This window comes from Rhizobium sp. 10N427 (assembly GCF_056394605.1).
Window position 1 is genome coordinate 112926 of the sequence record NZ_JBFTID010000013.1, and the last position, 57671, is coordinate 170596.

Consider the following 57671-nt stretch of genomic DNA (forward strand, 5'->3'; position numbering starts at 1 on the left):
ATCCGCATGCGGTCTCCGCTTCTATCGCATCGCAACCCCGGCCGTGACCTTGATCAGGTCGCCCGGCTCGAGGGCCATGTTCTCCTGCACCGGAATTTCCTTCGACTGCCCGCCGACATCGCGGACGATCGAATAGTTGATGTTCGCGGCGTTTTCAGGGTCGAAGCGCGCGGCGTCGCTCGACTGCGACAGCGCCTCCGACATCAGCGCATCGCTGGTGGAAAGCTTGAGGTTCAGCGTATCCAGCTCGGATTCGGTATCCTGCAGCTCCTGGGCCAGCTTGGCGTCCCAGTCGTTGCGCAGCGTGATCTCGTCCTGATTGGCCTTGCTGATATCCTGTTTGGCCTTCAGCGAGTTGGTGTCGATGTCGAGAAGCGTCGCCTCGATATCGGCGGCGCGCTGTTCGGCGGTCAGCTTGCGGGCGCTGAGAGCCAGCCCCTTCTCGGCCAGGTTTTCGATCTTGTCGCGATCTTCCTTGGCAAGTTCCAGCTGGCGCGTCTGTGTCTCGGTCTTCTTGGCCAGGGATTCGATTTCGGCCTGCAGCAGCGCCTTCAGGTCGTCGAGCGCCTGGAGCTGCAGCGTCAGCCGCTTCTTGCGCGTGTCCTTCAAGGCCACTTCGCTGGCCATCAATGCCTTGCCGTCAGGCAGATCCTTGAGTTCCGGCGGCATGTCGATGGCATCGCTGTTCTGCGTCTCGGCCTGCAGCCGGGCGCGCCGCGCGATGAGGCGGTTCTTTTCCGAAGTGTAGACGACGGCATCGCCCTTGGCATTGATGAAATCACGCGCAAAGCGCTGGCCGGCGTCGGCACGGCGAAGTCCGCCCGCAAGGCTCACGGCTTTGACCACCGTGAGATTGGGCGCGAACGGATATTCGCCGGGCTTTTCGACATCGCCGGTGAGAAAGACAGGGCGGAACTCGGCGAGCTCGACGGATGCCGAGGGCCGGTCCTTGAGGCCGAACTGCTTCTGCAGCGCCAGCCCGATTTCCTGCGCGATCGCGTCCGTCGTCTTTCCAGAGGCTGGGAGGTCGCCAATGAACGGCAGCGACAGGCTGCCCGATGGACCGATCGAGTAATCACCGCTGACCACGGACCAATCGCGGATCGCGCCTTCCGCCGTCTGCCATTCGGCAACGCGGATGCGCAGCTTGTCCATCGTGCCGAGTTGATAATCGGCGGCGCTGGCAAGCCCCGATGAGCCGATCAAAACACCAAGGCCCGCAACGATTGCGAGACCTGAAGCAATGGACCGGCGCGCCGTGAGGCGGTGAAAAAGGAATTCTTTCATTCAGTCTTCCTCGTGAATTTGCACGGCAAGCCATAGGGGCAGCACCGTGCGAACGTGTCGAGTTGTGGGAGCGGCGTTAGTAGCTGCCGCGCTGCATGCAGACGGCAGGAATCGTCCGGGCGATGATCATGACGTCACGCGTCAGAGACCAGTTTTCGACATAGTGGGTGTCGAAGGCGACACGCGTGGCATAGGAGACGTCGTTGCGTCCGCTGATCTGCCACAGGCCGGTGAGGCCGGGACGTGCCTGAAGATAGAAGACGGCCGAAGACTCATAGAGCTCCAGTTCGTCACGCACGACGGGACGCGGCCCGACGACGCTCATTTCGCCGCGAATGATATTGATGAGCTGCGGCAGCTCATCGAGGCTGAGCTTGCGAAGCACGCTGCCGACCGCGGTAACACGCGGATCGTCCTGCAGCTTGCGGGTCGCACGCCACTCTTCCATTGCCTTCGGATTGTTACGCAGGTGTTCCTGCAGCAACCGGTCGCCATCGACCGCCATGGTGCGGAACTTCAGGCAACGGAATTCCTGTCCATTATGACCGATGCGGCGATGGCCATAGAAGGCTGGGCCCTTGTCGGTTAGTTTGACGAGCAGCATCACCATCAAAAAGATCGGGCTCAGAAACACGAGCCCCAGTGATGCAGCGGTGACATCGAATGCGCGCTTCATGATCCCGCCGGTCGGCGGAAACACGTTTGCATGAACCACGCCAAAGAATGGCGTACTGTCCGATCTCGTCGCAGACTTCATAGAGTTAACTCCACTTATGTTTGCCGTTTGGTCGGTAGTCTCAGCCGCTGAGGTAGCGCTGACAGGTTCGGAGTGTATGGGTGGATTTTGTTTTTTTAAGCCACAATTTGAAGACGGGTCTGTAACAGGGCCCTTTTGGAAACCGTGTTCACTTTTTCCGTCCGTTAGGATTAGCTCAAATGGATATGCAGAGCATGCAATGTTTCCGACTAACTCGGATGCACTGCACTAAAGAGGGAAGAGTTTGCTTTGCATTGCAACAAGATTGAAGAACAAGTCCTTTTCGGGAATGCAGGCAGCATTAGCGAAAAGGGTGCGGCCACTATCGCGAGTACCGTATTGTTATTTGCGCGCAGCCCAATTTATTGCAGCGCACCATTAGTTTCGCACCGCACACTCAAATCGTTTTAGATGAAATCTTTGTAATAAAAGTTGAACGCATAAGCGCCTCAGGCGTTGTCCCGGAGATGCAAATGTGGCGCGAGTTGGGGCGTGCAATGTCTCATTCAAGGCAACCTTGAGTAAATTTCACCCCACCCGTGCCGCCCGGACTGCAAATCACATGGTTACCGCCCAATCGGCGTTTTTAGGCAAAGCGAGGAGGAAACCTTAAGCCGCATACTGTAGAAAACCTGCAACGCCGGACAAAAGATTAGCGGTACTAATGCTTTCGTTCTGTTGAAACTCAGAGCCTGCTAAAATATATCGAGTAAAGGGACCTTAGGAGGCGCCCGAGTTCAATGACTGTTCATTGGACCAACCCTCCTAAAGGGAGGCAAACGTCATGTATGCACCTCGCGTTTTCGTTAGCATGATCGGCGCGCTCGCCGTCTTTGCCGTGGCAACCTATGTGTTGAACGGTTCTCTGACGACGACGCTCATACAAACGGCGATCTGTGCGGTTCTCCTGCAGCTCGGCTACTTCGGTGGCGTGATCTTCATGGTCTGGAAGGAAGCCAAGGCGCGCAACGCCTCTTCCGCAGGCATTGCACCGTCGATGGCGCCGGCGCGCGACGACAAGGACAAGCTGCCCGTCAGCCCGTTCAACAATTCCGAGCCGTTCAACCGCTGAACGGACAGGCCGGCCAGTGCTGCCGGACCGCGCGTAACATCTTTTGAAGACCTCCCGCATTGCCCCCGCCGCCGCGGCGCCCTAACTGTTGCGCCAACAACGGAGGGCACGACGTGGGTGCAAGCGTATGCGTGATCATCGCCGCGAAGAACGCGGCCGATACGATCGGAATGGCCGTCAGCTCGGCCTTGCGCGAAAAGGAAGTGGCCGAAGTGGTCGTCATCGACGACGGCTCCAGCGACGGTACGGCCGATGCGGCGCGCGCCGCCGGTGATGCAAGCGGACGGCTGAATGTCGTCTCCTTCGAAAAGAATCGCGGGCCCTCTGCCGCCCGCAATCATGCGATCGAAATCTCCACGGCACCGCTGATCGCCATCCTCGATGCCGACGACTTCTTCTTCGAGGGCCGCTTCAGCCGCATGCTGGCGGAAGACGACTGGGACTTCGTGGCCGACAACATCGCCTTCGTCGATTCGGAGACGGTGATGCTAGCGCCGGAGCGGCTGGACAGCTTCCCTGATCGCCCGCTCTTCCTCGATCTCGTCGCCTTCATCGACGGCAACATCTCCAAGCGCGGCGTCCGCCGCGGCGAGATCGGCTTCCTGAAGCCGGTGATGCGCCGGTCCTTCCTCGATGCGCACAAGCTGCGCTACCGCGAGGAGATGCGGCTCGGCGAGGATTACGAACTCTATGTCCGCGCACTCGCCAATGGCGCCCGCTACAAGGTGATCCATTCGTGTGGTTACGGTGCGGTCGTGCGCGGCAATTCGCTGAGCGGCAGCCACCGCACCGACGACATCCGCAAGCTCTACGAAGCCGATCGCGCGATCCTGGCGAGTTGCAAGCTGACTTCAGAGGGCGAAGCAGCGGTGCGCCGCCACGAAAGCCATGTGCGTGGCAAATACGAACTGCGCCACTTCCTCGACGTCAAGAAGCAGTCGGGGCCCGGCGCCGCACTCGGTTATGCGCTGGCGAACCCTGCAGCCGTGCCGGCGATCGCTTGCGGCATCTTCATGGACAAGACCGAGCGCTTCCGCAGCCCCGGTGGCGCCGAGATCGCCACGAAGGGTGCCGGCGGCCTGCGCTACCTGCTCCCCTCGCCCGCCGACTGACGGCTATTTCGAGAATTTTCCGCCCGCGAGCTGGAAGGCGCTGGCAAGCAGCGCCGGGTCGCGGCGCGCCCAGTGCAGCAACAGGCGAAAGTCCGGCATGCGCGCCTTGCGCACCCGCTTCGCCTGGCTCCACAGCGCCTGCTTGCGCGCCCGCGTCTTGTAATCCTTGATCGTCTGGATTTCCTTCGGCCGCGCCGCAAAGCGCGCTTCCAACCGGTCGAGCGCCATCCAGGTAATGAATTGCTGCTTCAGAAACTGCGGCGAGTCGTTGTCGACGCCATGGAAGATATTGATCCCCTCGCCGCGCAGCGCACCGGCTTCGCCGCAGAGCAGCACTTGGCGGGCAGCCAGCATGCAGTCGCAGAAGAACAGCACGTCCTCGGCGGCGAGCCTGAGTGCTGCATCGAAGCGCACGGTCTCGATCAGCGGCCGGCCGATCACCATGCAGGACATGTGCAGGAAGGCCCAGTTCTTCAGCATCACGCCGGCAATATCGGGCAGTTCGATAATCAGCGGGGCGTCAGAAAGCCGGTGCGCGCCCTCCCTGACCTCCAGATCGGCAATGCCGAAGTGATAATCGAATTCCTCGCCGCCATGGATCGAGGCCCAATAGCAGTCGCCGTCGAAACGCTGCATCGCCGCATAGGCGTTCTGCAGATGATCTGGCGTCCAGATATCATCCGAATCGAGAAAGGCGGCATAGCGGCTGGCCGAAGGCACGTTGTCGAGCCCGGTGTTGCGCGCGCCGCCCGGCCCGGCATTTTCCTGGCGGATCACGGTGATTTTTGCCCGCTCATCGGCGCCCAGCGGCTTTAGCTCATCCTCGGCCGGATAGGGCGAGTGGTCGTCGACGACAAGGACATCGAAATCCCGGTAGCTCTGCGCGAAGACAGAGGCCAGCGCCCGGCGCAGGATGCCGTCCTCGCGCTGGTAAAACGGGATGATGATTGTGAAGGTCGCCATTCTTTCTCCTGACAGGCCGAAGCGGTGAGTGCGAATCTAGCGCCCGTCACCCGCACGGCAAGTTGTTGCGCCGCAGCATGATGAAGCGCATTCCGGCCGAAATTTGTCAAAGACGGAATATCGGACCACCAGCGCTGGCTGTGCCGAATAGACCCATTTGGGGGTGACGAAGACACATTTCGGCCGCAATCAGAGGCCGCGTTCTGTAACAAACCACAGAATGTCCTTCACCAAATGAGAAAAACTTTTCCATGCGGATCACGCTTCGCAACAGCCGCAAACGTTTTATGATCATTTTCGGAAATACATTGGCGCAAAGGGCGCTCAAGCGTTTCTGCAACTGATTTCCCGGCCCGCGACACGCCATGGTAGCCGCAATTTCGCACCGTTACAAAACGGGACCGGCGATCACTTTTGCTGCAGTGCCATATTTTCTTCCGCCAAAACGCTCTAGCTTTTCGTCTGCGGGCCAGAGTCTGCTCTTTGAAACGGCTGCAAGGGGAGGTGCAGCTCCAACAGGGGTGACAGATAAAGTGAACGTAGACGCCAACGTATCCTCGCGGATCAATCTGATGCGCATCGTGCTCATTTCGGGCATTGTGTTCGTCCACATACCATTCGACCCTGCGAATACGCCGTTCAACGGAAACTACGGTTTCTTCGACTGGCTGCGGGTGTTCCTGAGCGAAGCGCTCTTCCGTGTCGGGGTTCCGTGCCTCAGCGCCATTTCCGGCTACCTGCTGTTTCGCGGCGGCATGGAAGGCTTCAACTACACCAAGACGGTGCGCACCAAGGCGCAGACCGTGTTCCTGCCGTTCCTGATCTGGAACACGCTGTTTTTCGTGGCCGTCCTGGCGATCCTGGCGATCGGCATCGGCGACGGCTATGTCATCAGCCCCTATGAATCGACCTTCCGCGAACTGCTGAGCCAGCTGTTTGCCGCCGAAACCTTTCCGGCGAATATCCCGCTCTACTTCCTGCGCGATCTCTTCGTCTGCATCCTGATCTCGCCGATCCTTGCCTGGCTGGTGCGCCGCGCCCCGGTGTTAACGCTGTCGTCGCTGCTGCTGCTGGCGCTGATTCCGGAACTGCCGCTCTACATTGTCATCAAGCGCTCGATCCTGTTCAGCTTCACCTTCGGCATCTATGCCAGCCTCTACAAGCTCGACATCAAGGCGCTCGACCGTTTCGCACCGCTGGGCGTGGCGCTGCTGCTCGGCGCCTCGGCGCTGCTGGCAACCGCGATCTACGCAACCGGCCCCTCGATGCCCGACTGGGTGGAACTGTCGCGCAATGCGCTGGCGATCGGCGGCGCTGCCGGCTTCTGGATGCTCTCGGCCCTGCTCATCAAGACCCCGCTCGGCCAGCGGTTGTCGAAGACCGGAAGCCTCAGCTTCTGGATCTTCTGCGCCCATTATCCGCTGCTGGTCTTCCTCTTCATGGTCTGGGGCAAGACCGGCGTCGATTTCTACCCATTGTTCTTCGGCGGCTGCCTGCTGGTGCTTTTCCCGCTGCTGGTTCTCACGAACGGGTTCGTCCGCAGCAACGCCCCGAAATCCTACGCCGTCCTGACCGGCGGCCGGACCAAAAAGGGTCCGCAAACCCCATCCCGCCGGGATATCCCGGCTGATTTCGTTCCACAGCGAAGGTGACACATGACGACGAAAATCGCCCATGCTCGACGGCTTTGCCTGAGTTTTACGATCATCGGTGCCGGCCTCGCCGGCGCCCTTCCCGCGTCTGCCCAGCAGGCTGCAGGCACATCCTTCGTCGATGAGTTCGACAAGATCGACCGCAGCGTCTGGTACATTTCCGACGGCTGGAACAACGGCCCGCATCAGAACTGCACCTGGTCGAAGGATCAGGTGAAGATCGATGACGGCAAGCTCGAACTCGGCTTTGCCCAGGGCAAGTCGAAGGACCGCAACTACCAGTGCGGCGAGATCCAGACCAAGAAGCGCTTCAGCTACGGCACATACGAGGCCCGCATCAAGACCGCGACCGGCTCCGGCCTGAACTCGGCCTTCTTCACCTATATCGGCCCGGCCGACAAGCAGCAGCACGACGAGATCGATTTCGAAGTGCTCGGCAAGGACAGCTCGACCGTTCAGGTGAACCAGTACATCAAGGCCAAGGGCGGCAACGAGAAGCTGGTGCCGGTCGGCAAGTCCGCCGATCAGGACTTCAACGATTACGCCTTCATCTGGGAGCCGAACCGGCTGCGCTATTACCTGAACGGCAAGCTGGTGCAGGACGTCACCGACCCCAGCAAGATCCCGCAAAGCCCGCAGAAGATCTTCTTCAGCCTCTGGGGCACAGACACGCTTGCCGGCTGGATGGGCAGGTTCGCCTACACCCAGCCGACCACGATGCAGATCGACCGGATCGCCTACACGGCGCCCGGCGACAAATGCCAGTTCCCGGAATCGATCGCCTGCACGCTCAACTGAGCAGGCAGGCTGACGGCCTGAGACTTGCCTGCCTCACCCCCGAAACGGACTCCGGCCGATGCCGGTCCACGCACAGGAGCCTTGATGCTGAAAGTCCTTTACCTGGTGCATGATCTGGCCGATCCGGCCGTGCGCCGCCGCGTGCTGATGCTGACCGAGGGCGGCGCTGCCGTGACCCTCGCCGGCTTTCGCCGCGGCGACAATGCACTGGCCGAGGTCAGCGGCGTGACACCGATCGAACTGGGCAAAACAGCCGACGGCAGGTTCGGTCAGCGCATCGGCGCGGTCTTCAATGCATCAATCCGTCTGCGCGGACTGTTGAAGGGCGTCGAGCGTCCAGATGTCATCATCGGCCGCAATCTGGAAGCATTGGCCGTTGCCGATCGCGCCAGCGCGCTCTTCGGTGGTGTCCCGGTTGTCTATGAATGCCTTGATATCCACCGGCTTCTGTCGAACGAGGGTACGCCGGGCAAGATGCTGCGCCGGGCCGAGGCGCATTTCGGCCGCGAGGCCAAGCTGCTGATCACCAGCTCGCCGGCCTTCATCGCCAATTACTTCGCCACCAAATCGGCCATCAAGGCGCCGGTCATGCTGCTGGAAAACAAGGTTCTGGCGCTGGACGGCATGCCGCAGGCAGCCTCGCTGCGCCTGCCGCCCGCCGATGGCGAGCCCTGGAAGATCGGCTGGTTCGGTGCGCTCCGCTGCCGCAAGTCTCTGGAACTGCTTGCCGATTTCACCCGCCGCATGGAAGGCCGGATCGAGGTCATCCTGCGCGGCCGCCCCGCCTATTCCGAATTCGAGGATTTCGATGGCTTCATTGCCAACGAGCCCTACCTGAGCTTCCGCGGCCCCTACAAGAACCCGGAGGATCTCGCCAGCATCTATGGCGAGGTGCATTTCTCCTGGGCGATCGACTTCTTCGAGGAAGGCCTGAATTCCAGCTGGCTGCTGCCGAACCGGCTCTATGAAGGCTGCCTTTATGGCAGCGTGCCGCTCAGCATCGCCGGCACAGAAACGAACCGCTTTCTCGCCGACAAGCAGCTCGGCCTGTCGCTGAACGAACCAACAGCCAATGCGCTGCAGGCGATGTTCGAAGGCCTGACGGCTGAGCGCTACGGCGCGCTGTCATCGGCAGTCGCCGATACCGGCAGACACACATGGATGGCCGATCGCGGCGATTGCCGCGCGCTTATCGAAACACTTGCCAATCTCGTTCCGGCTGCCGCTGAGGGGCGCGCCGGTTCCGTTCCCAAAGCTCCCGCAGCTCAAGAAGGGTTGACTGCCATGAAGACTGATGTCCGTAGCAGCGTCTCCAGCCTCATCATCATTCCCTGCCTGAATGAAGCCAAGCATATCGAGCCGCTGATCGAAAAACTCGATCCGGCGCTCGACGACCTCAATGCCCGGATCGTCGTTGCCGATGGCGGCAGCACAGACGGCACGCGCGAGATCGTCGCTCGCATCAGCGAAACGGATCACCGCGTCATCCTGCTCGACAATCCTCGCCGGCTGCAAAGCGCAGCGATCAACCTCGCCGTCAGCACCTTCGGCCGCGACTACGAATATTTCATCCGCATCGACGCCCATGGCGATTATCCGGACGATTACTGCCAGCGCCTCGTCGAGGAAGCGCAGGAGACGGAAGCCGATTCGGTCGTCGTCGCCATGGAAACGGTCGGTTTCGGCATGTTCCAGAAGGCGACTGCCTTTGCCCAGAACTCCAAGCTCGGCAATGGCGGCTCCAAGCATCGCGAGGGTGCCGAGGGCCATTGGACCGATCACGGCCATCACGCGCTGATGCGCGTCAACGCCTTCGAGACCGTCGGCGGCTACGATGAGAGCTTCAGCCATAATGAGGACGCGGAATTGGACTACCGTCTGAAAAAGGCGGGGTTCGGCATCTGGATGACCGACAAGACGCGGATGATCTATTATCCGCGTTCGAGCGTGAAAACGCTCTTCCGGCAATATCTCGGCTACGGCCGGGGACGCGCCAAGAACATCCTGAAGCATGGCAATATGCCGAAGCTTCGCCAGATGCTGCCGCTTGCAGTCGTGCCGGTCTTCATCGGTGCATTTCTTGCCGTGCTGAATTGGATCGCCGTGATCCCCTTCAGCCTCTGGGCAATCGCCTGCGTCGGCTACGGCTTCTGGATGGCCGTCGGCCAGCGCAATCCTTATGGGCCGCTCGCGGCCCTCTCGGCCATGGTGATGCATTTCGCCTGGTCGGCCGGTTTCTGGATGGAGCTCCTGAGCTTCCGCAACCGGAAGGTCTCCTGATGAGGGATCAGACCATGCAGATCGACATTGGTGTTTGCACATACCGGCGCGCGTCGCTGGACGAGGCCCTGCTTTCGCTGGCCATGCTCGCCGTGCCCGAGAATGTGAAACTGCGCATCATCGTTGCCGATAACGACCAGACCCGCAGCGCTGAAGGCCGGGTCGAAGCCCTGCGCTCGACCATTCCGCACCCGATCGCCTATGTGCATTGCCCGGCTTCGAACATCTCGATCGCCCGCAACGCCTGCCTGGAAAACGCCACCGGCGATTACCTCGCCTTCATCGATGACGACGAGGACGCCTCGGAAAACTGGCTGGTCGAGCTGCTGCATACCGCTGAAAAGACCAGGGCCGACGCCGTGCTCGGCCCGGTCCGCAGCGTCTATGCGCAGACCGCACCCGCCTGGATGCGCGAGGGTGATTTCCATTCCACCCTGCCCGTCTGGGTCGATGGCGAGATCCGCACCGGTTATACCTGCAACGTGCTGCTGCGCCTCGCCTCCCGCCATGTCGAGGGGCGCCGCTTCAATCTCGCGCTCGGCAAGACCGGCGGCGAGGACACCGAATTCTTCAGCTACCTGCACCGGGAAGGCGGCAAGATCGCCTTTGCCCCTGAAGCGCATGTCTACGAGCCGGTGCCGGAAAACCGCGCCGACCTCTCCTGGCTGGCAAAGCGCCGCTTCCGCTTCGGCCAGACGCATGGGCGCCTGCTGCAGGAAAACAGCAAGGGTCTGAGCCGCGTGAAGGCCATCGGCATTGCCGCGGCCAAGGCCAGCTACTGCCTGGGCGTCGCCGCCCTCTGCATCCTCGTGCCGGTCCCGCGCTACCGCTATGCGCTGCGCGGCACGATGCATATCGGCGTGGTCAGCGGCCTGCTCGGCGTGCGCGAAATCCGCCAATATGGCGCTGTCGAGGGGGCTGCATGAGCGAAAAGCTGCCCGATATCAGCTTTATCATTGCAGCCTATAATGCTGCCGAAACGCTGGACAAGGCGATCGGCAGCGCATTGGCGCAGGTGGGCGTCAGCGTCGAAGTCATCGTCGCCGACGATTGCTCGACGGATGCGACCCGCGCCGTCGCCGCTGCTTATGGCGGCAACGTCCGCCTGATCGCGCTCGAAAAGAACGGTGGCCCCTCGGCCGCCCGCAACGCGGCGATCGACGCAGCCCGCGGGCGCTGGCTTGCGACACTCGATGCCGACGACACGATCGAACCGGACCGCCTGCTGCGCATGATCAGCCGTGCCGAAGCTGCCGGTGCTCAGATCGCCGTCGACAACATGCGGGTGATCCGCGCCGACGGAACGCTGCCCGAAACCATGTTTGCGCCAGCCGCTCTGGCGGCGACGCCGATGCTGACGCTGCCGGCATTCATCCGCTCCAACGCGCTGTTTCGCAGCGAGCACAATTTCGGCTACCTGAAGCCCGTTTTCGAGCGCGCCTTCATCGAGCGCCATCATCTGCGTTTCGACGAAAATCTCCGGATCGGCGAAGACTATCTCTTCCTCGCGTCCGCCATGGCGCTCGGCGCCACCTGCGTCATCGAGCCCGAGCCGGGCTACAACTACCACATCCGCGAAGGATCGATTTCGCGGGTGCTCGACATCAGGCACATTGAGGCGATGATGGAAGGCGACCGCCGGTTTCTATCGCGCCACAGCCTCGATGCGGCAGCGACGGCCGCCCAGACATTTCGCGCCCGCAGTCTCCGGCAGGCGCATGCCTTTCTTGAACTCGTCGATGGCATCAAGCAGCGCTCCCTCTCCCGGGCGCTCCGTGCCGCCTGGCGCGATCCGCTGGCCATCGCCCATCTCAGAATGCCAATCGCAATCCGTTTGAACCGCATGACGGCAGCCCTTCGCGGCGCTGCTGTCCGGAATTCGGAAGTCACAGTCACAGGCGGCGCTTCGCGCTCGCGCAAAGGATAAGAGCCCATGAACCAACGAAACCTGACCCTGCACAGCACAGTCCCGAAGGCCCCTGACGATAGCGACAGCTTTATCGACATCGATCGCCTGATCGCCATTGTGATCCGCCGGGCTGGTTCGATTGCGCTCTGCGTTGCGGCGCTGGTGGCACTCGCCAGCGTCTATCTGCTGTTCGCCACGCCGCAATATACCTCGATGACGCAGATCCTGCTGGATGACAGCATGACCAAATATGCCGAGGATCAGGCGCCGGCGGCCAGCTCCCAGCAGGTGGACATGCAGATCGCCAGCGCCGTCGAAATCCTGAAATCGACCGAGCTGGCGCTGCGCGTCGTCGATGCGCAGAACCTGTCGGAGAATCAGACGATTCTCGACACCGGCCAGGGCCCCGTCGATCTCGTGAAATCCGGCCTCAAGGTCGTCGTCAGCGCATTGACGCCCGGTGGCCCGCCGGTTTCGGACGATGATGCCAAGGAAGGCCGCCGTCAGAAGGCCGCCGCCATGCTGCAGCAGGCGCTCAATGTCTCGCGCGTCACCCGCAGCTCGGTGATCGCCGTCTCCTTCCGCTCGACGGACAGGATGCTCGCCGCCCGGATTACCAAGGCCTATGCCGACGCCTATCTCAACGATACGCTGAACGCCAATTTCGACGCCACCGAGCGCGCCTCTGTCTGGCTGCAGGAACGCCTTGCCGACCTGCGCAACCGCTCGCAGGTGGCCGCCCTCGAAGTCGCCAAGTTCAAGACCGAGAACGGGCTCACCTCCGCCAACGGCGAACTGATGTCCGAACAGCAGCTTGCCGATCTCAACAAGCAGCTCATCGTCTCGCAGGCCGATACCGCCAGCGCTTCGGCACGCTACAACCAGTTCAAGTCGATCGTCGATCAAGGCCCGGACGGCGCCGTCAACAATGCCGCCATTTCCTCCGGCCAGACCGACAATTCGGTCATCCAGGATCTGCGCACGCGCTACATCTCGGTTAGCCGCCGCGAAGCCGAGATCACCACCAATTTCGGCGCCGACCATCCGCAGGCTGTCCAGCTTCGTACGGAAAAGGCCGATCTCACGCGCCAGATCTTCCAGGAACTGCAGCAGCTGACCTCCAGCTACCGCAACGAATTCGAAGTCGCCCGCTCGCGCGAAGCGTCGCTGCGCCAGAATATCGAGCACCTGACCGGCAAGAATTCGGAGTCCAACAAGTCGATCGTTCAGCTCAACGATCTGGAACAGCGCGCAACGGCGCTGAAGACCCTCTACGAATCCTACCTCGCCCGTTACGAGCAGGCCTCGCAGCAGCAGTCCTTCCCGATCGCCAAGGCCCGCGTGATATCCGAGGCCGGTGTCCCCGCCTCGCCCTCCAGCCCGAAGAAGACCATGACGCTCGGTCTCGCCATCGTGCTCGGCTTGATGGCCGGCGGCGCACTGACCGCTTTCCAGGAATTCCGCGAACGCTTCTTCCGTGTCGAAGGCGATGTACGCACCATCCTCGGCCTGAAATTCCTTGGCTACCTGCCGCTGGTCGGCAAGCCGCCGAAGGAACGCAAGGTCTTCAAGCCGCGCAAGGAGCCGCTACCGCAGCCGGTCGAGACAGCGGCCGATGACGGCGCCAGCTTCGAGCGCATCATGCGCATCGTTCTGGAAGCGCCGCGCTCGGTCTTTGCCGAAACACTGCGCAATGCCAAGCTTGCCAGCGACGTCATGTTCCAAGGCAAGTCCGACCGTGTCATCGGCGTCGTCTCCGCTCTCCCCGGCGAAGGCAAGTCCACGACTGCGGCCAACTTCGCGGCCCTGCTGGCCTCCAGCGGCAAGCGCACACTGCTGATCGACGCCGACCTTCGCAATCCCGGCCTGACCCGGATGCTGAAGCAGCCGCCGCAAAAGGGCCTCGTCGAAGCCGTGCTCGGCGAAATCCCATGGGCCAGTGCCGTCAAGGTCGATAACCGCACCAAGCTGGCGATCCTGCCGGTCGTTTCCAACGACAACCTGATGCATACGAGCGAGCTGCTCGCGTCGCAGGGCATGTTCAACCTGATGGAAAATGCCCGCAAGATGTTCGACTACGTGGTGGTCGATCTGGCGCCGCTTGGTCCTGTCATCGACGCCAAGGCCTTTGCGCCGCAGGTGGATGGCTTCCTCTTCGTCACCGAATGGGGCCAGACACCGACGACGGTGGTGCGCGACATCCTGAATGCCGAGCCACAGATCAAGCAGAAGATCCTCGGCGTCATCCTCAACAAGACGGATATGTCGGAGCTCAGCAAATTCAGCAATTTCGGCGGCACCGAACGCTACCGCCAGAAATATGTGAGCTATTACACCGACGAGATCCCGAAGAAGCAGGAACCGGCCGAAACGACCGCCTGATCAGGTGGAAAAAAGGTGGACCTGACCGCGCCAGAACCGGGCGACGGTCAGTCTGCCTGTCTTGAAAGCCCGCGTATCGAGATTGAGGCGCATTGCCTCGATCTCCGGCTCCTCGACCGGCGTGTGGCCGTGGACGACAAGCTTCGGCAGCGGCTTCATGGCCTGGAAAAAGCGCTCGCGGATGAAGACGAGATCTTCGTCGCTTTGCCGCTCCAGCGGCAGTGTCGGATCGATGCCGGCGTGGACGAAGAGAATATCCGGCGTATCGGCATAGATCGGCATCTCGCGCAGGAAATCGATATGCGGCTTCGGCAGCGACTGGCGGATGAAGGTGTCGAGCTTCGAGGCCGTCGGAAAGATCAGCGGCAGATGCTCGGGATCGAGACCATAGGACCGCAGCAGCGCATCGGCGCCCATCCGCATCCACTCGGCATAGGAAATCTTGCCGTCGATATAGTCGAGCATCATGATCTCGTGATTGCCGGTCAGGCAGATCCGGTCGAAATTCTCCGGCGGCGGCATCATCAGATGCGAGATTACCTGGGCCGAGGACGGGCCGCGGTCGATATAATCCCCGAGCGTGATGAGCATCTTGCGGCCCGGAAGACGCGCCGCATCCCTGACGATCGTGTGCTCTGCCATCTCCAGCAGGTCGTGGCGGCCGTGGATATCCCCGATCGCATAGATCGGCATATCGCCGGGGTCGAACTGGAGGCGCTGCCGGGATGGCGATGACATGGTCCTAACCTCACGGTCGTCGTCTGCGAATGAATGAGCCATAGTTGATCCCGCGCTGTGCTGGAAGCCGTGAAGTGCGAATTGTGAGCTTTACGAAATAGTTAGGCAAAAGGTTGCAGCTGACAAGCTGGTAGAAAAATTCAAACCGTACCGATTTTGTAGAAAATGCGGCCTTATCAACAAGGATGGGATCGATCACTCATACGGACATCAAGAAGAGAATGGCCGATGGGAACAGTATCGCAATTGCACGACCGGTTGAGGCCGGCCGCACACCGGATCGAGAGCGAGGAAGAAGCGGTCGCCGCAGCGCGCCGCCTTGCCGCCGATTTCAGGCGCCAGTCGAGCGAACGCGACATCAATCGCATCCTTCCCTATTCCGAGCTCGATTCACTGTCGCTTTCGGGGCTGACGGCGATCACCGTGCCCCCCGAATACGAAGGTCTCGACGTCAGCAACGCGCTGCTGGCGGAAATCGTCGCGATCATCGCCGAGGGCGATGCCTCGATCGGCGAATGCCTGGCAGTCCATTTCTCGGCTTTGGAGGGCTTGCGGCAGCACGCTGGCGACGATCTCAAGCGCCCGCTGTTCACTCGCGCTTTGGCGGGAGACCGCTTTGCCGAAGCAAGCTTCGACACCGATGCTGTTACCGCCCTTCCCCTCGGCCACCGCATCAGTGGCCGCAGCCGGCAGGCAACAGCCGTGCTCTTCGCCGACTGGCTGGCGATCTCGACCCCCGGCAACAACCTTCTGCTTTATCTTGCCCGCAGGAGCGAAGGCCTGCAGGTAATCGACAGCTGGGACGGCTTTGGCCAGCGCACCAACGGCACCGCGGCTTTGATCGCTGAGAATGTTCAGACCAATGCAGATGCCGCTGTCAGCCAGGAGGCACCGGCCGTTGCGATCGCCTCGCTGCTGCATGCCGGCGTTGATCTCGGCATTGCCCGCGCCGTTCTGTCGGAATTGCAGGAAGCCGAAGTCATGCCGCCGGCCGCAGGCGGGCTGATTGTCGGCATCGAAGCCGCGGCAGCCCTCCTGGAGCGGGCTGGACACCGGCTCGATATCGCCCAGATCAATTCAGGGACGGCGATCACCGAGGCGGAGTTTTCCGCCACCGCTGCACAGGCGCATTCAAGCGAACTGGCATTGCGCACCGCCGCCGCCATTTTCGAGATCGCAAAAGGTGACGTGGGCGGAATCGGCCGCAACCTTGACCGGCACTGGCGCAACGCCCGCATCCGGGCGCTCGGCGGCAAGCTCGCAGGCCTGCATGCGAAAGCAGTCGCCTATTATGGCCCTAACTGGGAAATCTGATCAGCCGGCCGCCGAAACCGGCACAACCTCGGCGACGTCGGCATCGCCGAGCTTGCCATCCTTGGCGACGAACTGTTCCAGCGTCATGTTGTCGAGGATATCGGCAATTGCGTCGCGAACCTCGGTCATCGACCGGCGGACATGACAGGTCTCGGGATCCGAACAGTCGTCACAGGCTTCATAAGCCGTGCGGCTGGCGCAGCGGATCGGAGCCAGCGGACCATCGAGCGTGCGGATGACGTGGCCGATTCGAATTTCCGATGCCGGACGCGACAGCGAGTAACCGCCGCCCGGTCCCTTCTTCGAGCGCAGGATGCCGACATTGCGAAGCTCGAGCAGGATCGTATCGAGGAACTTCTTCGGGATGTTGTTGCGCGCCGCGACGTCGTTGATGAACGCCGTCTCTCCGGGCGCCAGCCTGGCCAGATCGACCAGCGCCTTCAGCCCGTATTTTCCCTTTTTCGTCAGCATCTTCGATAGCCCTGCAGTATTCGCGCCATTATGCCTTCTTCTATTGTCAAATAACGCCGAAACCATGGGCGCGCAATGAAATAGCCAGCTTTTATATAGGTTACATCGGATTCCTGCGCAGAGTGCCGCCTTTTTCGCACAGGCGACGGCAGGATCCAGCCGTTTCTGTTTTATTTTCAATATCAAAGGCCTTGCTTCGCAACWGCAGCATGCCCATATCTGCGTTTTCAGATCATCAATTTGTGTTGTTTTGGCAACAGGGGTCCGCAACAGCGTGACCTAACCGTATCTTAGCTTGATACGGTTAGGCTGATGTGCGATCCAATACTCGCGGGTTGCCGCTTTCCCCTGAGGGGATTCGACAAAACTGGGATGGGTTTTTGACGCTGGTTTCTCGGCGCGATCTCCTGCGCCCGATTGAAAAAGGAACTGCTATGAACATTCGTTCTATTCTCATTGGTTCGGCGGCTGCGCTGAGCTCGGTGTCCGGCGCATACGCGGCCGACGCCATTGTTGCAGCTGAGCCGGAAGCTGTTGAATACGTTCGCGTTTGCGACGCTTACGGCACTGGCTACTTCTACATTCCGGGCACCGAAACCTGCCTCAAGATCGGTGGCTACCTCCGCTTCGACGTCGGCTTCGGCTTCGGCGATGCTTACAAGAACAACTCGAACGAAGACTGGTCTTCCCGTACCCGCGCTCACGTCGCCTTTGACGCCAAGAGCGACACGGAATACGGCACACTGACGAGCCGCATCGTTCTTGAAGCCAACAACCGTCCGGTTGCTACAGGTGCAAGCGGCATCACCTCTGAAAGCTCGACGACCCTCGGCGGCGTTTCCACCGGCACGATCATCGACCAGGCCTATATCGATATCGCTGGTCTGCGCGTTGGTAAGTTCACCAGCTGGTGGGACGACGACTTCTCGGGCGAAACCGATGCAATGGCAAACGTGACGAACACGAACGCTGTTCGCTATCAGTATGACGCAGGCGATTTCTACGCCGGTGTTGCTCTGGAAGAGCTCGGCGGCAACAGCGGTGACTTTGCAGATCGTACATTCCAGCGCAGCAGCGAATTCCTCGGCGGCACTGACGTCAAGGGCAACACCCTCGGCGTTGACGCTTCGGTCGGCGGCAAGTTCTCGAACTTCACCTGGGCTGTCTACGGCGGCTATGACGCTGGCAACCAGGAAGGCGCCGTCACGGCTCGTATCGGTGCAGACGTTGGCCCAGGCAAGGCTGAAGTTGCAGTCATCTGGTCGAGCGGTCTCGGCGATGCCGGCAACGGCGGCAACGCTTACTACGCAAACGGCGAATGGACGGTCGTTGCTCAGTACGCTCTGAAGGCAACCGACAAGTTCACCATCACTCCGGCAGCTCAGTACACCAACAACATCGTAACCGATGCTGACGGCAGCTGGGATGACGGCAGCATGTGGCGCGCCGGCGTGACCCTCGACTACCAGGTCGTTGAAAACCTGAATGCCAAGCTGACCGCGACCTACGTCAAGGAAGACTACGGCAATCAGACGGTTGACGGTAAGGGCGATGCTGACTGGGTTGAAGGCTTCTTCCGCCTGCAGCGCGACTTCTAATGAATTGACGTGCGGTTAGAGACGCACGTCAAGTGATCTGGTTGACCTCCGATCACAGTGAAGAAGCCCGGATTTCCCTCCGGGCTTCTTTTTTTATTTGGAGTTTTTAGGAGTGGGTTGCGGCGCTGAGATCGCTGCGGTCGAGTGCGCGAATCTGCTCAACACAGTCCTGAACGGTAACACCTTTTAGCACGCCTGCGACCGCACTGTCGGCCTGCGCGCTCAGCTGATCCGAGACAGCACCGATATTGCGGGTGACCGAGCAGATCGAGGGAATGCCTCCCCTTGCCGACCAGGCCTTCTGCTCCGGCAGCACGCTGCCATGAATGTCGAGAAGCTTGATGTCAGGTGCCGGCCTTGCAAGGCGTATCCCGCCGTTGACCCCGTCGCTGGAGACGAGGATGCCGGATTTCGACAGAGTCGAGACGATTTTTCTGACAAAACTGGGGTTCGTGTCGAGACTGACGGCCAATAACGGGCTCGTCGTGCGAACGCCCGCAGCCTCGTTGACCGCGACCGTCACTACGATTTGCAGCGCTGTCGGAAACCGTGTGTCACTCATCAATTGTGACATACCGCCGAAACAGCAAAAAATCTAGAACCACTATCGCCGATTGCTGTGAATCGGCGAGTTGCAGTTGCTAGTGGCCGCGGTCGGTCACTTCAAAACTCGTCCCTTGTCCGGTCCCAAGCAGATCGGCGAGCGTCGAAGAGAGGTCAATGCCATCGAGGTCGGCAATGGCTGCCGTGCGGGCCTTGTCGATCAGAGCATCATAGAGATAATCGAAGCTTGTCTTCGGCAGCTTGCGGGCCGGCGTGACGGCGGCATAAATTTCGGCAAGCGAGACCATGCGCGGCGACCGGGCAAGCCGGTAACCTTCATCATCGCCGCGGACAATATCTGCGAACTTCAAAAGGCCGAGGATCGCATCGGCGTCATGCTCGGCTATGCCGCCAATCCGGCAAATCTTGCGGTGCGGCGTCGTGCGCGACTGCGCCTGATTATAAGCAATAGCCAGAACGATGCGCAGCGCCGTCCTGAAAGTTTGGCTCGGCATCACGTCGCTTTCCTCCGTCTCCCGCGTATCGGGATAGGAGGCGATGCCGAAGAGGGTTTTAAACAACTCGGGGCAAGGTGTGGTCATGGTGTGTATCGGCTGTAATTTCTTGGGAGGAATTATCAAAGCAGGATCGCCGCGTATGCGCCTGGGAGGAATTGGCGCCGCGGAGGATGAAATGGAGAGGGTTATCCGTATTGTTGTCAGGATCGACGGCCGTGCGTTCGCCGTACGGTCGTCTCGTCGCTCGCACGGCGCAATCGGCCAGTCGCGATATATCACGACGCTATCTTTAACGGCTGTTCCGGAGATTTTCCATCCCCGTAACTGGAACACACTGTCCAAAAAATGTGATTAATCCAGGCGTAAATTAGTCAGCGCGAATGGGTGCAAGGCACAATCCCGCGAGATTCCGGCGACTCGTGGAATAAGAGCACCAGATGTCTGGACGCGGTCTCTACCGCGTCCAGACGGATCCTATCGATCAGACGAGATCGAAACGGTCGGCGTTCATCACCTTGTTCCAGGCGGCAACGAAGTCCTTGACGAACTTCGCCTTGGCGTCTGCCTGGCCATAGACTTCGGCGATGGCACGCAGCTGCGAATGCGAGCCGAAGATCAGGTCGACGCGGGTACCGGTCCACTTGAATTCGCCGGTCTTGCGGTCGCGGCCTTCATAAACGCCGTCCTTGCCGGAAGCAGGAGCCCATTGCGTGCCCATATCGAGCAGGTTGACGAAGAAGTCGTTGGAGAGCGTTTCCGGACGCGACGTGAAGACGCCATGCTCGGGAGCGCCGGCCTTCAGCACACGCAAACCACCGATGAGAACGGTCATTTCAGGCGCCGTCAGCGTCAGCAGCTGGGCACGGTCGACGAGCGCTTCTTCGGCCTTGAGGAACTGCTTGCGCTTGCCGTTGACATAGTTCCGGAACGCGTCAGCGCGTGGCTCCAGCGCTGCGAAGGAAGCAGCGTCGGTTTGTGCATCAGACGCATCGGTGCGGCCCGGCGTGAACGGCACGTTGACGGACTGGCCGCCGGCCTTCGCGGCCTTTTCCACACCTGCAGCACCGGCCAGCACGATCAGGTCGGCCAGCGAGAGCTTCTTACCAGTGTTCTGGGCAGCGTTGAACTCCTTCTGGATGCCTTCGAGAACGCCGAGAACCTTGGCGAGCTGGGCCGGCTGGTTGGCTTCCCAATCCTTCTGCGGGGCAAGACGGACGCGCGCGCCATTGGCACCACCACGCTTGTCGGAACCGCGGAAGCTCGAGGCGGACGCCCAGGCGGTGGAAACCAGCTCCTGCACGGAAAGACCGGTCGAGAGAACCTTCTCCTTCAGAGCGGCGATGTCCGCATCGTCGATCAACTTGTGATCGACGGCCGGAACGACATCCTGCCAGATCAGATCTTCAGCCGGAACGTCAGGTCCGAGATAGCGGGCCTTCGGGCCCATGTCGCGGTGCGTCAGCTTGAACCAGGCGCGAGCGAACGCGTCGGCAAACTCGGCCGGGTTTTCCAGGAAGCGGCGCGAGATCTTTTCGTAGAGCGGGTCGAAACGCAGCGCCAGGTCACTTGTCAGCATCGTCGGGCGATGCTTCTTCGACGGATCGAAGGCATCAGGAACCGAGGCTTCGGTGGTCTTCGCCACCCACTGCTTGGCACCCGCCGGACTTGTGGTCAGCTCCCACTCGAAGCCGAACAGGTTTTCGAAGAAAAAGTTGCTCCATTGCGTCGGCGTCTGCGTCCAGGTGACTTCGAGACCGCTGCCGATCGTGTCGCCTGCCCGGCCAGTGCCGAACTTGCTGTTCCAGCCGAGCCCCTGATCTTCGATCGCGCCGCCTTCCGGCTCGACACCGACGAGCGATGGATCGCCAGCACCATGGGTCTTGCCGAAGGTGTGGCCGCCAGCGATCAGCGCCACGGTTTCTTCGTCGTTCATCGCCATGCGGGCGAACGTGTCGCGAATGTCGCGCGCCGAAGCGAGCGGATCTGGATTGCCGTTCGGGCCTTCCGGGTTGACGTAGATGAGACCCATCTGCACAGCACCGAGCGGCTCTGCCAGCTCGCGTTCGCCGCTGTAGCGCTCGTCGCCGAGCCATGTGCCTTCAGGACCCCAATACAGTTCTTCCGGCTCCCAGACGTCGGCACGGCCACCGGCAAAGCCGAAGGTCTTGAAACCCATCGACTCAAGCGCAACGTTGCCGGTCAGGATCAGGAGGTCGGCCCAGGAAATGCTGTTGCCGTATTTCTGCTTGATCGGCCACAGGAGACGGCGGGCCTTGTCGAGGTTGACGTTATCCGGCCAGCTGTTCAGCGGGGCAAAGCGCTGCTGCCCCTGACCGGCGCCGCCGCGGCCGTCGGTGATGCGGTAGGTGCCGGCGCTATGCCAGGCCATGCGGACGAACAGGCCGCCATAGTGACCGAAGTCGGCCGGCCACCATTCCTGCGAATCGGTCATCAGCGCGTGCAGGTCCTGCTTCAGCGCATCGAGATCGAGCTTCTTGAACTCTTCGGCATAGTTGAAGCCCTCACCCATCGGGTCGGAGCGGACGGAGTGGCCGTGCAGCATCTGCACGTTGAGCTGGTTCGGCCACCATTCGCGATTGCCTCTGGCGCGCGGCGTATTACCGCCGTGCGGTACGGGACATTTGCCTGCGCTGTCGGGTTTCTGGTCGTCCATGACGTTCTCCTTGAATTATTCGATGATCTGCCGTCGACAGGGAGGGGCCATGCCTTCTGGCCGGCTGAGCGCCTCGGCGCCTCCTCCCTTACCCTCTTCTTATCGGAAGCGTGTGATAAATTTAAGTTGGATTTACTGATTGCCGCGATAAGATAAAGTTATGAAGAACCTGACATTGAAACAGCTGCGCTATTTCGAGGCGCTCGCCCGCCACGGCCGTTTCCGCCTTGCCGCGGATGCCTGCGCCATCTCGCAGCCGGCGCTATCGATGCAGATCAAGGAGCTCGAAGAGGAACTGGGAAACGATCTCTTCGAACGCAGCGCCCGCGAGGTGAAGCTCACCGCCTTCGGCCAGATGTTCGCCTCCCGCGCTCATGACATTTTACGTGCCGTCGATGAGCTCGGCGATCTCGCCCGCGCATCGCGCGATCCGTTTCTGGCGCGTTTGAGGATCGGCATTATCCCGACCGTTGCGCCCTATCTGCTTCCGGCAATCATAAACGATCTGAACGCCACATTCGACGGGATTCAGATCGACGTGCGCGAGACACAGACCGCAAAGCTCGTGCAGGAGTTGTCACGAGGCGATCTCGATCTGGCGATCGTCGCCCTCCCGGTCTCTGAACCGTCGCTGGCCGAACTGAAACTTTTCGACGAGGAATTCGTGCTCGTCCGCCGTCTGGAAGATGAAGGCCGCCCGGTGCCCGACCGCGACATGCTGCGCGAAATGCGTCTGCTGCTGCTCGAGGAAGGACATTGCTTCCGCGAGCAGGCGCTGTCCTTCTGCCGCATCGGCTCAGCGCGGCCGCGGGAAATCATGGAAGGCAGCTCGCTCTCCACGCTGGTCCAGATGGTCGGCGCCGGCATCGGCGTCACGCTAATCCCGGAAATGGCCGTCCCAATCGAAACCCGCTCGGCGCAGGTCTCCATCGCCCACTTCCAGTCACCCCGGCCATCACGCACCATCGGCATGATCTGGCGCAACTCGACACCGCTGGTCAGACAACTGATGGAGATCGGTGAGGTGATTAGGAGGTCTGCGGGGGGCGTGCAGAGGCAGCACCTTCACGTCGAGACGTGAAGGTGGCGCCTCCTTGGGACACGTTATACCCGGAGCCCCCTCACCCTGCCCTCTCCCCAACGGGAGAGGGGGATGTCAGCGCGAGCGGCATCCCTTGTTTTCCCTTCTCCCCCTGGGGAGAAGGTGCTCGAAGGGCGGATGAGGGGGCCGCTAGCACTGCGCGCGCCTCATCTGCGACACCCATCAAGCAGCAGGCTGCTTGGTCTTGCGCAGATACGGCAGCACGGTATCGAACGAACCAAACCGCGCGATCGCATCCTCGTTGGAAACGGCGGCGGTGATGATCACGTCGTCGCCCTGCTGCCAGTTGGCGGGCGTCGCGACCTGATGCTTGGCCGTCAGCTGGATGGAATCGATGGCGCGCAGTATTTCCGCGAAGTTGCGACCTGTCGTCATCGGATAGGTGAGAACAAGCTTGATCTTCTTGTCCGGGCCAATCACGAACACCGAGCGCACAGTCGCGTTATCCGCGGGCGTACGGCCTTCCGAGCTCTCGCCGGCGCCGGCCGGCAGCATGTCGTAGAGCTTGGCGACCTTCAGATCCTTGTCGCCGATCAGCGGATACTCGACCTCGAAGCCGGTCGCCGTCTTGATGTCGCCCTTCCACTTGGCGTGGCTTTCGACCGGATCGACCGAGATGCCGATGATCTTGACGCCGCGCTGGCGGAATTCGCCCTCGAGCCCGGCCATGGCGCCGAGTTCAGTGGTGCAGACAGGCGTGAAGTTCTTCGGATGCGAGAACAGCACCGCCCAGCCACCTCCGATCCAGTCATGAAACTGGATCGGACCCTGGCTGGTGTCAGCAGTGAAATCCGGGGCGACGTCATTGATACGCAGGCTCATGGAATGGGACCTTTATGAAGATGGTGGCAGCCAGGGGCTGGGAATGCCTCATGCCTGACCGGGTGAAATGTCCGCCGCTACGCTAGAGGAACTTCCCGCTCCAGTGAATGCCTTTTCGGCGGGATTTTGCTGAGATGCCGCGTCTTTGTTTTCAGCGTTTCGAACAGCCGGTAGCCGCCCGGCCAGCGGCCGTATCCGCTGGCGACGTTGATATGCCCGGCGAGCCCGGCATTGCGCAGATCGCTGCCCCAGAGCCTGGAGAACAGCGTCAGCCGCTCAAGCGACATGTAATGGTCGTTGAGGCTGCCGACCAGCATGCTTGGAAACGGCAGCCATTCCGTCGGCATGGTACCGAAACTGATCTGGCCGGGATGCAGCTTGTCGGTGACCTTGAAATCGCAAGGGGCGACCAGCAGCGCGCCCTTCACGCGCCGGGCCGCCGGCCGTCCGGCCAGACGGGCTGCCAGCAGGCAACCGAGGCTGTGGGCGACGATGAAGGCCTCGCCCGCCCGCTCCAGCTCCGTTTCCAGAGCTTCCAGCCATGGGGTGACGCGCGGATGATCCCAGTCTTCCTGCTGAACCAGACGGCTCTCGGGGTGATCCTTGAGCCAGGCGCTCTGCCAATGCGCCTCTTCCGATCCGAAAAGTCCGGGAACGATAAGTACCGGCGTCATGTCGTCTCCGATCTAGAGAATGCCGAAGGTGATGGCAAAAAGCAGAGCAAAGGAGAGCGCCGCGGCAGCCGGTGCGGCTAGATCGGCGCTGCTGCGCAGGATCCGGCCGGACGGTGAAAGCGGCGCCGGGCGGCGGTCGTCGAAAACGGCCATGCCAGCCTCCTCAATACCAGGGCCCGGACGCCGGGGTCCAATAGTAGAATTCATAGTCGCGGGCGCTGGGCTCCCGATCGCCTTCGGAAAGCAGCGCCGCATCGAGCGGCTGCGGATGGCTGAGCGCCTGCCGCAGGATCGACAGGATTTCGAATACAAGCCTCATAACCCGGTTCTCCTCATGAGATCGTCAGATCGACTGGTTGCGTCTTGCATTGGCAAGCAGGTCTTCGGCACGGGCCACCGGGCCGAAAAGCATCAGCAAGCGGTTCTGCTCACGGACAGGAAGCCGGTAGCGGCGGGAAAAATCGAAGACGTTCCAGAGCTCGTCCGCCATCCGCAAACCCAAGCCAGCGCCGCCCATGAGCGTTACTCCGCGGCTTGAAGGTTGCGGCGTGAGGCCGGGAAGAAGGCCGCCAGCTCATCGACAACGGCGCCGATCCGGCCGGACAACGGTTCCGACGAGACCTTGTAGTCGGTGAAATCACGATCCGAGGCGTAGACGGCCGTCGGCAGCGTGTGGGCCATGAAGAAACCGAACAGCGGGCGCAACTGATGCTCGACCATCAGCGCATGCCGGTCACCGCCACCGGTCGCGGTGATGATCACAGGCTTGGAGCGCAGCTCATGCGGTTCGATCAGATCGATCAGATGCTTGAAATGGCCGGGATAGGAGCCCTTGTAGGTCGGCGAGCCGACCACCAGCACGTCGGCATTGACGATATCGTCAATGACGGCGGCAGCCTGCGCATCAAGCTCCTTACGCCACAGCGACGAACCAAGCGACGGACCGACGTCGTGCAAGTCGTAGACCTTCGTCGAGAAACCATAGCTTTCAGCCGCCAAACCGGCGATATGGTCGACGAGCGCGTAGGTCTTGGACGGGCGGCTGAAGCTGCCGGCGATTCCCACGAGGCGAAGGGGCATGTCTCTCTCCTTTAATCTTGCGCTAAATATTCTCTATAAATTTAGTGCACTAAAGGAATGGAATTCCATTCTGGAGAGCGGCAGGGAAATTCGATCCCTCAGGTTGAGCTTTGTCCGGGATGGCAGTGAGCCGCAGGCGAACAAGCGCCAAAACGGTGTGAAAAGGCGCCTCTGTCAGTCAGCCTGCAGCAGCTTGCGCTGCAACTCGGCTGCGACGAAGACCGAATGCTCGGTCACCTGCGGCAGGCCCATCAGTTCGCCGAAGGTACCACGCGCCAGCGGCCCGCCGATCAGCAGCGACGGTTCGGCGTCGCCTGCCCGGCCGATCGCCTCGCAACGATCGTTGCAGGCAATGCCCAACCCCGTCGGATCGAGCTCCAGCCAGCCGGCCTCGGCCAGCTCGCTGAGCCAGAGCTGGCTCTGCAGGATGCCGCCATGCGCCGGCCCCGTGGTCACCACCACGGCGTCGAAGGTCTTCGCCAGCGTGCTGCCGTTGCGAAGCCTCAGCGTGACGCCGATCTCCTCGCCATCACGTTCTGCATCGCGCACCGACGCGGCCAGCACCGAAAGCCGCCCCTCGCCGATTGCCTGGTCGAGCGCCTCCTCCACCTGCGGAGCGATCCGGAAGCGATGCACATCCCAGAAGGGACGCAGATGCCGGACGATGCGCTGCCGCTCGGCAAGCGCAAGCCCCTGCCAGATCTGCCGTCCATGGCCGCGCACCTCGTCGATGACGGAATGCCAGCTGATGCCCGCCCTGCCCGCCTCGGCAATCGTCCGGCGAATATTCCTCAGAAGCTGCGAGGCGGTCTTCGCGGGTTGCGCCGTGGAATCACCGAACGGCTCCTGCGCCACTGCGGCATGGCCGCGCGACCGCAGACCGCGCCGGGAAGCGGAGACGATCTCGCCGTGGTGACCGGCAAGCGAAAGCGATGCGACGATATCTGCCGCCGTCAGACCATTGCCGACGATCAGCACACGGTCATCAGGGCGGATCGCATCGAGCGCGCCTGCGGCCGTCGGATCGGCAACATATCGCGGATGACCGGCGAGTGCGGCCTGCAGCCCGCGGGGTGCGGACGGTGCGGGATGCGTCGTGGCGATCACCAGATAGTCGGCGCGGGTCTCCGCACCGGCACTGTCGGAAATAACCCACTTATCCGATGTCTTCTCGACACCGGTCACCGACGCGCGCCTGTGGATGATCCTGCCCTCGTCAACGAGCGGCTGCACACGGGCGGCAATATAGGCGCCGAAAAGGCTGCGCTTCGGAAAGAGGCTGCCATCGGAGCGAACAGCCCGCGGATCGCCGGCAACGCCATCGGTGGCGGCGATCCAGTCGAGAAAATCTTCCGGCCTGTCGGGAAACAGGCTCATGCGGGCGGCCGGCACATTGATGCGGTGCGCCGCATCCGTCGTGTCGTAGGCGAGCCCGCGGCCAAGCTCCTCGCGCGGTTCGAAGACGATGATATCGGCCTGCCCGGGTGCAAGCGCTTGTGCAAGATGATAGGCGGCACCGGCGCCGGATACGCCCCCGCCAATAATTGCCACGACCTTGGAAAGACCGCCACCGCTGTTCATCACGTTATCGTACCTGGATCATTCACTGCTGCAATCCGCAATAAGGCGGATCATCATTCCGCACAACCAATATACTCTATAAAAAATGTGGAATTTTATTCGGCAAGCCCCGCCGCTTTCGCAAGAGTTTTTCTGGCCTGCATTCGAGAAGAGACACCCGTGCTTCGAAGGCGCGCCCGCGATCTGACATGCTTTTGGCTGTTTAGAGATCAATTCTCATCATCAAGACGGGACAATAATATGAACAAGACTTTCTCCACGCTCGCCCTGACGCGCCGCGCAAGCCTCGCAGCGCTCGCCGTTTCGGCCGTTGCGCTGGCAACCTTTGCCGCGCCGCTTCCTTCGGTCGCAGCCGATAAATCCATCAAGGTCGGAATCATGAGCGGCGAGGACGAAGACGTCTGGCGCGTCGTGACCGCCGAAGCCGCCAAGAAGGGTCTCAAGATCGAGACCATCGCCTTCAACGACTATACGCAGCCGAACGAAGCACTGGAGCGCGGCGAAGTCGATGCCAACGCCTTCCAGCACCAGCCCTATCTCGACAACCAGATCAAGACGCACGGCTACCATATCGTTCGGGTCGGCTATACCGGCGTCTGGCCGATCGGCCTCTACACCAAGAAGTACAAGACGGTCGCCGAGATCCCCGAGGGCGCCATTATCGGCGTGCCGAACGACCCGTCGAACGAAGGCCGTGCGCTGCGCGTGCTGCAGAACGAGGGCCTGATCAAGCTCAAGGACGGCACCGGCATTCTCGCCACCCTCGCCGATGTCACCGAGAACCCGAAGAAGCTCGAGATCAAGGAACTCGACGCCGGCATCGTCGGCCGCTCGATCGACGATCTCGACGGCGCCGTCGTCAACACCGACTGGGCACTGAAGAGTGGTCTGTCGCCGAAAGAGCGCATCGCCCAGGAGCCGATCGCCGACAACCCCTACCGCAACTTCATCGCCGTCAAGGAAGACAACAAGGACGCCGATTGGGTGAAGACGCTGGTTTCGGCCTATCAGAACGACACCGTCAAGGCCGAGTTCGACAAGGTCTACAAGGGAACGGGCCTGAGCGCCTACTAAGTCAAAATTCGCGCTGGGGGAAAGGCGCGAATCCGAGGCGGTCCGGACGTCAATCGTCCGGGCCGCCTTGGGCATTTCTGAAGGAAAGACAATGAATTCATACGTGTCCGCCCCGGCAATCGGGGCGAAGCAGGATGCCGCGGCCGATGTCGTCCGGCTAGTCGACGTCAAGCGCCGCTTCGGTGAGACGCCCGCCCTCGACGGCATTTCGCTGACGGTCAGGAAAGGCGAGATCTTCGGGATCATTGGCCGCAGCGGCGCTGGCAAGTCGACGCTGATCCGCTGCCTGAATGGTTTGGAGCGGGCCGATAGCGGCGAAATCCATATCGAGGGTCGCGATATCACCAGCCTCCCGGAAAGCGCGCTGCAGCCGCTGCGCCGCCGGATCGGCATGATCTTCCAGCATTTCAATCTGCTGTCGTCGAAGACGGTCGAGGAAAACATCGCGCTACCGCTGAAGATCGAAGGCGTGGCGAAGGCCGAACGCCTGAAGCGGGCACGCGAACTGCTCGATCTCGTCGGTCTGGCAGACAAGGCAAAGGCCTACCCCTCATCGCTGTCAGGCGGCCAGAAGCAGCGCGTCGGCATCGCCCGCGCGCTCGCGGCTCGCCCGGCTCTGCTTCTCTCCGACGAGGCAACATCGGCGCTCGATCCGGAAACCACCCGTTCGATCCTGGCGCTGCTGAGGGACATCAACCGCAAGCTCGGGCTGACGGTGGTGCTGATCACCCACGAGATGGAAGTGATCCGCGGCATTGCCGATCGCGTCGCCGTCATCGACGCAGGCAGGATCGTCGAAGAAGGTCAGGTCTGGTCGGTCTTCGGCAATCCGCAGAGCACTATCACGAAGAGCCTGCTCGGCAGCATCCGCCCGCAGCTTCCGGAGCATATCGCCGCCAGGCTTTCGCCCGATACCGGCACCGAAGTGATCCTCAGCGTCGATCTCGCCGGACCGGAGGCGCAGGGCGCGCTGTTTGCCGATCTTTCGGCAGCGCTCCCGCATTCCTTCCGCCTCGTCCATGGCGGCATCGATCACATTCAGAACCAGCCGGTGGCGCGCTTCTTCATCGCCGTCCCGGCCCGCGATCCCGGCCTCAAGGACAAGGTCGAACAATTTCTGACGGCCCGCTCGGCGCGGGTGGAGGTACTCGGCTATGACACCGATCATGCTTGACCTGCTCTTGCGGTCGCTCTGGGAAACCATCCTGATGACCGCCGCATCCGGCATCATCTCGCTGGTCGCCGGCCTGCCGCTTGGCCTGGCGCTGGTGCTGACGGCCCGCGGCGGCATTGCCGAGAACCGTTGGATCAACAGCGTCCTCGGTGCGGTCATCAACGGTTTCCGCTCGGTGCCCTTCATCATCCTTCTGGTGGCGCTGATCCCGCTAACACGGCTGATCGTCGGCACCGCACTCGGCACCTGGGCAGCGATCGTGCCGCTGGCCATCGCCGCGACACCCTATTACGCCCGCATCGCCGAAGTGTCGCTACGCGAAGTCGACCGAGGTCTGATCGACGCCGTCCGCGCCATGGGCGGCAATCGCTGGACGATCATCCGCGAGGTGCTGGTGCCCGAAGCCCTGCCCGGCATCGTCGCCGGCTTCACGGTAACGCTGGTGACGCTGATCGGCGCCTCGGCCATGGCCGGTGCGATTGGTGCCGGCGGCCTCGGCGATCTGGCGATCCGCTACGGCTACCAGCGCTTCGAGACATCGGTAATGATCGCCGTCGTCATCGTGCTCATCGTGTTGGTCTGCGGCATCCAGTGRCTCGGCGACCGGCTGGTGGAGCGGCTGGATCACCGCTGAAACTTAGCCAGATGTCAGAGGGCGCGCCGCGCAGCCGGCGCACCCTCTCGCTCACTCGATCCACTCCAAGCTGAAGCTCAGCCTTGAGAGCACCAGGGCCATCTCGTCGGTGCGATCTTGCGACAGGCGGCCGATGCCGCCGATGCGCTCCCAGAGTTCCAGCATCTGTTGCCCGAGATCGCAGGCCTCGCAACCGCGAGCCAGAGCAGCTCTACTCTGGCGTCAAAACTTGAACAGCCTAACGCTTTATCGCGCGAAGAGCGGCCAAGACTTCCCCTGCGACAGTCTTCCAGGTGCGCAGCCGGGGCTTGGCCCCCGCTATCTGCTGCCGCAAGCTTTCGCGGTACGATGTATCCTGCATCAGCTTATCGACCAGCGCTGCCAACGCATCTGGATCATCCGGATCGAAATAGAGACCCAGGTCACCGCAAACTTCGCGCAGGACCGGGGCGGTCGAGCAGATCGCCGGCGTTCCGCACCACAGTGCTTCACCGGCAGGCAGCCCCCAGCCTTCTATGCGGCTCGGAACCACTACCGCGAGGGCATTGGTATAAAGACGGACGAGATCGGTCTGATTGGGGTTCTTGGCAAAAATGATATGGTCACGAATTGGGCGCAACGCGGCCTGCTCCGCGTAGCGCTTAAGTCTCTTCCGGGGAGCACCGGCAAGAACAAGATTGGGAACTTCACGGCCTGCTGCCTTCATCCGCAGCAGTGCATTAAACACCACCTCGATATTCTTTCGGCCAAGATTAACCCCCACGGAAAGCAGGTAAGGTGCCGCAGGCAGGCTGATTTCCGGAGCCTCGACACCATCAGGACAATGGTGAACCAGCGGGACGACCGCGACCGGCCCCGGTTTCGGCAGCGTTCTTGCCGCAGCAAAGCGTCCCAGTTCGTCCCTTGTGAATTCGGAATTGGCGAGGATCAGTTTCGACCGCTCGATAACGAAGCGGTTGTCCCGCAGGAAATTGCGGTCGAAACGACGGAACCGCTTTGTGGCACCATTATGCAATGGCATAAAATCATGAAGCAGCGGCACGACGGCCGCCTGGGATCCAGCATTCTTCAGTGCCTTGATCATGTCGACGATCAACTTCGGCCGCCCCGCCGAAACGAATAACCCATCCTGGATATCGATCTTCGAAAGGCTACTTGCGTTCTTCTCCCAGAGCCGTTTGTTGCGCCTTGATGCCATCGAGATATTGAGCAGATGCGCAATGCCCGACAGCAGAAACGCTCCGCCGTAATATGTCCGAAACCAGCGCTGCCCGACATTTTCCGGCAAATCAAATACCACCGTGCCATCGTCGGCCCTGTGCCATTTCACTTCGTAAAAGCATCGCGTGCCGAAAGAAAAAACAACGAAGCGGATATTCTCATCAAGTGGAGCAGCCTCTTTGCCGACCTCGACAACCGTCCGGGCAATGCCATAATTTTGGATGCGCCGAGCCGAAGCAGATAGCAAAGCTTCTGTAACATCGAAGAAAACGGTATCTTGCGGCATCAGTTGCACTCGTTCTGCGGGCGTTTTGCTCGAACCATATCGCTTGTCAGAGCGAACAAGAAGCCGAGCAACAAACTGAAATAATGCAGGTAGAAATCGAGACTTAGAAAAGAATCGAAGACCATCGCTATGCCCCAAAGCCCGGTGACAGACAACGTCAAAACTGCCCGGTTAGCGGGTGGAAGACCATAGGAGAGCAGATAAGGCGTGAACAAGAACAGCAAGCCAAAACATAAGAAAACGATCCCCCCAGTCACCAGCCACGACAGATACTGATTGTGGTTATGCTCGAAACCAAACCGATCTTGAATGATCGACCGAAGTGACAGTGCACCGTGACCAAAGAAAGGCGCTTCGCGAATAGCTTTTATTGAAACAGCCCACATATCCAGACGTAGCGTTATCGAAGGATCACCAGACCGTTGGGCTGCTGCACGCTCCGCTTCAGCGCGCAACGCAACACCTTGGCCCTCATTGGTTTCAATCTGAACTGCGGTTCCGGGCTTGGCGCCATCTGTCGGCGCTTCCGCATCGATTGCATAAGCGTTGCCAAAAATATCGAAAACTGCTGGAAGCCTGCCAAAATTATTGCATCCCGTTGCTGCTTGGACTGGCAGGCAGAGCAACATCCCAACAGCTGCCGAGGCCAAGAGCTCATTTGCTGTGGGAAGTGCGGCTAGAAACTTTCGTGACAGGCGCAACAGCATAAATGTTGCAAGCACTCCAAACTGTGCCACTGCGACACCGCGTGAGCCCGTGTAGCCGAGTACGACAACGATGCTGAGCGAGATCAGCGCAAGGCGTAGGAAACGCGCGCGTCTCGATGAATCCTCCCAGTCAAGGAGCAACAAGAAGGCCAGAGTCGTGAAGATAACCGCAGGAATAAACGGCCAAGCTGCTTCCGCCCTTACGCGGCAGCTATCCCGGATGCCGAGAAACATGTAACCGCTGAGCACAGCGAAGGCAGCGACAAGCGACCAAGGAGCGACAACATGAAAGCGACCATACAAATTCTTGATCTGCTGGCCGCGTAAAAAACCAATCGCGAGCATAGCAATTGCGATCGCATAAAGTTCCAAATCTGGGTTACGAGGCGGCTTCTCGCCGGCCTGAAGACCTGGATAGAAAACTAAAAGCAGAAGGCAGAAAGCAAAATAGCCCGCGGCCGGCAACGCAAAGCGCAGGATTGCGCTGCGCGAGCTTGCGTAATCAGATTTGTTCCAGAAGATCACTATCGGCACGACACCGACGACGACCAAATAAGGCACTATCTTGCCGGCAAGGAAAAGCGCGAACACCAAACCGACGATGAACCCATCGTCCAGAACCGCCCGCACCTTGGAAAACATAGCCGCCTCACATGCCAATATTCAGGAGCCGGAACTGCATTGTCCAGCATCGGTTGCGATGCAAATAAGCTGCATCGCCGCAGTGTGGCAAGCATTGTTTTCAAAACCCGGGCAGCAACCGAAAGTACATATTGACGGTCGAAATGGCATCCGGCATCGGAAACCGCTAGCTCGATCTCGATGCTCGAAGACAAGCCGACCGCCAACATATCCTGTCGCTGCTATTTACGGAGCGGAATTTCTCATCTCAGCCATTCGCATGGCGTCCTTACCAATAAAAATACGATATTGATCTTGCGAGAACACAGACGCTTCCGGAATGGCGACCTGATGGGTTTTGCGGTCCGGTTCAAGCTTTCGACTTCCGTTTCGATGCTTACTTTAGCGCGGCATCACCCTTTCCCTTGCCGATTACAGAGCCCAGGATCATGGCAATGTCATGCCAGAGGCTGGCGGTCTCCACATACTCGGCATCGGCGGCCGCAAGTTTTTCCGGGGTCGACATGTCAATACCGGCGATTTGCGCCAGACCGGTGATGCCCGGGCGAACAACAAATACACCCTTGGCTCTGCGCGCAGCGATGACATCAGACTGGCTCGGCAGGCAGGGACGCGGGCCTACAAGGCTCATCTCACCTTTCAGCACGTTAACGAGCTGCGGCAACTCATCGAGCTTGTAGGCACGGAGCGTCTTGCCGATTGGCGTGATCCAGGCTTCTGCGGCATCATGAGAACCTACGTTTGGCGTGCCTGCCGCCATCGTCCTGAACTTCAGGCACGTGAACGGAACCTCGCCTCGTCCCACTCTCTGTTGACGAAAGAACGCGCCGCCGGGCGATGAGTGCCGGACCGTGACAGTGAGCACAAGCAGAACGGGGGACAGAACGACCAAGCCGCCCGCCGCCGCACAAAAATCAAATGCCCTCTTGATCCGTTGGTTGAGCTTGCTTGTCATATCACTCCTCGGCGTATTGTGCGAGGTCAAGCGTTCGTGACAGCGCGTCGCCCATCTCAAATGGCGGTGTCCAGCCAAGACGGCGGTTGGTTTCGGAGATGTCGACCTCTAGCGAGCGCGTAAGACGATGGACCAGTTCGCGTTTTCCCGTAGCGCTCCCCACGAGCTCCAACAGTGCTGGCGGAAACGGCAGCAGCGAGGTCGACGAGCCGGTTGCCGCCGCAATCATGCGCACCAGTTCGGGCGTAGATGGACTCTTCCGGTCGGCAACCATGAACGTCCCACCTGCGGCATCCGGATGGGTGGCTGTGGCCACGATCAGATCGGTTAAGTTCTCAAGATACACCATCGAGCGGCGGTTATCGATTGAAGCGAAGGGTAGCGGCAAGCCGCGTTGCACCAGCCGCACAAGTGCCTGGAAGCTTCCGCGCATACCGGGGCCGTAGACCAAGGGAGATCGAATGACGGCGATTTCCATTTTCGTGCTGTTGTTAAGGGGGGTGAGCCTTTGTTCGGCTTCAAGCTTGGTTCGGCCGTAATCACTTTGCGGAGCAGGGTTACCCGCAGCCGTGAAGGGCTTGCCCCTGGCCGTCTCCTCGCCGTTCGCCTTGATCGAGCTGAGAAAGACGAACCTTCTGACACCGGCAGCCGCTGCCTGACGCGCAAGATTAATGGTCCCCTCGACATTCACCGATCGATACTCGGCGAAAACCGCTGTCGAGCCTTCGACAACGTTTTGATTAACGGCCGCTAGATGGATGATGACATCAATACCTTCCAAGGCGGCAGACCAGTCGGTCGCGCCGTGAATGTCGCCTACAGACACGAGACCTGCGCTTCTGCTCGTGCCACGAAACGGAATCGCGCGTTGCTGCAAAGTGCGCAAAAGCCCCCGACCGACGAAGCCAGAGGCGCCGGTTACGAGAAACATCTCAGCCTCCGGCATCTACTTTCTTGCGAGTTGGAAAACGTCATTGAGAAACCTCCTGCCGGAGTGCGACGAGATCAACTACACGGTCCATAGGACTATATCCCGGCACCAAATCGCTCAGTGCCGCCTTCAGTCGCCTGGCGTCACCATCCCGCGCGAATTGCGAGAGTGTTTCGAGTTTGCCCGACAGTAGCGACCAGTTAAGGAACTGCTCGCGCGCACGCCAGATCTTGAGGTGGTCGGTAGCCTCCGGATTGTCGTTGATCAGCAGCTCTTCGTACAATTTCTCACCCGGTCGAAGTCCTGTCGTCACGATGCTAATGTCGCCGCCCGGGTTTTGCCCGTCCTGGACGGTCAGGCCGGACAGCTCAACCATGCGACGCGCAAGATCGATGATCTTGACCGGCTCGCCCATATCAAGCAGGTAGACATCACCGCCGGTTGCCATCGCGCCTGCCTGGATAACAAGCTGCGCGGCTTCCGGCACAGTCATGAAAAAGCGCGTGATCTCCTCGTGCGTCAGTGTGATCGGTCCACCCCGACTGATCTGTTGTCGGAAGAGCGGCACGACGGAACCGGACGATCCCAGCACGTTGCCGAAGCGTACCATGGAGAAGGTCGTGGGCCCGCGCTCCTCGGCGAGCGCCTGCAGAATCATTTCGGCCAACCGCTTCGTCGCGCCCATGACATTGGTCGGCCTGACGGCTTTGTCCGTGCTGACCAGGATCATGCGCTCGACGCCGGCTGCCAGGGCGGCCTTCGACACTGTCAGCGTTCCAAAGACATTTGTCTTCACGCCTTCGGCGGGGTTCTGCTCCACCAGCGGCACATGCTTGTAGGCTGCAGCATGATAGACCGTGGCAGGCTTCCAGGTCTGGATGATCGTATTGATGCGATGCTCGTCGCAAACATCAGCAAGTAGAGGAACAATCGGAAATGACGGCTCCACATCCTCGCCGGCCAATTCACCCTGAAGAGAGTAGATGCCGAACTCGTTCTGATCCAAAAGCAGGAGCGCCTTGGGACTCAGCCTGGCAATCTCGCGACACAACTGACTGCCGATGGAGCCGGCGGCGCCCGTGACTAGGACGATCCGATCGCGAACGTTATGTTCCAGCAATCCGGTATTCGGTTTGACGGCCGTGCGCCCCAGAAGGTCCTCGACATCCAGGTCTTGAAGATCCGTCAACTGTGCCTGACCGGTTGCCAGCGCGCTGATATCGGGAACCGTCCGCACGGCGACCTTCGCCGAGCGTAGGCGCTCGATGATTTCGTTGCGCCGACTGCGATCGATTTGTGGAAGAGCAAGAAGAACGGTCTTGACTTCGAGATCCCCGCACACCTTCTCGATCTTATCGGGGCTGTAGATCTTCACGCCATTGAGCGACATGCCATTCAGGCCATTATCATCATCAAGGAAGCCGACAACCTTGAACTCGGCGGAATGTCCCAAAGCGCTCACGAGCTGCCGCCCCTGCGAGCCGGCACCATATACCAGAGTACGTATCGGCGCGGCCTGACTGAGGATTTCGCTATAAGCGTCGTAGAGGAAATAGCGCGCCACAAAGCGCGACAGACCAACGGCGAGCAACAACAGCATCGGCTGCAATATTCCGACCGTACGAGGCACTGTCGGCACGCTTATGACGGTGAATATTACCATATAGACGAGACCGTAGATCAGCACACACTTGATGATCGTCGAAAAGGCGGCCCAGCCCATGAAGCGGAATATCGCGCGATAAAGCCCAAACGTAATGAACAACGGCAACGCGATGACCAGCGATACTGGGATCGTCAAGAACTGCACGCCCGACAGCGCGTACCAATCGTTGAAACGAAAGCAGAATGCGAGCCACACGGTCAAGATGCACAGACACGCATCAAACAGCAGCGCGATGACCCGTTTCGCCGGCCGCGGGAACGCAAGTATAAGCTGTGCGGATTTATCGAACATCAGTGGGCTCCGTCGCAAGCCTTAAAGAAGCAAGCGAACGTGAAACGGCGAAGCGGGCCGGAGCGAGATAGCGACATGCTTTTGCCAATACCAGCCACGGGTCGCGGGGGGAAATCCATCATCACTGCTCGCCTGATCATGTTATCGACCGGAAATTTAGAAGTGAAAAAACTCACCCCACGCAACAAAATGTGGGTAAGCATCACGGACGCCTACCTGAGCTCACATCTAAAAGGCATGGAAGAGTGCGCCGTCAAGCAACGTCAAAAAAGCCGCTCCTTCATATCTAAGCTCGGAACGCTCAATAGGTCGTTGCATTTCCCTTTTCAAGGACGATCTTCGGAAGTCACCCCGGGGCGGCGGAGACCGGATCAAAAAGATCCCAATAGAGATAGCGCCTTACGAGTTTTCGTCTGAGGATTTGGATGCACGCACCGAACATCTAGACTTCAGCGGAAACGATTGATTTATCCCAATCGCTGCCCGGTCGCCTACATCTACCAAGATGGGTGGATGCGCGCTCCACAACTCCGCGACACGACAGTGCTTCGAAGCCCGTTTCCTCGTCTGTTCGCTTGAATATCTCCAGCGTAAAAGACCGACCTTTAGCTGCGTGCCGAAGCCGAGGCCCGCGTAGAAGAATGGCATAATAGCCGCTACGCCTTCATGGGGTCCCCATTGGCAGTACTTTGAACAAGACTAGCCGGACCACCAAGCCAAGCGCATCGACAACTATAGAGCGTTTTCGCCCTGTAGTCTTCTTGCCCAAGCCGCCCCCAATCCCGCCGCGTTCAAGCGGACACTCTGACTGTCAATCATCCCTACGGCCGACAAGCCTTCTTCCCTTCTAGCTTTAGTATCTGCAAACGAGATTGTCCTTGACCTGCAGACAAAAGTTGATCGTACGCCGATCAAGAAGGTAGCTCTGCACTGCTAAATCAGATGGCAACACTTTGGTAGCTCCATTGGCAGTCGGTTGACACGATACGAAGCAATGCGCTCAAAACCTCGTACAGTCCCGTTTGTGCGGTCGATGTGCCTGCGTGGCGTCGACACGGCAGAACGGCCAGTAAAAACTCTCGCTCCTTGTCGCATCCCGCTAATATATTCAGGCAAGCCCTTCTAATTCTCGTCCGTCAATTCGCTTTGGGTAAATGTCGCGGATAGGCGGTTAGACTGGCAAAGCTCATGGGCTTCAGCTTATGTCCCATAGTGCGTAAAAGTGCTCAACGCAGGCCCACACCATTTACCCTTTCGACGAACTTGTTCCCCGTGAATTTTTCGGCCCTTTCCAACTGAAGTGAAAAGCGCGTTTGCCGACAGCTGCTTCTGCATTCATTGGTTGCGTGAGCAAACCGCATTCCTGCGCGCGCAACCCGGCAAATGTCTCTTTGCAATTGTTTCAGGAAAATGTACTGACTGCCGCATCTCCGGTCGGGCTTGCGAAGCTGGCGACCTCAGATATGAAAATTGCTACTGAAATCGTGACACCACCGCAGAAAAACTACCGTTTTTCACTTAAAGATCAACGATGAGCTGCTGGCTTCAATGCATAAAGGTAGGTTCGCATGAAAAAGGTAGTCGCTGTCGCGCTATCCCTGCTGTTTTTAGCGGCTGTACTATATAATGTAAATCTGAAAGCGACATTTGAATCGATAAAGAACATCAATAGCGCGACCTTGGCAATCTGCTTAGCTCTGATTGTCATAAATCTCTTAGTCGTTGCTTTGAGACTTCAGCGTATTCTTCATCACTTCGGAAGTAGGCTCCCGTTTTTCATCGCGTTCCACGCGAGTCTGAGCGGCCTGATAGCCGGTTTGTTCCTGATCAATGTCGTCGGCGCCGTACTTGGACGTCAGGTGGTTCTGCGGGCCATGGGGATAAGCGCCGCACTTTCGACATTCGTTTCGGGCTACGAACGGCTGGTACTGGCCGTCATCGGCGGCGTTTTGGCGCTTTGCGGAGGGATGTTGTTGACCGGCGGTCACATCCTGGATGAGCTGTTCAGGGGGTTGCCAATCATTCCCATGATCATTGCTCTGGCGATGACTGGCATCTCGGTGCTGCTTACCTCGCGATCGTCGTTCGAAAAAGACATTCTACAGCGGTTGCGTAGCCCCAAACGCATCATCGAGGTGTCGGAAATCTTCGCGATCTCAGCATTCTCGCAGTTGCTCAATATATACATCTACACGACCATACTATCCTCGATGGGTTTCAATCTGCCTTTCTGGGAGGTTATGGCAGCCTCTGCGATGGTTAGCTTCGCGGCCAGCGTTCCCATTAGCGTCAATGGCTGGGGCGTACGGGAAATCTCAGCAATCTACGCATTCGGTCTCCTAGGCGTAGATGCTCCGAGCGCGACCGCGCTGTCCATTACTGTGGGATTGCTAAACACGCTCGTGGTCGTCGCCGCCGCACCTGCATTCGCGGTGTCACGCCGAATCCTCGCCAGGAAGGTGGCCGATCACCGCGTTACACCTGCGGAGGGCAACACGACTAATTTCGCAGAAATCCACTCACGCGATCAGCTCGATTTTCAGAGAATATCGAGCTTCTCTCTTGGAATATGCCTTGCAATCCTCCTGTATTTCCAGTTCCCGATCAATGTCAGTGGCACGACGCTCACGTTGAATCTTGGAGACATCTTCTCGCTTCTTGGTCTTGGTCTGCTTGCGAGTCAAATGTCGTTCGGCGGCTGGCTCAACTTTCGACTTGGCCACAGCGTCTTGCTTTGGCTCGTGCTGGTAACGGCCGCAATCTATTTTAGCCTGCTGGTCGGGTTTATACGATATGGTGCCATTCCGTGGGCGATCGGCAACAGAGGTATCGGCTGGCTTGTCGTCCTTGGCTATTTTGGGTCTGGCGCCTTGTTTTCGGGGCAGTTCGGTCGTCGGGGCATCAGGCGACTGGCGGAAGTCCTGTTGCTAACGGCCGCAATGGTGGTAGCCGTACATCTCATACACCGCATAGCCTATTCACTCGACTGGACGGCGTTGCCGCCGCCCCCAAATTTCGAAGGTTTTTCGGCAAACAGAAACGCGTTTGCATTCCAGATGCTCATAACACTTGGCCTGGCGTTCAGTTATCTTCTGCCGACCAGAAGTCTTCACTGGAAGCGGCATGGATTGGCAATGGCACTGCTCGTTTTTGCGACTGTGGCAACGAACTCCCTAACCAGCTACGTCTGCCTGATGTGCCTCGCGATCATCGTTGCCACCGCACGAAAGGATTTGCTGGTCCGTTCCTGCATCGTGGCAGTGCTTGGTGGCCTGCTTTATGCGTGCCTTCCGTTCATCTTGAATGCGGCTCGGTACGCACCCTACTATGCCGAGATCTGCTGGTTCTGGTTGGAACAGCATGTTGCGGGCATCAATCATCCGCCGCCGGTGCCCCCTATGGGGGCCAACTTTAGGGAAATATTCCAGCAATTGCCGACCGACCGTATGGTCGGCAACGAGGATTCGTCGGTGGCCGAGCGGCTCGAAAGCCTGCGCGGCGGGCTGGCCCTCTGGCTAAGCCATCCAATTTTCGGATCTGGACTCGGCGCCTTCATCTCGACGCAGATATCGAAGACTGGAACACCGCTCGTCATCCACTCGACCTACGTATGGATAATCGCAGAGATGGGGCTTGTCGGTCTCCTGTTGACAGGCTGGATTCCGATGATGCAGATCAAGCGACTATGGATGACGTGTTGGAAACGGCCAAAGCGGATGCTGGGTGGATTCGGCAAGAATGACAGCGCAATATTCCTGCTGATTACGACGTTCTGCGTATTTAGCCTTGCGCACGAAATCGCCTATCAGCGTATATTCTGGTTTGTTCTTGGGGCGTTGTTAGCCGGACCGGGCCGCGTGTCGATGCGGCAGTTAGTGCTAAAGGTCAAATCGGAGAGCCTTGGAGGCGCAAAGGCCATTAAAGAATGAAAACTGATGACTTCAAGGCTTCGCTGGCGCGCCAAAAGGGCAACATGCAGAAAGAGAGAAAAAACGTGTCAGCGGCGTATTTCATCGAATTAGAAATATATAAAGATTGTAAATAATGTCGCAAATTTGGCAGCAATCCGTCAAGCGAAATGCTCCCTTTTGAACAGAGATACAACTGCCTTCTTACCAATTTATGATTGCAACAGGACTACTGGCAATGTCTAAAGAAAGTCTGTTAGTCAATGCGGGTTCAATTTTAGTCCGAGCGTCAGCCAAAATGCGTGTATTCTATCGTAGAAAGCTCTCGATCACCATCACACCTCAGGACACCTTCAGCAACGCCTTGCCCAAGCCACTTGAGGATACAGCCATAAACTTCAACGGAAATTTTTCCATCCTTGCGCTCATGTCATTGGTGCTTGGATTGTTCTGGATGCTGAAATCCAACTTCTCAATCGACCAGGGAGCAGAACCCGGAAACTTTTTCGCAATACTTGTTGTAAGCCTGCTTGGCAGTCTTTGGAGTTCTCGGGACTTACCTATGTTTTTCAACGTCGTGGCACTTGCTCTGAATGCATGCTGCGTTGCCTACCTTGTTGGCTCCCGACACACCTACGATCTCGGATTCGAGAATGACATTATAAACAGCGCGTGGCTGCCCATCACGTTGGGCATGATTGCATTTCTGCGCCCGTCTCTAGCCATTTGGCCCGCCGTCGCTATGCACTGGAGCAAGCACCACATATTGGTGGCAACGGGTTGGGGGTCCTATGGAGGAGCCGACTATATCATTATACCCGACCTTGCCATGCTCATATCACTGATCTTAGCCGTGCTGACGGTATCGATGGGAACCCTACGCGCGCTCAAGCTTGCCGGTTCGGATTCCCGGGCCTTGGTCGAACAGTATTGCACTGGCGGAATTATGATCTTGGCGGCTGTCCACCTTTCAAACTATTTTTACTCAGGGATTGGAAAACTTTTCCTCCAAAACGGCAACATCTTCACATGGGTTCTCGAAAATAAAACATATTTCCTAGCAATTCATGCTACAGATATCGGATTCATAACCATTCCTACCATATTAAGTGGAATAGGAATTAATTTAGACATCACGAATTATATAGTTTTTTTGAATGTGCCAATAAATATATTGGTTTTAGCAGGTCAGATATTATCTGTGATATGCCTATTATCGATGAAGAAGGCCGCTAAACTTACAGCGTTTTTCGATCTGATGCATGTTGGCATATTTTTGCTGAGCGGAATATTCTTTTGGAAATGGATCGCCCTCAATGCCGCGTTCATATTTTCGTTCACGCAACTCAGCCGAAGAAAAAATGTGAATTTTTCCAGCCGTCTCTACGGATGCGCGCTTGTCATCGCTGCGCCGCTGATGTTTCACGTCGTGAAGCTTGCTTGGTATGACACTGGTGCAGTGAACGAACCGGTTTTCCAGGCAATCACGGCAGATAACCAAGCATTCACTGCTCCGTCCAACTTTTTCCTGGATAGCTCCATTGATGTTGCTCAGCAACGTTTCTCACATCCAAGCACAGGCTATCTACCCACGGGCACATGGGGAACAACGGGGGATGCGGATGTGATGAGGCGCGTAGCCGCCAATTGCCAAGGCGAAGTCGCCCCCTTTGTCCTGAAGGATGCGGATCGCACCAAAATAGCAGTCCTAGTTCAACGACAACAGAAACTGGCTCTTGGTTTGGCAGACAATGGTGGTCATATAGCCTATGATAGGTACCCACACCATATCTGGTCTGCGCCATGGCAATTTTCCCAGTTTGCAAATTTGGATGTACGGAAGATAAAAGGCTACAGGCTAATCATTCAAAGCTTCTGCGTCAGCGTGACGTCTGATGGACACATTCAACGAGTTCCGGTTGGCAAGGTGACGTATGAATTCTCACTTTAATATAAAGTTGTTTGCAGACCTGCCTGACCGCAACGTCATCATATACGATGGCGAATGCCCATTTTGCTCTCAATTCGTTGCCTTTCAGCGATTGCGGAGTTCTCTCGGTAGCGTTTCTCTGATCGATGCACGAAGGAGGCCGGACCTTGTTGCCGAGTTCGATAGGTTAGGCATGCCGTTGGATGAGGGAATGGCGCTTATCATGTCGAGTGAAATCTACTACGGGGCCGACTGCCTCAATCGGCTGGCACTTCTAAGCAGTGGCTCCAGTATCCTAAACCGGGTCAGCGCTTTCGTGTTCAGCTCACCTCGAACGTCCCGGCTGCTCTATCCGGTGTTGAAAGCCGGACGGCGTATCGTTTTGACAATCATGGGAAAATCAAAGCTAGGAAAGTCTTGAGTGTGAGAGGCGCAGTCGCAGAACCGTCCGGCGCCGCATTCGCCAATCGACATCCGCAACCCAGGAAAAGCGGAAATTTCGACACGAGCAGTCGCGCTGACCGCCGCTGTAATGTTGCTCGTTTTCGATGCAGCACACTTCATATCAAGGCATTTTATGCGGTACTTTGGCTTCTGGTCCCGTCAAATCTTGGTCACATTCTCTCTCGCCAACTGCCGAAAAGCTATACGAATTCATAGCCGGCTGACGCCCCTGCAATTCTGAGCATCATACGGGAAGACTTCTTGAGACAATCACCGGAAACCCGTCACGGTCCAGCTGTATCCATGACGGTGATGCAGGCGGATGCGCTGGAAGCCAGCGTCCGCCAGAAGGGCTTGGGCCTGAGCACGGTTATAATATTTTGCCCATTGCGGATTGAGTTGATCGACAATAACCAGACGAATCGCCTTTCCTCCAATAGGTTGAAGCACCTCACGCATATACTTGCGCATGGGGAGCGGAAGATATCGGCACATCCAGATATAGAAAGCCAGCAGCGGATAAAGCGCAGCCGCAAAAACTTGGTTTGCCACAAGTGGCAAGCGTCGCGTGAGCCATCGCAACGGCTCGGCAAAGACCAGATAGGCCCAATTGCCCTCCTTGCCATAAAGCCAGACGATTGCCTGACCACCCTCGGCGAGCGACCGGTGCATATTGCGTACGGTAGCCGAAGGGTCTGGAATGTGATGAAGCACACCGATCGACAGGATGAAATCAAGCCCGTTGACGGCGAATTCCTCGCCGCTGGCGGCAACCACAGTCACGCGCTCACCATATTCGGAAAGGTTCTGGGCGAGAACATCGCTCGCCTTGGAAGGTTCGATGGCAGTTACGTGGGCAGCCCCGGCCCTGAGCAGCATCTGGCTGATCCGCCCTGACCCAGCTCCGACCTCCGCACAACGTTTGCCACGAAAGTCGGTGGGAGCAAACAGTGGGCTTACTATATCTCCGAACATTTCTTGACTGGCGTAGTAGCCATCGTTTTCAGTGTATGTCGTCCACTGCTCACCAAAATCTGCGACCGTCTGGCGGGCGGCATGGTCGTTGTCCATATTGCTTTCCATAAAAAACAGGTGAATGGATTTTAATTTGGGAATTGCCCGTGTAGCTTCGAATAGCGGCATCTCTATTTAGAAGAAGCAATATCGGTTGTCCATCACGAAAGCTGGCTCTCATCAGGAGGAGTATTTACAACCATCTGCTGAGCATGTAGGCGGACAAGAAAATCATCTTCGTCGCATCGAGCATGTGCTGACGGCATTTGGGAAACCGCGATGGCAATGCTGCTAGTTGGATTTGGTATTCTCGCAAGCCTAGCAGCGAGCGCTAGATTTCTGAAGATCGATGGCAGCCCGTCTTGGCGCTCGGATTGCGGAATCGTAGCTTTTTTCGCTATCGTCGCGGTGTTTTGGCAATATCAGGTTCTTGGGCCAGCTCCATTCGTCGTACCGTCCGGTGATGGCGGAAATGTCGGTTCGATCGTTGCAGCCGGCGTGAGGCCCGATCGCTTTATCAGCGATCCTGTATTTTCAGAAAGCTCGAACTATTCGTTTTATCTGACGATTGTCAGACCCTGGGTTGCATTGAACAACATTTTCTCGGGCGACATTGGCCAAGCTTACATGCTGATGCAGTTTCCGATCCTGTTCATTCAGCTCGCTGCGTTTTTTTGGCTTGGCCGCAAACTTTTCGAAGGCACTTTCTGGCCGCTTGTTCTGGCCGTGCTCAGCGTCCCACCGGTTTTTATCTTCAACGGCGAATTGTGGGGCAATTTGGCCGCGCCGTTGACCCGATCGGTATACGGGGCGATTTTCCCGCTCCTGATTGTCGCCGCATTGCCACCCTTTCGGTGGTGGCGGCCGTTTCTTGCAATGGCTCTCTGCGGCATTTCGGTCTACGTCCATCCCGTCAGTGCACCCAGCGTCGCACTGACGATATGGCTGTCAATGCTGATAACAGCTCCACTTGGCGAACGAACCGTCGGGACTATCATCGTCATGGTGGCAGCGGGGATCATCTTCGTCATCTTCGCCGTTCCATTCGCCATGACATTTGTTCCGTCTATGATGCATATCGCATCGCCTCTGGTCGCCCAATTGCAAGAAAGCGCCCGACCTATGTTAGGGGCGCAATATTACGATGCATGGCTTGCTGTTCAGATTGCAATAGCCGGCGGCGGCAACAATCCGTCACCAACATGGGGATGGCTCTATTTTCCCTGGATCGTTTCGCTGCTTTTCATTGTAGGTCTTCTGGAACCCATGTCGTGGTCGCCCAGACGGGCGTTCCTTCTCGCGCTGCTTGTTGGCATCACCTTTTCGAGCGTTGGGCTTGCGTGGATTGATCAGTCCGTCGCCACGCTTACCGGACGTGCGCCGGTACAGATAGATATTATCAGAAACTTCAGGTTCTTCGTGCCAATTACGCTGATCGGCCTGGTTTGGCTTCTAGCCGAAACCCATCGGCGCTTCCGCAGCGTGCGATCCCTGTCGGTGGCCCTGTATGGCCTTGGCTCTGTTCTTGTTGCAGCATGGTGGTTGACGTTCCCAAATCCGTTACATGCCGCGTACCGCGATTGGCGTTCGCCGAACTCCTCGCTTGCTGCTGCTCGCGATGACAACGATTTTCGTGCCGTCATTGGTCGCATTCGTGAGGCTCCGGCAGGCTCTCTGGTATTGCCACTACCTGCAAACGCCTTCGAAACGAATGCGCTGGCAGTGCGCTACGGCGGCTTCCAGCCGATCCTATATCTCAGCAAGGATATGAACTTTCTGCTTTACAGCGCGAGCGACAACCTGAAGCTCTGGTCAGAATTGCGGGATCAGATCTCTGGACTGGAAACGCGAGATCGGCTTGAAATTGAGACGATCATCCGTCAACTAGTTGAGAAGCGCCACCTCCGTTATGTATTGCTCGACAGTCAGCATTCGAGTGAAACTCTTGATAGCGGCCTATCGGCTCTGGCGGATGATACGGTTGCAATAGGAAAATGGCGCCTTTACAGGCTACAGAAACTTTAGCAGGAAGAGCGCCTCATGTGTGGCATTGTCGGCATCTACCACTCAAACGGTGCGCCCGCTTCTCTGGAGTTGGTGAAGAGCATGACGGCGCGGCTGGAGCGGCGCGGACCGGATGGCGGTGGCGCCTGGGCAGAAGGCCAAGTCGCATTCGGTCACAGAAGGCTGGCGATCCGGGATCTGTCGCGCGCCGGCGCACAGCCGTTCCACTCAGCCTGTGGGCAGATCGTCGTAACCTACAACGGCGAGCTCTATAATGACCGGGATATCGTGGCCACGCTTGGACTTACGCGCGGATTCGTCGCGCGCACGGGCTGCGATACCGAAGTCATACCGGAAAGCTACCTGGAATGGGGCGAAGCTTTCGTCGAGCGGCTGGAGGGAATATTCGCAATCGCCTTGTACGACAGGAGGAATGGTACACTTCTGCTTGCGCGCGACGGCAACGGTACGAAACCTCTCTATATCAGGCAGACTGCAACGGGCCTGCAATTTGCCAGCGAAACAAAAGCATTCTTGGCCGACCCGTCATTCCGGCGGGATCTGGATCCGGGACAGTTGAGCCACATGCTGGCGCTTGGCTACGTCGCACCTGATAACAGCCTGCTAGAAGGCGTCACCCAGCTTGCACCGGGCACTTGTCTTGTCGCGCGCGGTGACGACATTCACGAGCACCGTTTTTGGAGACCTCAGCGTCGTACAAAATTCACGGGCGACCTGGATTCTGCCGCCGAGCAGGTGATCGGAAAGCTCCGTGAGGTCGTGGCCGATCAGATCGTATCCGACGTGCCGCTAGCCGTCCTGCAGAGCGGTGGTATCGATTCCACGCTCATTTCGGCCTGTCTTCCCGAAAGCCGTGATGTAAGGCTTTTCTCTGTGCGCTTTTCGGATCGTTCGCACGATGAATCGCTGCTTGCAGAAACGATTGCGAAGCGCCTGAAGCGACCAATATCCTTCATCGACATGGGTCGCTCGGACATTGTCGAAGATTTCCGCTCCGCCGTCGACGCGGTGGACGGAGAGTTGGCGGATTCCAGTGCGTTGGCAACCTTTCAGCTCGCCCGAGCGGTACGCGGCCATGCGACAGTCGCGCTATCCGGCGATGGCGCAGACGAGTATTTTGGCGGCTACCCAACCTACCGCGCCTCCGCCTTGGCGAGGCATGTACATCGACTTCCAATACGCACGGCCTTGGGGCATGCAGGCCGGATTGCCCAAGCTTTTGCGCGACCGTCCAACCGGCGCGTCAGCCGCGGTGAAATGATCGTACGCCTGCTGGATGGGCTTTCCAGTTCCGCGCCTCATGCCAACTGGCGGCGATACCTGCGCGACACCGAGAGAGCATCCCTCTATGGCAAACTCCTTGAACCCCAGCTGGGCGAGGATCCGCTGAAAGGATATGCGGCAGCGGGCGCGGACGGAAGCGACGCATGGGAACAAGGACTGCTGGCAGATCAGCGCTACTATCTGCCGGGCGACATGCTGATCAAGACCGACCGTACCAGCATGTACAATGGCCTGGAGGTTCGTGTCCCGTTTCTCGATCGCCGTATGTGCGAACTGGCGGCAGGCTTGCCACGGCGGCAGATGGTCGACAACAGAGGACAAACGAAGATCGTCCTCAGGCGTGCTGCCGAACGGCTCGGGCTTCCTGTCGAAGTCTTCCGCGCCCGCAAGATGGGGTTCAACGTGCCCATGAGCGCACTACTCGGCAACGAATTAAAGGCGCATGCCGACCGGTTGCTTGACCGACATGCGGATATCCTTGCACCCAGCCTTTCCGCAGACGGTGTACGCAGAATCTGGCGGGAACATCGTGAACAGAGGCGCGACCACCGATTCGTGGTATGGACGCTACTCGTCCTTGCGACCTTCATAGAGGGAACCCGTTCCATATGACCACCGCTCGTATCGACGCCTCCGAACTCAGTATTGTCATTCCGGCCTTCAACGAGGAGAACGGGATTGGGGTGACGCTCGACCAGCTGCTGCAGACGTTTGAGGCTGCGGAAATCATTGTTGTAGATGATCGTTCGCGAGATAAGACGTTCGCCTCCGCGGCCGACCGCGCGGGCGTTCGGGTGTTGCAGCATGCCTTTAACCGGGGACAGGGCGCATCGCTGAAGACGGGTATGCGAGTCGCAACCCGCGACTACGTTGCCTGGTTCGATGCAGACAACGAACATCGGCCCGAAGACCTTGCCCGCTGCTACGCCAAGATCAGACAGGACGACCTCGTGGCTGTGATCGGGCAACGTGACAATGGAGCAAGCAACCTCATACGTGGCGTTGGAAAGGGATTGATCCGGCTCGTCGGTCGCGGCCTGAAGATCAATGCCGGCAACGACCTGAACTGTGGTCTACGCATTTTCCGCCGCGAGGTCATCCTACCCTATTGCTCGCTGATCCCCAACAGGTTCAGTTCAAGCCTTGTCACCACGCTGGTCATGATCGAACGCCGCTATCCCATCGCATTCGAGCAAATCAGGACTTCACCACGCATCGGACAATCGACTGTCCGCATGAAAGATGGCTTTGAAGCCATGCTAGCGCTCTTTCGCGCCGTTCTTCTATTTGCGCCGATGCGGTTTTTCATGCCGATAGGGCTGATCTTGGTTATGGTCGGCGTGCTCTACAGTCTTGTCGTCGCGCTTACTGAGGGACGTGGGCTGCCTTTGGGCGGATCCCTTATTTTCGGCTCTGGCCTGCTTTGCATGGGCATGGGTCTGGTAACAGACCAGATCAGCCAGCTGCGCCTGAATATTCTCCCCGATACCACACCCATTGCCCGCGTGGCCGGATCGGACGGCAATGTCTCTGCTGAAGAGTATCAGTAAAAACCCAACTTGTATAAGACTTACGCACTTTCACATTTGATTGCAGGCGTGAATGCCGTCTGTTATTGAGCAGCGAATTGGATTTAAAGCCGGACCGGAGTTTGAACTCCGATACTGGTAATTTAGCAATAGAGGTTTGCAGATTGACCAATCTGAAGATGTTTAGCGGTCGGCCGCCGGCATGGTCCCTGAGCCGCCCGAAGTCAACCCTCCAACATCTGTATGATCTTGCGGGTGCACCGTTGCGAATGATTGCGCTGCCAGATCATGTCAATGAGCGGCTTCACCTGACATCTCTTCGCGCTGAGCGCCTCTCCGTGGTCCTTCCGCTGATGAAGGGCCGAGTGCTTGATATCGGTGCCGGCGACAACATGCTGGTGAATCTCTACCGTGAGGCCTGCATCGGCACGGCCAACGAAATCGGCTCGATGGACAGTAAGGGCCTTGACGTTGTTGACTGGGGTGGCGAATGCGTCATAGTGGAGAACTGTAGGCAGCTTCCCTTCGATGACGAAAGTTTCGATACGATATGCTTAGTGGCATGTCTAAACCACATTCCGGAACGGATCGAAGCGCTTGCTGAAAGCCATCGCATCTTAAAAAAGGGCGGGCGGTTGATCGTTACAATGATCGGCCGCCTCATCGGCGAGGTCGGTCATGCGATCTGGTGGTATAGCGAGGACAAACATCGGGACGTGGCCGACGGCGAAATGATGGGCATGGACCCTACAATGGTCACCGATCTGATACGCGGAGCGGGTTTTTCAACCGTCAGAAAGTCGAGTTTTGTCTACGGGCTGAACCACCTTTTTGTTGCCGAAAAGTCTTCGGACACAGTCTAGGGAATATCACGTGGGCCAGGCGGAACACTATGACGACATACTGGACGACTACGAACGCCACTATTTCGATGAGCCATCCATGGCATATAGACGGGAGTTTATATATCCGGTGCTCTTTGGAAATATTGACCTGAACAGTAAGGATGTTATCGAACTCGCGTGCGCAAGTGGTCTGAATTCGACGGAATGCGCGCGGATTTTCCCCGGCGCACGACTTGCCGGAGCAGATATTTCCGCCGAATGTTGTGCGTCGTATGAGCGACATACTGGATACAACGCTCGCGTTGTCGATCTGTCCTCGCGTGATGCTGACGTTGGACCACCTCGGGACACCGCCTTCGTTGTCGGAGGATTGCATCATTGCGTCAACGACCTGCCGACCACGCTTGAAAATATGGCACGTTTCGTGAAGCCGGGCGGGCATCTATTAATGGTCGAACCCAATGCGGGTTTTTTCCTGAACGCGGTACGGCAGCATTGGTACAGGAAGGATCGGTGGTTCCGAGCTCAGGAGGAGCATCCGCTACATCATGACGAGATTCTCGCTATCGCCAGCAAGGACTTCAGGCTTGTGAGCGTCAGATATCTCGGTGGCCCCGCCTATTTTCTCGTCCTCAACAGTCTGATCACCCGCGTTCCATATCAGTTGAAACCATTTCTCGCCAAACCGTTGATGTGGATGGAACGAGTCTACAACAAGCTTCCGGGAACTTCACTTTATCCGATGTTCATAGCCCAGTGGCAGCGCTCCGACGATGTCTGACAATCAGTCCAGGCCTCGAATTTCGCGGGTTCGCATCCTTGAGATCCTGCGTTACCTAATGATAGGCGGTATGACTTTTGTGTTGTTCCTCGTCATATCGAGCGCCTCGAAAGTCTTTCCAACCATCCCCGTCGGGTTGGCTAGCGGATTGGCGATTTTGTTGACGAGCCTTTTCAATTTCTCCGCTCAATACGCTTTCACTTTTCGCAGCAAGCAGTCACTGCAGCGAAGCGGCACGCGATATGTGCTGTTGGTAAACTTTAACGCTGTCTGGGGTGGTTTTCTCGCCAGCTATCTTATCAACACGCACGGGTTGGACAGCTTAATTGCGAATGTTATATGCGCATTCGCAATAACTGTTTTCAGCTACCCAGCAATGCGTTTTCTCGTGATGTAGGAGATGTCTCGGCCGATCCCAAGCCTACCGACCAGGCTTATTTTGAGACAGCGACAATAGCTTCAACGGTTTACACCGGATTGCCCGTTTGCGATCAGCTTGGCGTAAAGAGCGAGATGCGTTTCCGCCACGGATTGGATCCTGAAGCGCTCCAAAGCCAACTTCCTGCCTTCCTGACCCATCATATTGCGGGTGTCCTTGTCGACCAGCAACCGTTTGATTCCTTCGGCTAGTGAAGCGCTGTCGCGTACCTTGACCAGCAGACCTGTACGGCCAGGACGGATCGCATCGCGGCAACCAGGTACGTCCGAGGTAACAACTGCCTTCCCGCAGGCTGCGGCTTCCAACAGAATCTTCGGCATGCCTTCCCTGTACGAAGGAAGAACGACGATATCTGCGGCGCCAAGCGCGTCAGCCATGTCGCTGCGGGATCCCCACAATTCAACGATGCAATCAGACTGCCAACTATCGAGCGTCTCTGTCGCCAACGAAGTCACGTTTTCCGGATCCGGCGAACCCACCAGGACGAAGCGCACCCGGTCGCGTCCGATGTCCGGATCCGCCAACAGCAACTTGGCCGCTTCGGCAAACTCCCTGATACCTTTGTCTTTCAGCAGACGCGCGGCGAGCATGACCACGAGCTTGCCATGCCGTTCGGTGTATCGGGGATGGAACAGATCCGTGTCCACGCCGGAACCGGGGATCAACGTGATCGCATCGTCGGAAAGCTGCGTCATCGCCTGAACCAGATTTCTGTCATCGCCGTTCTGCACGACCAGCTGAAGGTTTCTGTGGCCCAGAGCAAAGCGGTAGATCCGTTCGACGAGAGCCCTTCTCAGCCAAGCCCACCATCCCGTCGCTAGGAATATCGTACCAAGCCCCGAGATCGCAGCTAGAACGCCGCCCGTGCGAGTCAATCTCGCAGCCAGGCCGCCGGCCAATACCGGCTTTACCGTTACCAGATGCACCACGTCCGCCCTCACCGATTTCATGACGCGGAAAATCGCCAAAAACTCTTGAAGCAGGGTTGCGAGACCGCCGCTACTCCTCTCGATATCGAGAGAGTGGAGGATCAATCCTTCGGTTCGCAGCCGCGCTTCATGTCCTGTGAATTTCGTGGCCAGATGCACCTCGAAGCCTGCATCACGAGCGGCGAGCGCTATCGGCAGGCGATGAGACACGAAGAACCAATCGACATTGACGACGAACAGCAGGCGACGCTTCACGGTTTTGCCTTTTCGAGCCAAGACTGGAAAGATAGGACATCCCAGAGATGATACTGCCAGTTGCGCCGGCCGGACTTGTGTTCCTCCCATTTCTGCCGGATCGGCGCTACGTTGAAGTAGCCCTCCTGGCGAAGCCGGTTCTCATCGAGCAAGGCCTCGGCCCAATCCCTGAGAGGGCCGCGAAGCCATGTATCGATCGGAACACCAAAGCCCATCTTCGGGCGTTCGATCAGCGTCTTCGGGACATATCTGTGCAGAACTTGCCTCAACGGCCACTTGGGCACACCCTCCCTACGCAGAATCGACGTCGGCAAGGTCCAGGCAAATTCTACAACTCGATGATCAAGCATCGGTACCCGGCCTTCAAGAGCAACGGACATCGCTGCCCGATCGACTTTGACAAGGATATCATCAGGAAGATAGGCCACCGCATCGAGGTACATCATTTCGTGCAGGAACTCCTTGAAGTCCGGTAGGCGTGACAAGCCCGTCATGCGGGTAGGCGGTTCGGTTCCGCCGATCACAAGCTGGTCGGGCATTTCCCAATGCGACACCAGTTGCCGATAAATGCCAGCGGCCGATGGCGCGCCAATCACCGACGCGATCTTGTGCAGGCGATCACCCGGCCTTGTATGCCGGAGGCGGCCCGGAGCCATCGAAAGAAGGGGGCCGAGCACGGCGTTCCAGGACTGCACCGGGACACTTTCCAATAGCTTTGCTACGGCCCTGCGCGCTGGCTGGGGTATCTTGGTAAGCTTGGCCCAGGTGGCCTCGGTCAGGCTGTAGCGCGTATATCCGGAAAAAAGCTCATCGCCCGCATCGCCCGAAAGGCATACGGTGACATCGCGCCGTGCCATTTTATTCACAAGGTAAGTCGGAATCTGCGAGGAATCGGAAAACGGCTCCGAGTATATGGACGGAAGCATTGGAACGACATCAAGCGCATCCTTGCCGGTTACGTAAAGCTCGGTGTGTTTGGTTCCCAGATGCTCCGCAACGGCCTTTGCGTGTTCAGCTTCATTATATCCGGGCACGTCGAAGCCGATGGAGAAGGTGCGGACCGGCTTGTCGCTCATCGTCTGCAAAAGTGCGGTGATGGTCGATGAATCGATACCGCCGGAAAGGAATGCGCCGAGCGGGACATCAGCCATCATTTGCCCCTCTAGGGACGATCGCAAATGCCGCTCCAGTTCATCTACAGCCTGTGCAGGCGTTCCCGCGAAAGGGTTCGCCCGGCCGCGCTCTGCCGTGGCCGCAGCGTCCCAGTAGACCGTGAATGACGGGTCGCACTCTCCAGCACGCAGCGTCAGTATCTGACCCGGTTCGAGTTTCTGAATGCCGCGGAAGATCGAGTAAGGTGCAGGGATATAGTTATGCCTCATCATCAATGTCAGCGCGTCCCGGTCCACGCGGGCGTTGAACGCGCTGTGGCTTCGCAATGCCGCAAGCTCTGAGCCGAAAAGGAGGGTAGTCCCCTGCCAACCGTAGTATAGCGGCTTCTCCCCCAAGCGGTCGCGTGCCATCGTAAGCACCCGCTCCTGCCGATCCCAGACGACGAATGCGTACATGCCTACGGCACGGCGGAGCGTATCTTCGATACCGAAACGGGCGAAGCATTCCAGCAGGACTTCGGTGTCAGAGTGGCCGCGCCAGTCGGCGGGGCCGCTGCCGGCGTCGACGACAGCGCGAAGCTCCCTGTGATTGTAGATTTCACCATTTAGGATGATAACGAAGCGACCGGAATGAGACGTCATCGGCTGATGGCCTGCCGGCGAGAGATCGACGATGGCAAGCCGGCGCTGCCCGAGGGCGACACCGGCGCCGGCATCGACCCATCCGCCTTCATCATCCGGACCGCGGTGTGCGATGGCATCCGTCATCCGCCTTAGCTCAACAAAAGCGCCGTCAGCCAGACCCGTCCAGTTCAAAAATCCCGCAATACCACACATTTATCGATCAAAACCTTTCAGTGGGATGCCATTGCATACCCACACAAATCACGACTTTCAATGCGCCGTCGCCATGATCAAGCGCAAACCTTTGGTAGCCGTCAAAGCCCAGATTTTTGATAGACTTCGGTATATCCGTCGAGCATCGCCTGCTTGGAATAGGTTACTTTTATCGTGGAGCGTCTCCAGGCGGCCTCAGACCGGGCGTGTTCGATGCGTTCGAGTGTAGATATCAAGGCTGCCTCTATCTCTGATGGCGTGTTGGGCTCGACAAGGATGCAGCCAGGCATTCCCTCCAGCACTTCAACATTCCCCCCAACACGCGTGGCAACGACAGGCAAACCGGCGCACAGCATCTCAAGGAGCGCATTGGAAAAACCTTCCTCATGCGACGCAAGAATGCCCACGTCGATACCGCTCAGCAAACGCGATATGTCGCGTCGCTGGCCGGTTCGCTGCAGATGGCGCTCGATGCCATTTTCTCGAGCGAGACGGTCAAGATCGTCCCCGATACCGCGATCCTCGCCTACAAGGATCAAGCGAACGTCCGGAAACAAGCTTACCACATGTTTCATCGCGATGATGATCTCGCGGTGTCCCTTGTAAGGAATGAGGTTTGCGACACATATGATCGCCAGCGATGTGGCACCGATGCCTAACTCGTCGCGGACCGCTTGCCTGAGGCCCGGAAGCAGGTCAGGCATATCGATCCCGTTATAGATGACCTTGATCTTTTTCCGATCAGCCCCGTCGCGCCGCATCACGTCCTCAGCCACAGCTTTCGAATTTGCTGTGATGACGTGGCTAAGGGCGTTCGCGACCCAATCCATAGGCTTCCAAAAGGCAACGCGATCCTGATGGGTGCCAAGCGCCCGACGGGACGTGATTACCCGAGGGCTTCCCGCCAGCCGACCGGCAACCGCACCCATGAGATTGGTCAACGGCAGGAAATTATGCACGACATCTGGCTTCAACCGACGAAGCAACGCAATAAGGTAGAACTCAGCCCTGAAAAGCAGCCACATGCGCCAGAGTTTATGCCCTTTCATTGAGTAGCAGCCGCGATGTATGGATATACCCGCATCGATAAAGCTTTGCTTCAATGGGCCTTCATCGCTTATGACGAATACGTGCACCTCATGGCCCCGCTCGCGCATACCGGCTGCAAGCATCAGAAGCTGCGTCTCCGCGCCGCCGAGCATGAAGCTTCCTATTGTGTAGACAATAACGAGCTGCTTTTTCATTATACTTGTTTTTCTTGTCAAATCACACTCGCTGTGGACAGGATGAGCTTCATCCATTGGTCGTTTACAAGCTTCGGCTGATATCGTTCGCAGGAGACTTTTGCCGCCTGCCCCATAGAAGCCCTCAGTTCGGCACTTCCCGCGAGACGTAACATCGCCGCAATCAGCGCTTTTTCGTCGTTGACGGCGACCAGCAGCCCCTGTCTTTCAGATTGAATAAGTTCGGACGGTCCACTGTCGCAATCGGTCGCAATACACGGCAGGCCGCACTGCATCGCCTCGAGCAGCGCGTTCGGAAACCCCTCGTATTCTGAAGCTGTGACGAATACATCCGAATGCATCAGCCATAACGCGACATCGGCCTGGTGTCCGACGAGATGAACAGCATCGTAAAGCGCCAGCCGTGAGACTAGCGCTTCGAGATTCGATTTTTCCGGGCCATCACCCACGATCACGAGATCCCAACCTCTGGCGGCAAGACCCGATTTCGCGAATCCTTCGATGACTCGATCAAGCCTCTTTGACGGCACGAGCCGTCCGACAGATATTACACGGGCCCTTTCCTGCCAGCGGCTTGGCGGCATGTCTGCAGGCATTCCATCAGAAGCGGCTTTGAGAAATTCTGATGACCTCAACGCGTTCGGGATGACATCGATTGACAACCCTTTCATTTCGCCGCTCATCCATTCCGCCACCTGTGTGGTTTGAACCACGACCCTCGCCGCTATCGGATAGAGGAGGCGCCGTAGCCTGCTCCATGTGGCTCCAATTTCATGGTGCCTGGGGTCTGTACGCTCCGATACTATAATTGGAATGCCTGTGAATATCGCCGATGCTAGTATACGGATATTTGTTGTATCTATGAAGCTAAGCACGACATCAGGATTTACCTCAGCGATTGCCCGGCGCAACAGGAAAAACCTGCGGAAAAAGCCGCAGGTCTTTTCGAATATTCCACGTGATCGCCAAAATATCTGAACACGCCGCCGCTCCACCGTTTCCGCGACCGGAAAAAAATCCGGACGATCCACTCCTTCCAGCGTCAGCAGAATAACCACAAAGCCCCGGTCTGCGAGGTCATCAGCGAGTTCGCTTATCACACGGGCAGCGCCGCCGCCGTCCAAACTTGAAATCACCAGCAGAACAGAGACCGGTTTCACGCGGCGGCCTCCGTCGAAATTCGTTTCAGCAAACCGAAACTCAACGCAAACGCAGCAAATATGGCAATAAACAAGCTACCGCGTAGTAGAACGGAGATGCTTGAGTGTGACGCCAGACCGAAATGCCAAATCGCCATTTCAACTCCCACCGGCACGACTGCAAGCACTGCAACAAAAAGTGCGAAACCTATATACCGGTTGAAGGTAAGGTCCGCTGATAGTTCCCGTCCGAAAGAAAAACTGAAATAGGCGAGTACAAAAAGCTGCGCGACGCCGAGTGCACCGGCGACTATCAGGTAGTTGCCGGCGAGGATGCCGACCTGACAAATGGCAGCGGTCAGACAGAAAGAGATCAGAGAGGAGACGCCGAGCTTGCCGGGCTGACGCATGGCCTGAAACAGCTTGGCGAAGAATGTAGAAATAGCAAACGGCGCCGTCGCCAAGGTCAACACGACCCATATTTGATTGACCAGGTGAGCCTGTTCCTGATGAAATTTCCCGCGGCCGAACAGCATGAGTATGGTATCTGCTCCATAGAGAACGATGAGCACTACGGCGATCAACGAAATCGCAAGCACGGATTTAATAATGCGATCGAAAAGGACAACGATCGCCCGCCGCTCCGACCTCGCAAGCATGCCGGCGAGGTGCGGCAGCAGTACTGAGGAAAGGCCAACAACGATGACCTGCACCAGAGCATTATTAAGGCGCTGAGCATATCCGTAGGTCGAAACAAAGCCTTCGCCCATGCGCACGAATGCTGATTGCAGGACAAGGTTCGTGCCATTAGAAAACAGCACTGCGGGAAGGATAGGCAGAAAAAGGTATCCGAGCGCCTTGACCTCGCGCAAGCTGGTAGCGGCCGGAATGACAAAACCCAGGCCGCTGCGCAGCAGCACGACCAGCAGCAAGACCACTTGGCAGAACCAACCCAGGATCAGCGAAAGCAGCAGTGCATCGAGACCACCTGCGGGCCACGCAAGCAGGGCCACAATAGACACCGCGGCATTCAGGATAGGCGCAACCG

51 protein-coding genes and 1 pseudogene (2 of these 52 cut by a window edge) are annotated in these 57671 nt (G+C 58.5%); 25 read left to right on the forward strand and 27 right to left on the reverse strand.

Translation table 11 applies throughout. The features are described 5' to 3' along the window. The 3 genes from AC1DIJ_RS23395 to AC1DIJ_RS23405 form a co-directional block, all read right to left on the reverse strand. Positions 1–8, reverse strand: partial view of an O-antigen ligase family protein gene (locus tag AC1DIJ_RS23395; RefSeq protein WP_112390359.1) — the start only. Its footprint begins 1258 nt before the window's first position; only the first 8 of its 1266 coding nucleotides appear in the window; it begins with the start codon at positions 6–8; its stop codon lies beyond the left edge, outside the window. A 13-nt stretch (positions 9–21) separates the two neighbouring features. Beyond that, positions 22–1287, reverse strand: a complete 1266-nt coding sequence (locus AC1DIJ_RS23400) for a polysaccharide biosynthesis/export family protein (RefSeq protein WP_112390358.1) — start codon at positions 1285–1287, stop codon at positions 22–24. A gap of 76 nt (positions 1288–1363) precedes the next feature. After that, positions 1364–2044, reverse strand: a complete 681-nt coding sequence (locus tag AC1DIJ_RS23405; RefSeq protein WP_112390357.1) for a sugar transferase — start codon at positions 2042–2044, stop codon at positions 1364–1366. 784 nt (positions 2045–2828) lie between these two features. Between AC1DIJ_RS23405 and AC1DIJ_RS23410 the strand changes: the two genes are divergently transcribed. Both AC1DIJ_RS23410 and AC1DIJ_RS23415 read left to right on the forward strand, forming a co-directional pair. Continuing rightward, positions 2829–3116: an exopolysaccharide production repressor protein gene (locus AC1DIJ_RS23410; protein ID WP_112390356.1), complete on the forward strand. Its 288-nt coding sequence runs from the start codon at positions 2829–2831 to the stop codon at positions 3114–3116. A gap of 113 nt (positions 3117–3229) precedes the next feature. Continuing rightward, positions 3230–4228, forward strand: a complete 999-nt coding sequence (locus tag AC1DIJ_RS23415) for a glycosyltransferase family 2 protein (RefSeq protein WP_477831562.1) — start codon at positions 3230–3232, stop codon at positions 4226–4228. Positions 4229–4231: 3 nt separating this feature from the next. On the opposite strand, the gene AC1DIJ_RS23420 is transcribed toward AC1DIJ_RS23415, so the two are convergent. Further along, positions 4232–5191, reverse strand: coding sequence for a glycosyltransferase family 2 protein (locus AC1DIJ_RS23420; RefSeq protein ID WP_112390355.1), 960 nt, complete (start codon positions 5189–5191; stop codon positions 4232–4234). A gap of 572 nt (positions 5192–5763) precedes the next feature. Between AC1DIJ_RS23420 and AC1DIJ_RS23425 the strand changes: the two genes are divergently transcribed. The 7 genes and pseudogenes from AC1DIJ_RS23425 (at position 5764) to AC1DIJ_RS23455 (ending at position 14212) form a co-directional block, all read left to right on the forward strand. Further along, positions 5764–6843: an acyltransferase family protein gene (locus tag AC1DIJ_RS23425; RefSeq protein WP_477831563.1), complete on the forward strand. Its 1080-nt coding sequence runs from the start codon at positions 5764–5766 to the stop codon at positions 6841–6843. 3 nt (positions 6844–6846) lie between these two features. Next, positions 6847–7641: an endo-1,3-1,4-beta-glycanase ExoK gene (gene exoK / locus AC1DIJ_RS23430; protein ID WP_112390353.1), complete on the forward strand. Its 795-nt coding sequence runs from the start codon at positions 6847–6849 to the stop codon at positions 7639–7641. An 84-nt stretch (positions 7642–7725) separates the two neighbouring features. After that, a pseudogene (locus tag AC1DIJ_RS23435) lies at positions 7726–8880 on the forward strand (glycosyltransferase); the annotation flags it as partial. Positions 8881–8925: 45 nt separating this feature from the next. Further along, a complete protein-coding gene (locus AC1DIJ_RS23440; protein WP_477831569.1) occupies positions 8926–9921 on the forward strand; it encodes a glycosyltransferase family 2 protein in 996 nt (331 codons plus the stop codon). Continuing rightward, a complete protein-coding gene (locus AC1DIJ_RS23445; RefSeq protein WP_112390351.1) occupies positions 9921–10847 on the forward strand; it encodes a glycosyltransferase family 2 protein in 927 nt (308 codons plus the stop codon). The genes AC1DIJ_RS23440 and AC1DIJ_RS23445 overlap by 1 nt, the downstream gene beginning before the upstream one ends. Continuing rightward, positions 10844–11848 (forward strand): glycosyltransferase family 2 protein, encoded by a 1005-nt coding sequence (locus AC1DIJ_RS23450; RefSeq protein WP_112390350.1) that lies wholly within the window; start codon positions 10844–10846, stop codon positions 11846–11848. The genes AC1DIJ_RS23445 and AC1DIJ_RS23450 overlap by 4 nt, the downstream gene beginning before the upstream one ends. A gap of 6 nt (positions 11849–11854) precedes the next feature. Further along, positions 11855–14212: a polysaccharide biosynthesis tyrosine autokinase gene (locus tag AC1DIJ_RS23455; RefSeq protein ID WP_112390349.1), complete on the forward strand. Its 2358-nt coding sequence runs from the start codon at positions 11855–11857 to the stop codon at positions 14210–14212. Here AC1DIJ_RS23455 and AC1DIJ_RS23460 read toward each other — a convergent pair whose 3' ends face one another. Beyond that, positions 14213–14950 (reverse strand): metallophosphoesterase family protein, encoded by a 738-nt coding sequence (locus AC1DIJ_RS23460; protein WP_477831564.1) that lies wholly within the window; start codon positions 14948–14950, stop codon positions 14213–14215. It lies immediately after the preceding gene. Between the two features lie 228 nt (positions 14951–15178). On the opposite strand from AC1DIJ_RS23460, the gene AC1DIJ_RS23465 reads away from it, so the two are divergent. Continuing rightward, complete coding sequence (locus tag AC1DIJ_RS23465) at positions 15179–16264, forward strand: acyl-CoA dehydrogenase family protein (protein ID WP_112390347.1); 1086 nt, start codon at positions 15179–15181, stop codon at positions 16262–16264. On the opposite strand, the gene AC1DIJ_RS23470 is transcribed toward AC1DIJ_RS23465, so the two are convergent. Continuing rightward, complete coding sequence (locus tag AC1DIJ_RS23470) at positions 16265–16735, reverse strand: RrF2 family transcriptional regulator (RefSeq protein WP_112390346.1); 471 nt, start codon at positions 16733–16735, stop codon at positions 16265–16267. Positions 16736–17169: 434 nt separating this feature from the next. Between AC1DIJ_RS23470 and AC1DIJ_RS23475 the strand changes: the two genes are divergently transcribed. Further along, the gene (locus AC1DIJ_RS23475; protein WP_112390345.1) at positions 17170–18333 is read left to right on the forward strand and encodes a porin; all 1164 of its coding nucleotides are present in this window, start codon (positions 17170–17172) and stop codon (positions 18331–18333) included. A 106-nt stretch (positions 18334–18439) separates the two neighbouring features. Here AC1DIJ_RS23475 and AC1DIJ_RS23480 read toward each other — a convergent pair whose 3' ends face one another. The 3 genes from AC1DIJ_RS23480 to katG all read right to left on the reverse strand — a co-directional run bounded on the left by AC1DIJ_RS23480 (position 18440) and on the right by katG (position 22068). After that, the gene (locus tag AC1DIJ_RS23480; protein WP_162706083.1) at positions 18440–18895 is read right to left on the reverse strand and encodes an RrF2 family transcriptional regulator; all 456 of its coding nucleotides are present in this window, start codon (positions 18893–18895) and stop codon (positions 18440–18442) included. Positions 18896–18974: 79 nt separating this feature from the next. Next, positions 18975–19673, reverse strand: coding sequence for a helix-turn-helix domain-containing protein (locus tag AC1DIJ_RS23485; protein WP_148194320.1), 699 nt, complete (start codon positions 19671–19673; stop codon positions 18975–18977). A 202-nt stretch (positions 19674–19875) separates the two neighbouring features. Continuing rightward, entirely contained in the window at positions 19876–22068 is a 2193-nt protein-coding gene (gene katG / locus AC1DIJ_RS23490; RefSeq protein ID WP_112390342.1) for a catalase/peroxidase HPI, read from the reverse strand. Positions 22069–22228: 160 nt separating this feature from the next. On the opposite strand from katG, the gene AC1DIJ_RS23495 reads away from it, so the two are divergent. Continuing rightward, the gene (locus AC1DIJ_RS23495) at positions 22229–23149 is read left to right on the forward strand and encodes a hydrogen peroxide-inducible genes activator (protein WP_112390341.1); all 921 of its coding nucleotides are present in this window, start codon (positions 22229–22231) and stop codon (positions 23147–23149) included. A gap of 183 nt (positions 23150–23332) precedes the next feature. On the opposite strand, the gene AC1DIJ_RS23500 is transcribed toward AC1DIJ_RS23495, so the two are convergent. The 7 genes from AC1DIJ_RS23500 to AC1DIJ_RS23530 all read right to left on the reverse strand — a co-directional run bounded on the left by AC1DIJ_RS23500 (position 23333) and on the right by AC1DIJ_RS23530 (position 27327). Beyond that, complete coding sequence (locus tag AC1DIJ_RS23500) at positions 23333–23992, reverse strand: peroxiredoxin (protein ID WP_112390340.1); 660 nt, start codon at positions 23990–23992, stop codon at positions 23333–23335. A 77-nt stretch (positions 23993–24069) separates the two neighbouring features. Continuing rightward, positions 24070–24666 (reverse strand): RBBP9/YdeN family alpha/beta hydrolase, encoded by a 597-nt coding sequence (locus AC1DIJ_RS23505; RefSeq protein ID WP_112390339.1) that lies wholly within the window; start codon positions 24664–24666, stop codon positions 24070–24072. Between the two features lie 12 nt (positions 24667–24678). Beyond that, complete coding sequence (locus AC1DIJ_RS23510; protein ID WP_310293858.1) at positions 24679–24819, reverse strand: hypothetical protein; 141 nt, start codon at positions 24817–24819, stop codon at positions 24679–24681. Between the two features lie 10 nt (positions 24820–24829). Further along, positions 24830–24985 carry a hypothetical protein gene (locus AC1DIJ_RS23515; protein WP_162706082.1) on the reverse strand — a complete coding sequence of 52 codons (156 nt, stop codon included), beginning with the start codon at positions 24983–24985 and terminating at the stop codon, positions 24830–24832. 24 nt (positions 24986–25009) lie between these two features. Continuing rightward, the gene (locus tag AC1DIJ_RS23520; RefSeq protein ID WP_162698748.1) at positions 25010–25183 is read right to left on the reverse strand and encodes a hypothetical protein; all 174 of its coding nucleotides are present in this window, start codon (positions 25181–25183) and stop codon (positions 25010–25012) included. A 5-nt stretch (positions 25184–25188) separates the two neighbouring features. Then, on the reverse strand, positions 25189–25746 hold the full coding sequence (gene msuE, locus AC1DIJ_RS23525) for an FMN reductase (RefSeq protein ID WP_112390338.1): 558 nt from the start codon (positions 25744–25746) through the stop codon (positions 25189–25191). 174 nt (positions 25747–25920) lie between these two features. Next, positions 25921–27327 (reverse strand): FAD-dependent oxidoreductase, encoded by a 1407-nt coding sequence (locus AC1DIJ_RS23530; RefSeq protein WP_112390337.1) that lies wholly within the window; start codon positions 27325–27327, stop codon positions 25921–25923. Between the two features lie 240 nt (positions 27328–27567). Here AC1DIJ_RS23530 and AC1DIJ_RS23535 point away from each other — a divergent pair, with 240 nt between their 5' ends. From AC1DIJ_RS23535 to AC1DIJ_RS23545, 3 genes are all read left to right on the forward strand, one after another. Then, the gene (locus AC1DIJ_RS23535) at positions 27568–28401 is read left to right on the forward strand and encodes a MetQ/NlpA family lipoprotein (protein ID WP_112390336.1); all 834 of its coding nucleotides are present in this window, start codon (positions 27568–27570) and stop codon (positions 28399–28401) included. Positions 28402–28492: 91 nt separating this feature from the next. Further along, on the forward strand, positions 28493–29575 hold the full coding sequence (locus AC1DIJ_RS23540; protein ID WP_112390335.1) for a methionine ABC transporter ATP-binding protein: 1083 nt from the start codon (positions 28493–28495) through the stop codon (positions 29573–29575). Beyond that, the gene (locus AC1DIJ_RS23545; protein ID WP_477831565.1) at positions 29556–30209 is read left to right on the forward strand and encodes a methionine ABC transporter permease; all 654 of its coding nucleotides are present in this window, start codon (positions 29556–29558) and stop codon (positions 30207–30209) included. Before AC1DIJ_RS23540 ends, AC1DIJ_RS23545 begins: the two co-directional genes overlap by 20 nt. A gap of 238 nt (positions 30210–30447) precedes the next feature. On the opposite strand, the gene AC1DIJ_RS23550 is transcribed toward AC1DIJ_RS23545, so the two are convergent. The 5 genes from AC1DIJ_RS23550 to AC1DIJ_RS23570 form a co-directional block, all read right to left on the reverse strand. Beyond that, positions 30448–31716: a glycosyltransferase family 4 protein gene (locus tag AC1DIJ_RS23550; protein WP_112390333.1), complete on the reverse strand. Its 1269-nt coding sequence runs from the start codon at positions 31714–31716 to the stop codon at positions 30448–30450. Beyond that, a complete protein-coding gene (locus tag AC1DIJ_RS23555) occupies positions 31716–33065 on the reverse strand; it encodes an O-antigen ligase family protein (protein ID WP_112390332.1) in 1350 nt (449 codons plus the stop codon). The genes AC1DIJ_RS23550 and AC1DIJ_RS23555 overlap by 1 nt, the downstream gene beginning before the upstream one ends. A 376-nt stretch (positions 33066–33441) precedes the next feature. Beyond that, a complete protein-coding gene (locus AC1DIJ_RS23560; protein WP_112390331.1) occupies positions 33442–34020 on the reverse strand; it encodes a sugar transferase in 579 nt (192 codons plus the stop codon). Position 34021: 1 nt separating this feature from the next. Next, a complete protein-coding gene (locus tag AC1DIJ_RS23565) occupies positions 34022–34951 on the reverse strand; it encodes an NAD-dependent epimerase/dehydratase family protein (RefSeq protein ID WP_112390459.1) in 930 nt (309 codons plus the stop codon). A gap of 40 nt (positions 34952–34991) precedes the next feature. Further along, entirely contained in the window at positions 34992–36908 is a 1917-nt protein-coding gene (locus AC1DIJ_RS23570; protein ID WP_112390330.1) for a nucleoside-diphosphate sugar epimerase/dehydratase, read from the reverse strand. 1313 nt (positions 36909–38221) lie between these two features. On the opposite strand from AC1DIJ_RS23570, the gene AC1DIJ_RS23575 reads away from it, so the two are divergent. The 4 genes from AC1DIJ_RS23575 to AC1DIJ_RS23590 all read left to right on the forward strand — a co-directional run bounded on the left by AC1DIJ_RS23575 (position 38222) and on the right by AC1DIJ_RS23590 (position 43167). Further along, positions 38222–38443 carry a hypothetical protein gene (locus AC1DIJ_RS23575; protein WP_148194319.1) on the forward strand — a complete coding sequence of 74 codons (222 nt, stop codon included), beginning with the start codon at positions 38222–38224 and terminating at the stop codon, positions 38441–38443. Between the two features lie 33 nt (positions 38444–38476). Further along, complete coding sequence (locus AC1DIJ_RS23580) at positions 38477–40837, forward strand: lysylphosphatidylglycerol synthase transmembrane domain-containing protein (protein WP_112390329.1); 2361 nt, start codon at positions 38477–38479, stop codon at positions 40835–40837. A gap of 217 nt (positions 40838–41054) precedes the next feature. Beyond that, positions 41055–42767, forward strand: coding sequence for a hypothetical protein (locus AC1DIJ_RS23585; protein ID WP_148194318.1), 1713 nt, complete (start codon positions 41055–41057; stop codon positions 42765–42767). Continuing rightward, positions 42751–43167, forward strand: coding sequence for a DCC1-like thiol-disulfide oxidoreductase family protein (locus tag AC1DIJ_RS23590; RefSeq protein WP_112390327.1), 417 nt, complete (start codon positions 42751–42753; stop codon positions 43165–43167). The genes AC1DIJ_RS23585 and AC1DIJ_RS23590 overlap by 17 nt, the downstream gene beginning before the upstream one ends. 293 nt (positions 43168–43460) lie before the next feature. Here AC1DIJ_RS23590 and AC1DIJ_RS23595 read toward each other — a convergent pair whose 3' ends face one another. Then, positions 43461–44261 carry a class I SAM-dependent methyltransferase gene (locus tag AC1DIJ_RS23595; RefSeq protein WP_112390326.1) on the reverse strand — a complete coding sequence of 267 codons (801 nt, stop codon included), beginning with the start codon at positions 44259–44261 and terminating at the stop codon, positions 43461–43463. 222 nt (positions 44262–44483) lie between these two features. Here AC1DIJ_RS23595 and AC1DIJ_RS23600 point away from each other — a divergent pair, with 222 nt between their 5' ends. From AC1DIJ_RS23600 to AC1DIJ_RS23625, 6 genes are all read left to right on the forward strand, one after another. Then, positions 44484–46229: a hypothetical protein gene (locus AC1DIJ_RS23600; RefSeq protein ID WP_112390325.1), complete on the forward strand. Its 1746-nt coding sequence runs from the start codon at positions 44484–44486 to the stop codon at positions 46227–46229. Positions 46230–46244: 15 nt separating this feature from the next. Continuing rightward, positions 46245–48125: an asparagine synthase (glutamine-hydrolyzing) gene (gene asnB, locus AC1DIJ_RS23605; RefSeq protein WP_112390324.1), complete on the forward strand. Its 1881-nt coding sequence runs from the start codon at positions 46245–46247 to the stop codon at positions 48123–48125. Beyond that, positions 48122–49063, forward strand: coding sequence for a glycosyltransferase family 2 protein (locus AC1DIJ_RS23610; RefSeq protein ID WP_162706081.1), 942 nt, complete (start codon positions 48122–48124; stop codon positions 49061–49063). The genes asnB (AC1DIJ_RS23605) and AC1DIJ_RS23610 overlap by 4 nt, the downstream gene beginning before the upstream one ends. Positions 49064–49206: 143 nt before the next feature. Further along, positions 49207–49905 (forward strand): class I SAM-dependent methyltransferase, encoded by a 699-nt coding sequence (locus AC1DIJ_RS23615; RefSeq protein WP_148194317.1) that lies wholly within the window; start codon positions 49207–49209, stop codon positions 49903–49905. 10 nt (positions 49906–49915) lie between these two features. After that, the gene (locus AC1DIJ_RS23620; protein ID WP_112390321.1) at positions 49916–50668 is read left to right on the forward strand and encodes a class I SAM-dependent methyltransferase; all 753 of its coding nucleotides are present in this window, start codon (positions 49916–49918) and stop codon (positions 50666–50668) included. A 58-nt stretch (positions 50669–50726) separates the two neighbouring features. Continuing rightward, a complete protein-coding gene (locus AC1DIJ_RS23625; RefSeq protein WP_477831570.1) occupies positions 50727–51065 on the forward strand; it encodes a GtrA family protein in 339 nt (112 codons plus the stop codon). Positions 51066–51127: 62 nt separating this feature from the next. Here AC1DIJ_RS23625 and AC1DIJ_RS23630 read toward each other — a convergent pair whose 3' ends face one another. From AC1DIJ_RS23630 to AC1DIJ_RS23650, 5 genes are all read right to left on the reverse strand, one after another. Then, the gene (locus AC1DIJ_RS23630; RefSeq protein ID WP_112390319.1) at positions 51128–52291 is read right to left on the reverse strand and encodes a glycosyltransferase family 4 protein; all 1164 of its coding nucleotides are present in this window, start codon (positions 52289–52291) and stop codon (positions 51128–51130) included. Continuing rightward, complete coding sequence (asnB, locus tag AC1DIJ_RS23635; protein WP_112390318.1) at positions 52288–54240, reverse strand: asparagine synthase (glutamine-hydrolyzing); 1953 nt, start codon at positions 54238–54240, stop codon at positions 52288–52290. The genes AC1DIJ_RS23630 and asnB (AC1DIJ_RS23635) overlap by 4 nt, the downstream gene beginning before the upstream one ends. Before the next feature lie 101 nt (positions 54241–54341). Next, a complete protein-coding gene (locus AC1DIJ_RS23640) occupies positions 54342–55484 on the reverse strand; it encodes a glycosyltransferase (RefSeq protein WP_162706080.1) in 1143 nt (380 codons plus the stop codon). A 17-nt stretch (positions 55485–55501) separates the two neighbouring features. Then, complete coding sequence (locus tag AC1DIJ_RS23645; protein WP_112390316.1) at positions 55502–56644, reverse strand: glycosyltransferase family 4 protein; 1143 nt, start codon at positions 56642–56644, stop codon at positions 55502–55504. Beyond that, a protein-coding gene (locus tag AC1DIJ_RS23650; protein WP_112390315.1) for a lipid II flippase MurJ crosses the window boundary here: on the reverse strand, positions 56641–57671 show its 3' portion. 466 nt of this gene lie beyond the right edge of the window; 1031 of the gene's 1497 nt are visible here — the last part of the coding sequence; the start codon falls outside the window, past its right edge; the stop codon is at positions 56641–56643. The genes AC1DIJ_RS23645 and AC1DIJ_RS23650 overlap by 4 nt, the downstream gene beginning before the upstream one ends.

Excerpts from the sequence above, each read along its gene's own strand:
- AC1DIJ_RS23560 (WP_112390331.1), bottom strand. The coding sequence starts at position 34,020 with ATGACAAGCAAGCTCAACCAACGGATCAAGAGGGCATTTGATTTTTGT.
- AC1DIJ_RS23400 (WP_112390358.1), bottom strand. The coding sequence starts at position 1,287 with ATGAAAGAATTCCTTTTTCACCGCCTCACGGCGCGCCGGTCCATTGCT.
- AC1DIJ_RS23600 (WP_112390325.1), top strand. The coding sequence starts at position 44,484 with ATGGCAATGCTGCTAGTTGGATTTGGTATTCTCGCAAGCCTAGCAGCG.
- AC1DIJ_RS23495 (WP_112390341.1), top strand. The coding sequence starts at position 22,229 with ATGAAGAACCTGACATTGAAACAGCTGCGCTATTTCGAGGCGCTCGCC.
- AC1DIJ_RS23625 (WP_477831570.1), top strand. The coding sequence starts at position 50,727 with ATGATAGGCGGTATGACTTTTGTGTTGTTCCTCGTCATATCGAGCGCC.
- AC1DIJ_RS23520 (WP_162698748.1), bottom strand. The coding sequence starts at position 25,183 with ATGGGCGGCGCTGGCTTGGGTTTGCGGATGGCGGACGAGCTCTGGAAC.
- AC1DIJ_RS23470 (WP_112390346.1), bottom strand. The coding sequence starts at position 16,735 with ATGCTGACGAAAAAGGGAAAATACGGGCTGAAGGCGCTGGTCGATCTG.
- AC1DIJ_RS23445 (WP_112390351.1), top strand. The coding sequence starts at position 9,921 with ATGAGGGATCAGACCATGCAGATCGACATTGGTGTTTGCACATACCGG.
- AC1DIJ_RS23540 (WP_112390335.1), top strand. The coding sequence starts at position 28,493 with ATGAATTCATACGTGTCCGCCCCGGCAATCGGGGCGAAGCAGGATGCC.
- AC1DIJ_RS23420 (WP_112390355.1), bottom strand. The coding sequence starts at position 5,191 with ATGGCGACCTTCACAATCATCATCCCGTTTTACCAGCGCGAGGACGGC.
- AC1DIJ_RS23480 (WP_162706083.1), bottom strand. The coding sequence starts at position 18,895 with ATGAGTGACACACGGTTTCCGACAGCGCTGCAAATCGTAGTGACGGTC.
- AC1DIJ_RS23570 (WP_112390330.1), bottom strand. The coding sequence starts at position 36,908 with ATGTTCGATAAATCCGCACAGCTTATACTTGCGTTCCCGCGGCCGGCG.
- AC1DIJ_RS23640 (WP_162706080.1), bottom strand. The coding sequence starts at position 55,484 with ATGAAAAAGCAGCTCGTTATTGTCTACACAATAGGAAGCTTCATGCTC.
- AC1DIJ_RS23550 (WP_112390333.1), bottom strand. The coding sequence starts at position 31,716 with ATGCCGCAAGATACCGTTTTCTTCGATGTTACAGAAGCTTTGCTATCT.
- exoK (WP_112390353.1), top strand. The coding sequence starts at position 6,847 with ATGACGACGAAAATCGCCCATGCTCGACGGCTTTGCCTGAGTTTTACG.
- AC1DIJ_RS23425 (WP_477831563.1), top strand. The coding sequence starts at position 5,764 with ATGCGCATCGTGCTCATTTCGGGCATTGTGTTCGTCCACATACCATTC.
- msuE (WP_112390338.1), bottom strand. The coding sequence starts at position 25,746 with ATGCCCCTTCGCCTCGTGGGAATCGCCGGCAGCTTCAGCCGCCCGTCC.
- katG (WP_112390342.1), bottom strand. The coding sequence starts at position 22,068 with ATGGACGACCAGAAACCCGACAGCGCAGGCAAATGTCCCGTACCGCAC.
- AC1DIJ_RS23535 (WP_112390336.1), top strand. The coding sequence starts at position 27,568 with ATGAACAAGACTTTCTCCACGCTCGCCCTGACGCGCCGCGCAAGCCTC.
- AC1DIJ_RS23610 (WP_162706081.1), top strand. The coding sequence starts at position 48,122 with ATGACCACCGCTCGTATCGACGCCTCCGAACTCAGTATTGTCATTCCG.
- AC1DIJ_RS23510 (WP_310293858.1), bottom strand. The coding sequence starts at position 24,819 with ATGGCCGTTTTCGACGACCGCCGCCCGGCGCCGCTTTCACCGTCCGGC.
- AC1DIJ_RS23460 (WP_477831564.1), bottom strand. The coding sequence starts at position 14,950 with ATGTCATCGCCATCCCGGCAGCGCCTCCAGTTCGACCCCGGCGATATG.
- AC1DIJ_RS23500 (WP_112390340.1), bottom strand. The coding sequence starts at position 23,992 with ATGAGCCTGCGTATCAATGACGTCGCCCCGGATTTCACTGCTGACACC.
- AC1DIJ_RS23410 (WP_112390356.1), top strand. The coding sequence starts at position 2,829 with ATGTATGCACCTCGCGTTTTCGTTAGCATGATCGGCGCGCTCGCCGTC.
- AC1DIJ_RS23530 (WP_112390337.1), bottom strand. The coding sequence starts at position 27,327 with ATGAACAGCGGTGGCGGTCTTTCCAAGGTCGTGGCAATTATTGGCGGG.
- AC1DIJ_RS23465 (WP_112390347.1), top strand. The coding sequence starts at position 15,179 with ATGGGAACAGTATCGCAATTGCACGACCGGTTGAGGCCGGCCGCACAC.
- AC1DIJ_RS23455 (WP_112390349.1), top strand. The coding sequence starts at position 11,855 with ATGAACCAACGAAACCTGACCCTGCACAGCACAGTCCCGAAGGCCCCT.
- AC1DIJ_RS23595 (WP_112390326.1), bottom strand. The coding sequence starts at position 44,261 with ATGGACAACGACCATGCCGCCCGCCAGACGGTCGCAGATTTTGGTGAG.
- AC1DIJ_RS23475 (WP_112390345.1), top strand. The coding sequence starts at position 17,170 with ATGAACATTCGTTCTATTCTCATTGGTTCGGCGGCTGCGCTGAGCTCG.
- AC1DIJ_RS23505 (WP_112390339.1), bottom strand. The coding sequence starts at position 24,666 with ATGACGCCGGTACTTATCGTTCCCGGACTTTTCGGATCGGAAGAGGCG.
- asnB (WP_112390318.1), bottom strand. The coding sequence starts at position 54,240 with ATGTGTGGTATTGCGGGATTTTTGAACTGGACGGGTCTGGCTGACGGC.
- AC1DIJ_RS23590 (WP_112390327.1), top strand. The coding sequence starts at position 42,751 with ATGAATTCTCACTTTAATATAAAGTTGTTTGCAGACCTGCCTGACCGC.
- AC1DIJ_RS23450 (WP_112390350.1), top strand. The coding sequence starts at position 10,844 with ATGAGCGAAAAGCTGCCCGATATCAGCTTTATCATTGCAGCCTATAAT.
- AC1DIJ_RS23580 (WP_112390329.1), top strand. The coding sequence starts at position 38,477 with ATGAAAAAGGTAGTCGCTGTCGCGCTATCCCTGCTGTTTTTAGCGGCT.
- AC1DIJ_RS23515 (WP_162706082.1), bottom strand. The coding sequence starts at position 24,985 with ATGAGGCTTGTATTCGAAATCCTGTCGATCCTGCGGCAGGCGCTCAGC.
- AC1DIJ_RS23440 (WP_477831569.1), top strand. The coding sequence starts at position 8,926 with ATGAAGACTGATGTCCGTAGCAGCGTCTCCAGCCTCATCATCATTCCC.
- AC1DIJ_RS23585 (WP_148194318.1), top strand. The coding sequence starts at position 41,055 with ATGTCTAAAGAAAGTCTGTTAGTCAATGCGGGTTCAATTTTAGTCCGA.
- AC1DIJ_RS23565 (WP_112390459.1), bottom strand. The coding sequence starts at position 34,951 with ATGTTTCTCGTAACCGGCGCCTCTGGCTTCGTCGGTCGGGGGCTTTTG.
- asnB (WP_112390324.1), top strand. The coding sequence starts at position 46,245 with ATGTGTGGCATTGTCGGCATCTACCACTCAAACGGTGCGCCCGCTTCT.
- AC1DIJ_RS23405 (WP_112390357.1), bottom strand. The coding sequence starts at position 2,044 with ATGAAGTCTGCGACGAGATCGGACAGTACGCCATTCTTTGGCGTGGTT.
- AC1DIJ_RS23555 (WP_112390332.1), bottom strand. The coding sequence starts at position 33,065 with ATGTTTTCCAAGGTGCGGGCGGTTCTGGACGATGGGTTCATCGTCGGT.